General features: G+C 45.6%; 41 protein-coding genes. 9 read left to right on the top strand and 32 right to left on the bottom strand.

From position 1 onward, the window contains the following. The 12 genes from A3763_RS25435 to A3763_RS25490 all read right to left on the bottom strand — a co-directional run. Nucleotides 1-202: hypothetical protein (locus tag A3763_RS25435; protein WP_156495334.1), on the bottom strand; the 202-nt coding region annotated here is incomplete at its 3' end. Next, on the bottom strand, nt 199-2523 hold the full coding sequence (locus A3763_RS25440) for a type I secretion system permease/ATPase (protein WP_156495335.1): 2325 nt from the start codon (nt 2521-2523) through the stop codon (nt 199-201). The genes A3763_RS25435 and A3763_RS25440, both read right to left, overlap by 4 nt. 95 nt (nt 2524-2618) lie before the next feature. Next, nucleotides 2619-3020, bottom strand: coding sequence for a hypothetical protein (locus A3763_RS25445; protein ID WP_068507607.1), 402 nt, complete (start codon nt 3018-3020; stop codon nt 2619-2621). 72 nt (nt 3021-3092) lie between these two features. Then, nucleotides 3093-4451, bottom strand: a complete 1359-nt coding sequence (locus A3763_RS25450; protein ID WP_068508144.1) for an HD-GYP domain-containing protein — start codon at nt 4449-4451, stop codon at nt 3093-3095. 508 nt (nt 4452-4959) lie between these two features. Further along, entirely contained in the window at nt 4960-6432 is a 1473-nt protein-coding gene (gene gcvPB, locus A3763_RS25455) for an aminomethyl-transferring glycine dehydrogenase subunit GcvPB (RefSeq protein WP_068508146.1), read from the bottom strand. Beyond that, nucleotides 6432-7802: an aminomethyl-transferring glycine dehydrogenase subunit GcvPA gene (gcvPA, locus tag A3763_RS25460; protein ID WP_068508148.1), complete on the bottom strand. Its 1371-nt coding sequence runs from the start codon at nt 7800-7802 to the stop codon at nt 6432-6434. The genes gcvPB and gcvPA overlap by 1 nt, the downstream gene beginning before the upstream one ends. 169 nt (nt 7803-7971) lie before the next feature. Then, nucleotides 7972-8370, bottom strand: a complete 399-nt coding sequence (gcvH, locus tag A3763_RS25465) for a glycine cleavage system protein GcvH (protein ID WP_068508150.1) — start codon at nt 8368-8370, stop codon at nt 7972-7974. 105 nt (nt 8371-8475) lie between these two features. Next, a complete protein-coding gene (gene gcvT, locus A3763_RS25470) occupies nt 8476-9555 on the bottom strand; it encodes a glycine cleavage system aminomethyltransferase GcvT (RefSeq protein ID WP_068508169.1) in 1080 nt (359 codons plus the stop codon). 118 nt (nt 9556-9673) lie between these two features. Continuing rightward, the gene (locus tag A3763_RS25475) at nt 9674-10276 is read right to left on the bottom strand and encodes a YqiA/YcfP family alpha/beta fold hydrolase (protein ID WP_068508152.1); all 603 of its coding nucleotides are present in this window, start codon (nt 10274-10276) and stop codon (nt 9674-9676) included. Next, entirely contained in the window at nt 10273-11100 is an 828-nt protein-coding gene (cpdA, locus tag A3763_RS25480) for a 3',5'-cyclic-AMP phosphodiesterase (protein ID WP_068508155.1), read from the bottom strand. The genes A3763_RS25475 and cpdA overlap by 4 nt, the downstream gene beginning before the upstream one ends. A 283-nt stretch (nt 11101-11383) precedes the next feature. Then, the gene (locus A3763_RS25485) at nt 11384-11836 is read right to left on the bottom strand and encodes a DUF1249 domain-containing protein (RefSeq protein WP_068508158.1); all 453 of its coding nucleotides are present in this window, start codon (nt 11834-11836) and stop codon (nt 11384-11386) included. A 23-nt stretch (nt 11837-11859) separates the two neighbouring features. Continuing rightward, nucleotides 11860-12480, bottom strand: coding sequence for an NUDIX domain-containing protein (locus tag A3763_RS25490; protein WP_068508160.1), 621 nt, complete (start codon nt 12478-12480; stop codon nt 11860-11862). Between the two features lie 225 nt (nt 12481-12705). Here A3763_RS25490 and A3763_RS25495 point away from each other — a divergent pair, with 225 nt between their 5' ends. After that, nucleotides 12706-14034 carry a TolC family outer membrane protein gene (locus A3763_RS25495; RefSeq protein ID WP_068508171.1) on the top strand — a complete coding sequence of 443 codons (1329 nt, stop codon included), beginning with the start codon at nt 12706-12708 and terminating at the stop codon, nt 14032-14034. A 3-nt stretch (nt 14035-14037) separates the two neighbouring features. Here A3763_RS25495 and waaA read toward each other — a convergent pair whose 3' ends face one another. Continuing rightward, the gene (waaA, locus tag A3763_RS25500; RefSeq protein ID WP_068508161.1) at nt 14038-15309 is read right to left on the bottom strand and encodes a lipid IV(A) 3-deoxy-D-manno-octulosonic acid transferase; all 1272 of its coding nucleotides are present in this window, start codon (nt 15307-15309) and stop codon (nt 14038-14040) included. Between the two features lie 97 nt (nt 15310-15406). Between waaA and A3763_RS25505 the strand changes: the two genes are divergently transcribed. From A3763_RS25505 to A3763_RS25515, 3 genes are read left to right on the top strand one after another with little or no spacing between them, the layout of a single operon-like run. Beyond that, nucleotides 15407-16381: an ELM1/GtrOC1 family putative glycosyltransferase gene (locus tag A3763_RS25505; protein WP_068554042.1), complete on the top strand. Its 975-nt coding sequence runs from the start codon at nt 15407-15409 to the stop codon at nt 16379-16381. After that, nucleotides 16378-17505 (top strand): glycosyltransferase family 4 protein, encoded by a 1128-nt coding sequence (locus A3763_RS25510; RefSeq protein ID WP_068510249.1) that lies wholly within the window; start codon nt 16378-16380, stop codon nt 17503-17505. Before A3763_RS25505 ends, A3763_RS25510 begins: the two co-directional genes overlap by 4 nt. A 38-nt stretch (nt 17506-17543) precedes the next feature. Continuing rightward, nucleotides 17544-18254, top strand: coding sequence for a 3-deoxy-D-manno-octulosonic acid kinase (locus tag A3763_RS25515; protein WP_068510247.1), 711 nt, complete (start codon nt 17544-17546; stop codon nt 18252-18254). 15 nt (nt 18255-18269) lie between these two features. Here A3763_RS25515 and A3763_RS25520 read toward each other — a convergent pair whose 3' ends face one another. The 6 genes from A3763_RS25520 to typA all read right to left on the bottom strand — a co-directional run bounded on the left by A3763_RS25520 (nt 18270) and on the right by typA (nt 26880). Next, nucleotides 18270-19172 carry a lysophospholipid acyltransferase family protein gene (locus tag A3763_RS25520; protein ID WP_068510241.1) on the bottom strand — a complete coding sequence of 301 codons (903 nt, stop codon included), beginning with the start codon at nt 19170-19172 and terminating at the stop codon, nt 18270-18272. 73 nt (nt 19173-19245) lie between these two features. Beyond that, the gene (glnE, locus tag A3763_RS25525) at nt 19246-22203 is read right to left on the bottom strand and encodes a bifunctional [glutamate--ammonia ligase]-adenylyl-L-tyrosine phosphorylase/[glutamate--ammonia-ligase] adenylyltransferase (protein WP_082865324.1); all 2958 of its coding nucleotides are present in this window, start codon (nt 22201-22203) and stop codon (nt 19246-19248) included. 94 nt (nt 22204-22297) lie between these two features. Next, nucleotides 22298-22909: a CYTH domain-containing protein gene (locus A3763_RS25530; protein ID WP_068510239.1), complete on the bottom strand. Its 612-nt coding sequence runs from the start codon at nt 22907-22909 to the stop codon at nt 22298-22300. A 93-nt stretch (nt 22910-23002) separates the two neighbouring features. Next, on the bottom strand, nt 23003-23905 hold the full coding sequence (locus A3763_RS25535; RefSeq protein WP_068510236.1) for a porin: 903 nt from the start codon (nt 23903-23905) through the stop codon (nt 23003-23005). A gap of 598 nt (nt 23906-24503) precedes the next feature. Further along, nucleotides 24504-24941 (bottom strand): D-aminoacyl-tRNA deacylase, encoded by a 438-nt coding sequence (gene dtd / locus A3763_RS25540; protein WP_068510233.1) that lies wholly within the window; start codon nt 24939-24941, stop codon nt 24504-24506. A 130-nt stretch (nt 24942-25071) separates the two neighbouring features. Continuing rightward, nucleotides 25072-26880: a translational GTPase TypA gene (typA, locus tag A3763_RS25545; protein ID WP_068510231.1), complete on the bottom strand. Its 1809-nt coding sequence runs from the start codon at nt 26878-26880 to the stop codon at nt 25072-25074. Between the two features lie 582 nt (nt 26881-27462). Here typA and glnA point away from each other — a divergent pair. After that, the gene (gene glnA, locus A3763_RS25550) at nt 27463-28869 is read left to right on the top strand and encodes a glutamate--ammonia ligase (protein WP_068633847.1); all 1407 of its coding nucleotides are present in this window, start codon (nt 27463-27465) and stop codon (nt 28867-28869) included. 195 nt (nt 28870-29064) lie between these two features. Continuing rightward, nucleotides 29065-30759, top strand: coding sequence for a VCBS domain-containing protein (locus A3763_RS25555; protein WP_068633844.1), 1695 nt, complete (start codon nt 29065-29067; stop codon nt 30757-30759). A 17-nt stretch (nt 30760-30776) separates the two neighbouring features. On the opposite strand, the gene A3763_RS25560 is transcribed toward A3763_RS25555, so the two are convergent. The 4 genes from A3763_RS25560 to A3763_RS25575 all read right to left on the bottom strand — a co-directional run bounded on the left by A3763_RS25560 (nt 30777) and on the right by A3763_RS25575 (nt 36069). Continuing rightward, complete coding sequence (locus A3763_RS25560; RefSeq protein WP_156495336.1) at nt 30777-31007, bottom strand: hypothetical protein; 231 nt, start codon at nt 31005-31007, stop codon at nt 30777-30779. Next, nucleotides 31004-32362, bottom strand: a complete 1359-nt coding sequence (locus tag A3763_RS25565) for a TolC family outer membrane protein (RefSeq protein ID WP_197483128.1) — start codon at nt 32360-32362, stop codon at nt 31004-31006. The genes A3763_RS25560 and A3763_RS25565 overlap by 4 nt, the downstream gene beginning before the upstream one ends. Nucleotides 32363-32516: 154 nt before the next feature. After that, the gene (locus tag A3763_RS25570; RefSeq protein ID WP_197475976.1) at nt 32517-33824 is read right to left on the bottom strand and encodes an HlyD family type I secretion periplasmic adaptor subunit; all 1308 of its coding nucleotides are present in this window, start codon (nt 33822-33824) and stop codon (nt 32517-32519) included. After that, nucleotides 33817-36069, bottom strand: a complete 2253-nt coding sequence (locus tag A3763_RS25575) for a type I secretion system permease/ATPase (RefSeq protein WP_068634265.1) — start codon at nt 36067-36069, stop codon at nt 33817-33819. Before A3763_RS25575 ends, A3763_RS25570 begins: the two co-directional genes overlap by 8 nt. 143 nt (nt 36070-36212) lie before the next feature. On the opposite strand from A3763_RS25575, the gene A3763_RS25580 reads away from it, so the two are divergent. The 3 genes from A3763_RS25580 to glnG all read left to right on the top strand — a co-directional run bounded on the left by A3763_RS25580 (nt 36213) and on the right by glnG (nt 39633). After that, nucleotides 36213-36794, top strand: coding sequence for a hypothetical protein (locus tag A3763_RS25580; protein WP_068508262.1), 582 nt, complete (start codon nt 36213-36215; stop codon nt 36792-36794). A 255-nt stretch (nt 36795-37049) separates the two neighbouring features. Further along, nucleotides 37050-38177 (top strand): nitrogen regulation protein NR(II), encoded by a 1128-nt coding sequence (glnL, locus tag A3763_RS25585; protein ID WP_068508264.1) that lies wholly within the window; start codon nt 37050-37052, stop codon nt 38175-38177. Between the two features lie 4 nt (nt 38178-38181). Beyond that, nucleotides 38182-39633 carry a nitrogen regulation protein NR(I) gene (glnG, locus tag A3763_RS25590; protein WP_068508266.1) on the top strand — a complete coding sequence of 484 codons (1452 nt, stop codon included), beginning with the start codon at nt 38182-38184 and terminating at the stop codon, nt 39631-39633. 85 nt (nt 39634-39718) lie between these two features. Here glnG and A3763_RS25595 read toward each other — a convergent pair whose 3' ends face one another. From A3763_RS25595 to A3763_RS25635, 9 genes are all read right to left on the bottom strand, one after another. Continuing rightward, nucleotides 39719-44641: a DUF6701 domain-containing protein gene (locus A3763_RS25595; protein WP_068634264.1), complete on the bottom strand. Its 4923-nt coding sequence runs from the start codon at nt 44639-44641 to the stop codon at nt 39719-39721. After that, nucleotides 44634-45062: a hypothetical protein gene (locus A3763_RS25600; protein ID WP_068508270.1), complete on the bottom strand. Its 429-nt coding sequence runs from the start codon at nt 45060-45062 to the stop codon at nt 44634-44636. The genes A3763_RS25595 and A3763_RS25600 overlap by 8 nt, the downstream gene beginning before the upstream one ends. Beyond that, on the bottom strand, nt 45052-45846 hold the full coding sequence (locus A3763_RS25605) for a type II secretion system protein (protein WP_068508272.1): 795 nt from the start codon (nt 45844-45846) through the stop codon (nt 45052-45054). Before A3763_RS25605 ends, A3763_RS25600 begins: the two co-directional genes overlap by 11 nt. After that, on the bottom strand, nt 45846-46397 hold the full coding sequence (locus A3763_RS25610; protein ID WP_197475975.1) for a prepilin-type N-terminal cleavage/methylation domain-containing protein: 552 nt from the start codon (nt 46395-46397) through the stop codon (nt 45846-45848). Before A3763_RS25610 ends, A3763_RS25605 begins: the two co-directional genes overlap by 1 nt. Further along, entirely contained in the window at nt 46394-46939 is a 546-nt protein-coding gene (locus tag A3763_RS25615) for a type II secretion system protein (RefSeq protein ID WP_068740403.1), read from the bottom strand. Before A3763_RS25615 ends, A3763_RS25610 begins: the two co-directional genes overlap by 4 nt. A gap of 61 nt (nt 46940-47000) precedes the next feature. After that, a complete protein-coding gene (locus tag A3763_RS29985) occupies nt 47001-47477 on the bottom strand; it encodes a type II secretion system protein (RefSeq protein WP_068508280.1) in 477 nt (158 codons plus the stop codon). 220 nt (nt 47478-47697) lie between these two features. Next, nucleotides 47698-48201: a Tfp pilus assembly protein FimT/FimU gene (locus tag A3763_RS25625; protein WP_068554219.1), complete on the bottom strand. Its 504-nt coding sequence runs from the start codon at nt 48199-48201 to the stop codon at nt 47698-47700. Nucleotides 48202-48296: 95 nt separating this feature from the next. Next, nucleotides 48297-48872, bottom strand: a complete 576-nt coding sequence (locus A3763_RS25630; protein WP_068508285.1) for a hypothetical protein — start codon at nt 48870-48872, stop codon at nt 48297-48299. A gap of 5 nt (nt 48873-48877) precedes the next feature. Then, nucleotides 48878-49223, bottom strand: a 346-nt coding sequence (locus A3763_RS25635) for a type II secretion system F family protein (protein ID WP_197483129.1), incomplete at its 5' end; no start/stop codon positions are given.

A 49223-nucleotide genomic window follows, 5' to 3' on the forward strand; every position in this document is an offset into this window, starting at 1 on the left:
TGGTGAATAGTATTACGATTGCCCAGATAATGGCTCTGCCTGCTGATGAGGCTGGGGTTTGTTCTACTTCAATGGCAGCCGGTAAGAACTGGTACAGTTCTTTATGCGAGACTGACTGATCTTTATGAAGGAAAGCAAACAGCCCTTTCTTTGTTTTTTCTTCAGAGACATCACCCACAGGGAGTTGAATTGAGGAGCTCATTCCACACCTCCATCTGTTTCACTTTCCATCTGATTAGCTGTGGATGTTTTCGGCTTGGAGACTATCTTCGCCTTAGGTAAATTCATCGCTAGTTTATTCGTGGGCTTAGCTGTTTTACCTTCGTCTTTTTTGACCTCGCGAATGCTAGGAATATGACTTTGATGGCTATGTAGCTTGGCATAGTAGCCATTCAGCTCGAGCAATTCATCATGGCTTCCGCTTTCAACAATTCGCCCGGTTTCAATGACGATAATTCTGTCTGCTGCACGAACGGTTGATAGACGATGAGCGATAATAAATACCGTTCTGTCTTTGCATATCGAGCGCATATTGTCTTGAATGATACGCTCAGACTCATAATCCAAGGCACTGGTCGCTTCATCAAAGATCAGAATGCGGGGGTTGGTAATGAGCGCTCTGGCAATAGCGATACGTTGCTTTTGCCCTCCTGATAATGAAGCGCCTTGCTCGCCCACCACGGTGTCGTAACCTTCTGGAAGTTGTAGAATGAATTCATGTGCACCTGCTAAGGTTGCGGCTTCGATCACTCTATCCATGCTCATGCTTGGGTCTGCCAAGGCGATATTGTCTTTGACTGAACGGTTAAATAGAACGTTTTCTTGAAGCACCACGCCTATCTGTCTGCGTAGCCATGCCGGGTCAACCTGTGCGACATCGACACCATCAACCAGCACTCTGCCTGACTCGGGCACATATAGCCTTTGCACGAGTTTGGTTAAGGTACTTTTGCCTGAACCTGAGCGACCAACAATGCCTATCACTTCTCCGGGCGAAACTTCCAAGCTTAAATCTTTGAGTATTTCAGGTCGATCTGGCTGATAGCGGAAGGTAATATGTTCTAGTGACACCTTGCCTTTCAAGTCAGGCAGCGTTGTTCTGTTTGGGTTATGACCAGGTTCTGCCGGCGTATTAAGAATATCCCCCAAGCGCTCTAATGAAATGCCTGCTTGCTGGAAGTCTTGCCAGAGTTGAACGAGCCTCAGAATCGGTGCACTGACTCGGCCTGCGAGCATATTGAATGCGATCAACTGCCCGACACTCAAGGAGCCTGCAATCACCAGTGTTGCACCCACCCAAAGGATTAATACTGTAACTGCCTTGTTAATAAAGCCCGCCGTTTGGCTGGCGATATTGCCTAAGTTCATCGCCTTGAAAGAGGACGACACATAAGCAGCTAGTTGCTCTTCCCATCGACGTTGCATTTGTGGCTCAACTGCCATGGACTTGAGTGTTTCAACACCTGAAATGGACTCGACCAAGAAAGCCTGGTTCTCTGCTCCGTGTTTGAACTTTTCGTTTAGGCGGTTTCTAAGAACTGGCGTGATTGTCGCCGATAGAATCACATAGAGGGGAATCGAACCTAACACTATCCATGTGAGGGGCGGGCTGTAGTAGTACATCACCACAAAAAAGATCACGGTAAAAAGGATATCGATAATCAGCGTTAAAGCAGAGCCAGTAATAAACTCACGAATGGTATCCAACTCTCGAACTCTGGCTACAGTATTCCCCACTTGCCGTGCATTAAAGAATGATATGGATAGACGCAAGAGATGGTTATATAACTGCGACCCTAAGGTCACATCAACCCGATTGGTGGTATGCGAGAAGACGTAGGTTCGAAGGCCATTCAAAATCACATCGAATAAGGAAACGACGATTAAACCGAAGCACAATACATCGAGCGTAGTTAAGCCCTGATGGACGAGTACTTTGTCGATAATCACCTGAAAGAACAACGGCGTAATTAGTGCAAATAACTGAATAAAGAAGGAGGCAACCAAGACCTGCATCAAGATCTTTTTGTACTTGATAATAGCGGGGATAAACCAGGAAATATCAAATTTACCGTTCATACCTGGCAGGAGTGAACGTCGAGTAATTAGAATAATTCTGCCATTCCAATAATCTTCGAATTCACTAAGAGTGAAGACTTGTGGTTTTTCAGAACCAGGCACTTGAACAAGAACCTTTTCATCTGCGACTTTGGCAAGAATAAAGTACTCACCATTTTTACTCAGGCCTATCGCAGGTAAGGCCATCTTTTCTAACTTAGCGATGTCTGCTTTTGTTAGTGAGGCTTTAAGTTTTAGGTGTCTAGCAGCACGAACGATATCTTTATCATTCAGACAAGAGGCCGAGTTTTTAGCTTCGGATGAAGGTTCATTAGTACCAAAGTAATGACGAATCTGCTCTGGATCTGCAGCGACTTGGTGATAACGTGCTATTGATACCAGGCAAGCTAAGCCCGTATCAACGGATGAAGACTTTCCAGCCTCATTTGAAGCATGACTAGACACAACGATTTCCTTATCGGCGGCATTCAATCTCTTCACATATTAATAAAAAGACAAAACACCAAACAGTTGTACCTACAACCTTCCAACAAAAAATCTTAAAAGAAGTCTTTAACCATTCCCAGGCGTACAGCATTCGATGCTAGCCGAGGGTTACTCGCAGCCCATTCGTAGTTGATGATGTAGTCTTTATCTTTTAAGCCCGGGCACTGGGCGTTTAGGTCGACGTGGCTTTCTGGGAACATTTGAAAGATCCAGAGGCATTCGTTCTTTTGCTTATAACGAAACCAGAGTACGACATCGCCTTTACGAGAAGAGTCATTGTAAGTGCGAAACTTCAGGCGACTGGATGTCCGGAAGCTGACATCCTCAACTCTAAGGCCCTGATCATCGAAGTAAAAGCCACCGTTTTTGAGGTAAACCGGCGTTAAGGCAATAGTTATGATGACCATGGCGCCAAGCCAGGCGCTGCGGATTAGGTTCTTTTTAGTTATTTTCATTATCGATAAGACTAAACGTTGTTATTGTGCCTTTAAGCGTAGCAACGATTAGCCTATGTCGCAATATTCCGCCTACTCTTCAGCAAAACATGAGTAGGTTTCAAAGGCTTCGAAGTGATCTTTGGGGATCGAATACAATAAGCTGGCGAGGTCATCGCAGCGGTTGATCCAGTCGCTACCTACTTTTTTGGCCGCATCTCGCATAGACCATTGCAAAGCCTTCAACTTATCCAGCACAGTTTCTAGCAGTAGCGCGACAACCTCAAGCTCTTCACACTCTCTAGCATTATGCTCAACCTCCAAGCAATCGGCCGCCTCACTGAGCCAACGCCGAACCTCTGAATCCCATAAACCTGAATTACGGTAGAGTTCCTCCAGGCCTTTGATGATCAACATGGAACGCTCTGTCTGTGCAATACTTTGCACCTCTCGCATCCCTACAGCACATTGCTTTGCAAGTTCCAACCAATGCACCATAAAACGCTGCTGCACCACCAAGTAACGCGATAGTTTGGGCATAAACTCTATGGGGATAACTTGAGCAAGGCCCTGGGCATTCTTACGCAGCATCTCGACGACAGCATGACATATATCACGATCAACCGCCTCTGATTCAGCCTGAATTAAAGGAATTAACTGAGAAGGCCCATAACCTCTCGGACGCAATTTTTTTCGATAGGCTTCATCAAGCATAACAGCAAGACCAACAACCTGAGCATCGAGACTATGCTTATCTCCGATAATGCCTTGCGGCCAGCCTGAACCGTCTTTACGTTCTTTATGCTCTTTGACTGCACGCCCTACCCGCTCGGACAGATTAGGTATATTTTCAAGAAACTCGCCCCCCAAAGACAACTGCTGCACATACATTTGTCGCTTTTCGCTATCGGGAAGCTTGTCAAAAATGGCAGCAATATCAGGGTCAATATTCAAGAAGCCTGCATCATGCATTTGTGTTGCGGTGAAGACAACTTCCATATCTTCATCATTGAGTCCAAGCTCAAGCGCAATGAGTATTGCAAAACCGGTAGCACTTTGAGTTGAATTAAAACGGGGCGATAAGCGATCTGCAAAAACTGTCAGCTTTTGAGATAGCAGTGGATAAGCACTGATTAAACCACACTGTCGAACCAGTTCCTTGGTTAAATCCATGCGATCCAAGCCCTTCAAGACCTTATTCTGTGCCTTACGAATCGAGTCAAACAATTCACTAGGTGATACGGTACTCGCCAAGCTAACTTGCAGTTCTATGGGAAGTTCCAGCTGAAAGCGCGCAATCTTATTGGCAACGTCTTCAGTGAGGTAGGTTCCTTTGGGTACAACTGTTGCCCCACGGTTATTACATATGTCTTGCGTCGTTAAAACCGGGTTATATTTATTAATTTCTACCAAGTGATCAGCATAAGGGTTCCGCTCTGAATACTGGTCCATATTAATAACGCTCCATTCAAGTCGTGCCACCCGCTTGGCAGGTGTATCTACAGCCAAAAGATAAATATATATTTATCACATTTTTAAACTTTAAGCATTTGAAAAATATAATTTTTTCAAATTCTATTAGTATTATTTAGATCATTTTAGGTCAAAACAGGCCAAATTGATTAATACTCATACAACACAGCACTAAATACAGGTCTTCGTTTTGCGTAGCGAAGAGCATACAAACCTAATTTTAATTCTGGAAACGGATATATAGACTATAGAGAAATCGAAAGATTATGCCCTAAAAACAGCTAACAACTGTATATCAAGAACATAGAGCTAGAAATATTGTCTGTCAGGTAAGTCGTATTAGCTAATACCCTGCGACAACTCTCATCCATGTTGAAATAGTAAGATAGATGCTAAAACGGATATTGCCAAGGCGTACGTTTGAAATAGTTTAGAAATTTTTAGGGCAGGATAAGGGTGCACCATAGCGCACCCTTTTGGAACATTTTTACTCTGCTGGCGCTGAGTAGGCTACATCAAGTTCTCGTGCAGCTTTAACATCATCCAGACGACGAACAGGTTGCGTATAAGGCGCACCTTTTACTGTTTCTGGTGTGTCTTCCGCTTCCTTCTGAATCGCTGCCATCGCCTTAACAAAGCCTTCTAGCTCGTCAATAGACTCTGTCTCGGTTGGTTCAATCAGCAAACACTCTGGTACCAACAAGGGGAAGTAAGTGGTCGGAGCATGGTAGCCGTAATCGAGTAAACGCTTGGCAAAGTCCATCGCCGTGACACCCAGACCTTTCGCTTGTTTGTTCATCGTCACAATAAACTCATGCGTGGCTCGACGCTCAGGATAGGCCAATTCAAAACCGGCATCAGCCATCAACTTAGCCATGTAGTTTGCACTCAAGGTTGAAAACTCACCAACTCGATGCAAGCCTTCTCGGCCAAGTAGTACTGCGTAAATGTAGGCTCGAAGAATAATCCCGGCATTACCCATGAAGGTACTTAGGCGACCGATGGAATCTACATTATCTGCTTGGGTCACCCAATGATAATTCTTAACGCCGTCTGCTTGCGCCTGACAACCCGCCATTGGCGTAGGCAGGTATGGTAGTAAACGCTCACCTACAGCAACTGGGCCAGACCCTGGTCCACCGCCACCGTGAGGTGTTGCAAAGGTCTTGTGCAAGTTCATATGCAGCACGTCAAAACCCATATCGCCCGGGCGTACTTTACCCAAGATCGCGTTCAGGTTCGCACCATCGTAATAAAGCAAACCGCCCGCGTCATGAACCGTCTTGGCAATCTCTTCGATCTGTCTTTCGAACACGCCGCAGGTCGAAGGGTTAGTCATCATGATCCCGGCTGTTTGTGGGCCAACTGCTTCTTTAAGCGCTTCCAGGTCAACATCACCGCCTGACTTTACAGGGATCTCTTTTACCTTATAACCACACATTACCGCTGTAGCAGGGTTTGTCCCATGAGCTGCTTCTGGAACGATAATTTCAGTTCTTCCAAAATCTTCACGTGCTTCGTGATAGGCTTTGATCATCGCAACACCGGCGAATTCACCTTGTGCACCGGCCATAGGGCTTAGTGATACACCCGCCATACCCGTCACTTCTTTAAGTACTTCCTGAAGCTCATAGACACATGACAAGTAACCTTGGCTATGCGACTCAGGCGCTAAAGGGTGACGAGATATAAAACCCGGCAAACTCGCTGCACGCTGCGCACCTTTTGGGTTGTACTTCATCGTACAAGAGCCCAAGGGATAGAACTGAGTATCTATCGAGAAATTCTTGCGAGACAAGTTAGTAAAGTGTCTCACAGTTTGTAATTCAGATACCTCTGGCATAAGCGCCGGCTTTTGACGTAGCAATTCCTGAGGAATCGTGGTCGCCTGGCTATCGGCTTTAGGAGGTAATTGCGCCGAAGCTGTTCTGCCCTGACTACCGTTTTCAAAAATCAACATTAGGCTTCTCCTCCTGCTAGCGCCCGGCTTAACGCGTTAGCGAATAAGTCCAGGTCGGCATCATTTTTCACTTCAGTCACACACACTAGAATACAGTTCTTCAAAGCATCAAAGTGTTGCTCAAGACCATAGCCCGCTAACACGCCCTGCTCAGCCATGCTTTCAAGTACTGCATCAGCATCGTTATCGACCTGTACAACCAGTTCATGGAAGAAGGCTTCGCCATTCAGCACTGACACTCCGTCAATTGCTTCAAGCTTAGCGCGCAATTTTTGAGTATTTTGATGACAAGCCATCGCTACCTGAGAAAGGCCCTTGTAGCCCATCAAAGACATATAAATCGTTGCTGCTGTAACCGCCAAGCCTTGGTTGGTACATATATTGGAAGTCGCTTTAGAACGGCGAATATGCTGCTCGCGTGCCTGTAAGGTCAGGGTAAAACCTTCTTTACCTTCCAGATCGACAGTACGACCAATAATACGTCCTGGCATTTGGCGAACCAGCTTTTCTTTACAACAGATAAAGCCAAAATACGGGCCACCCGATGCCATAGGAATACCCAATGGCTGACCTTCACCCACGGCGATATCGGCACCCTTATCTCCCCATTCACCAGGAGGCGTTAATAGCGCTAAAGCTGTCGGATTAACGACGCCAATAACCAACATGCCATTTGCCTGGCCCCAGTTGGTTAAAGCATTCACATCTTCCAACGAGCCAAAGAAGTTTGGCTGAGGAATTATCAAAGCGGCATAGTCTTGGCCAGCAAAGCTTTCTAACGCTGCACTATCAACGGCAAGCGCTTTATCGTCCATTGGCAATACATCAATGGAAATTCCCTGGTTGCTAACAATGTCATCAACCACTTGCTGGTATAGAGGATGTACGGTACCTGCGATCAGAGCCTTTTTGCTCTTGGACTTTCTGTTGGCACGAATCGCCATCAACACGGCTTCAGCTAGGCCCGATGCTCCGTCATACAAGGAAGCATTAGACATATCCATCGCCGTAAGCTGGCACATCATGCTTTGGTATTCATAGATTAGCTGCAAAGTCCCTTGGCTTGCCTCTGCCTGGTAAGGTGTATAGGCAGTCAGGAACTCACCACGCATCGTCACATCCCACACAGCAGCAGGAATATGATGTTCGTAGGCACCGGCACCAATAAAACATAGCGCACCTTCGTCTAATTGAGCACGCTCGCTCATTAGCCGCATCATTTCCATTTCGCCTAAACCTTCAGGCACACCATTCAGTGGTTTGGCTCGTAAGTGAGCTGGAATTTCATCAAACAGGTCATCGACTTTGTCGACACCAATAACATCCAACATCTTCTGGATATCGTGTTCCGTATGAGGAATAAAAGGCATTACACACCCTCTTTGCAGCGAGTTCCCAAAGCATTCACTCAGGAACTTAAAAAATAAAAACCTTTGCCGACTTGCTTCACCGAAATTGCACGATCTAAACAAGTATCACAAAGGTCTGAAATAATTAGCTGGCAAATGCTATCAGTTACCAGCTGAAACACTAAGTTTCTTAGTGCTCTTCTGCTTCACAAATTTCTTTGTATTCGTCAGCAGACAATAAGCCTTCAAGCTCTTGAGGATCAGAGATCTTCAATTTGAAGAACCAGCCATCATCATAAGGATCGCTGTTAACCGTTTCAGGCGAATCTTCCAAGCCTTCATTGGTTTCTAGAACCGTTCCACCAACAGGAGAAAAGATATCAGATGCTGCTTTAACTGACTCGACAACACCGGCTTCTTCACCTGCTTCAATGACTGCATCAACTTCAGGTAATTCAACAAATACCACGTCGCCCAGTAGGTCCTGTGCATGATCAGTAATACCTATAGTAACGGTTTCGCCATCTTCTTCCAGACGAACCCACTCATGGCTAGATAGATACTTCAATTCTCCAGGGATAAGACTCATGTTTTGCAATCCTCAAACTAAATAACAATTAAATCAAATACTAAAATAGTGAATAAATTTATTCTGGCAAGTTCCTGCTACATTTAAGCAACAAGCACGAGCTTTTTACTCGAATACTTTTTTACCATTACGAACAAAAGGCGGGCGCACCACTCTAACGGGCACCTGCTTTCCACGCATATCGACAGCACAACTATCTCCCGTCGCAGCAGGTACTCGCGCCAAGGCAACCGAGTAGCCAAGTGTAGGTGAAAAGCTACCGCTAGTAATTTCACCTTCGCCAACACCTTCAACAATTACTTTCTGATGGCCACGTAATACACCGCGTTGCTCAAGCACCAAGCCTACCAATTTGCTCGATACGCCCTGCTCTTTCTGCGCAAGTAGCGCTGCTTTCCCAATGAAGTCCCTGTCTTCTGAGAAAGATACTGTCCAGCCCATAGCAGACTGAAGCGGCGTTACAGACTCATCCATATCGGAGCCATATAGGTTCATACCTGCCTCAAGACGCAGTGTGTCTCGGGCACCCAGGCCACATGGTTTAACACCCGCTTCAACCAAAGCTTTCCAAAAGTCAGCAACAGCATCGCTTGGCACCATGACTTCCAAACCGTCTTCACCGGTATAGCCGGTGCGACAGAACATCCAATCGCCAGCTTCCAAGCCTTGGAACACTTTTAAACTATCGATAAGCTCGGCATTATCAGGAGAAGCCTGCTTAATGTTCTGTATAGCTTCGGGGCCTTGAATGGCCACCATGGCTAACTCGGGGCGCTCAATCAATTCCACATCAAATTTTTCAGCCTGCTTGTTCATCCAAGCCAGGTCTTTTTCTCGCGTACCGCAATTAACCACTAGGCGATAGTCTTTAGGCATACGATAAGCAATCAGGTCGTCGATCACACCACCCTTCTCATCCAACATGCCACTATAGAGTGCTTTGCCTGTTTCTTGCAGCTTGTCGACATCGTTCGCTAACAAATAACGAAGATAGTCACGAGAGTCTTTACCCTGTACATCAACAATTGTCATGTGCGACACATCGAACATACCCGCGCTTTGGCGCACAATTTTATGCTCTTCAATTTGAGAGCCATAATGCAAAGGCATGTCCCAGCCACCAAAATCTACTATCTTGGCACCGGAATCCTGATGCACCTCATATAATGCGGTTTTTGAGCCCAAGAGCATTCTCCGAGAAGTTAGGAATAAATAGAGTAAAATTAGAGCGGCATTTTACCTGATTGACTGGGGAAAAAACCACCAATTATTTTATAAGGCATAAATAGCGACGATTCGCTGACTATAAAAGAAAGTATTGCAGGGAAGGCAAAACCTTTTCAAAATCACAAAATGCATGATCACCACCGGCCTGAACCCAGAGTTTAGCCTTAGGCAGACATGCTAAAGCCTGTGCGAAATCCAAGACCTCATCTCCGGTTTGCGTCATGATATAAACATTATCCGAACTGACCAACGAAGCATTCTGCTTAGGGCTTAGTTCCAAAGACTTTAACTCATCCATATGTGAAGGTAATACAGTGTAGGTTTCGCCAGAGTAGTAGTTAGTATTCTCACCTAGATAATCAACGAGCAGTTCGTAAGGCTTTAAAGCAGGGTTGATCAAAACTGCCTTCAGAGAGGAGCCCGGCAAAGAGTACCTCTCAAGCAAGTGCATACTGTAATAAGCACCAAGCGAGCTACCAATGAATCCGAGCAGATTCTGTACACCAATGCTTTCAATCAGCTTGTCTACCAGAGCAATCGCTTCGCGTGGCGATGGGGGGAGTTTTGGAATTTCTAAACGAAGCCCAGGGCATTGTCGCTCAAAATAAGCCTTGCATAACTGGGCTTTGTGAGACTGTGGTGAACTATTGAAACCATGTAAATAAATAACAGACTTCAATAGCCATTACTCTCGAGATCTAAATTAAACTGAAAATCTTCAGCTCTTGAAACTTTTGACTCTAAACGACCGTCGTCAAATAACTTTAGCCATCGGTAACCAGGCGCTATCGCTTCTACACCAAAATCATGGGACTTCGGAGTAAATTGAATACAGGTTGAAGGCGTCGCCAGCAGCTGAACACCTTTACGCGTTTCAGAAAACTCTTGATGAATATGCCCCCAGAGTACCGCTCTGACATTGTCATAGCGGTCAACGATATCGAAAAACTGATCTCGATTATGCAAACCAATCTTATCCAGCCAGGTACTGCCGATATCAACCGGATGGTGATGAAAGCTAATTAAGGTATGAAGATCGGGGCGTTCAGACAAGCACCGCTCTAGAAAGGCTAAATCATCATCTCGTAACATGCCATGTACGGCACCTGTTACAGACGAATCTAATAAAATAATTTGCCAATTGCCAACACGTAGCAAGCGCTCCGTCTCGACCCCGTGACCCAAGGCCTCAGCCATAATGCCACGGTCATCATGATTCCCAGAGAACCAACGGCTGGGAGCGTTAAAGCCTTCAATTTGAGTTTGGAAGTAGTGATAGGCTTCAAGACTTGCATCCTGTGCAATATCGCCCGTCGCCAAAACGTAATCCGGGCTTGGACAAAAGCTCGCAGCTATATCAGCTTCAACTTTATCAAGCACCGCAACAAGGCTTTCGCGTGTCACCACACCAAGCAAGTCACTTTCAGCATCCTTTGTGAGGTGGCAATCACTTATTTGAAGGAGGTTAATCACAGCGCCCCCTGCACTGACATGACTCGACATTTTCGTTCGGCTCTTTCTGTTATCTAAATCGCTGATCTGACAATCTCAATTCCAATTTGACCCGGCACACTGAGACTCACTCCTTCAGAGAACCGATCTGCAATACGCTTTATCCATAGATTCACTAAACTTTTCGCAGATTAACTAGATAAGTTAGCTCAATATTGCAGTTTGGAAATGATGATGACGCTTTGTTTTAGTGTTTTCATACTAAGGTATGAATTTTTTGTTACGCGCGTCTCAGATATTAGCGTTAATAAAGACAAACAGTCTGATAAGACTTTCACACTTTCTGATGGGTAAACGGACTCTCGTCGCAACATCCATAAGAAATACAGAAATTCAGCCATTCCGTCAGAAAAGTATTCATCTGACTTTTTTCATCGGGCAAGTGCATTTTTTGATTTGGGTAGATATTTACACCCTGAGCTAACTGGCGGCCATCGCGAGCTATCACTTCAGCGACACCCGCATCATGATATAAACGCACCGTAAGCTTGGGGTTGTTCACCCACTTCCCTGCCGCTGCGGTTTGTTCAAGCAAAAAAGTATCGGTATATTTACAAGACTCAACAAGCGTCATATGTACTTGCCCAACGTAAGACATGCCGTTATGTAAGCTGAAGCGAATCCGTTCAACATCGCCCATCATTCGAATCAAACGAATTAGGCGGTTATAGTTGCTTTCAAAGGTCGCGCCAAGCTGAACCAAGTCGGGGACATACTTTTTACGCATTAAAATAATACTCTCCCCTTAGTCTAGCGCCACTGCTCTCGCAAGCGTTCCCGGTTTAAGGCCAGCCATTGAAGCCCCATAATAGCGGCAGCATTGTTAATGGTGCCATTTTCGACCAATTTATAAGCTGCTTCAAAGTCTAGGCAGTGTACCTTGATATCTTCATCTTCTTCAGCAAGACCAAACACGCCACCAACACCTTGAACACTGACTTTAGCACAGTAGAGATAGACCTTCTCTGTAGTGCCGCCCGGCGAGACCAAGTATTCACAAATTTTTTCAAGTTCGCCTAATTCCAGGCGCGCCTCCTCTTGCGCTTCTCTGCGTGCAACATTCTCCGGGTGCTCGCCCTCATCATTCATCCCTGCAACCAACTCCAGCAACCAGGGTGATTGATCCTCGAGTATTGCGCCCGGCCTGAATTGTTCCAGCAGCACAACTTTGTCTTCCATTGGGTCGTAGGGAATAACGCAAGTGGCATCACCCCGAATAAACAATTCACGACTGACTTCCCGGCTCCAGCCACCATCAAACAAGCGATGTTTCAGGGTAACCTTTTCCATGCGAAAGAAGCCTTCAAAGCAGGACTCACGGCCAATTAGCTGATAATCTTCTTTGCCATATTGAAGCTTGATCGTCGACATTATTTCTCCTTTCAGCTCGAACTGAGGCTAGCGTTTTTCGAACTAAATATACTGTTTTTGCGATTTATTGAGGGACATACAAACATCTACATGCTGCACAAGACAGGTATTTGCGCCAAGGAAGTCTAGAGTTCTTCATATAGATTGTCCATAATGAAACCATCGAGCCAAAGCTTATTTTCAGCCTTAGGTTCCTATACCGTACGCCCGATCAAAGAGGACACTATGAAGCACACATCAAAGCTGCTTATTTCAACCTTTCTTTCTTGCATGACGCTGCCATTTATTGCGTCGGCACAAAGTACCGACCTTTTAAGCCTATATAAGAAAGCCGAGAACTATGACGCAGAGATCTTTGCTGCTCAGTCAGCTTATTTGGCCGAACAAGAAGGCCAAAAAATTGAATTTGCAGGTCTACTACCCACTGTCAATGCAAGAGCAAGCTTAAGCCATACAAACTCAAATGGCTTAAGCTCAAGCGACAATAGCTACAAGCAAAAAAACTATTACTTAAGTTTATCTCAGCCACTATTGAACTTACCTACCTGGCACTCAGTAAGCGCTAGTGAACAAAGAACCCTGCTAGCTCAAGTCGATTACCTTACTGCTCAGCAAAATTTAATCCTTAATGTCGCAACAGCCTATTTCAAAGTACTAAGAGAGCAAGAAAACCTGCGCTCTGACCACTCTCAGGAAGCAGCTGTAAAGCGCCAATATGAACAAGCCAAAGAGCAGTTTGATGTTGGCTTAATCGCGATTACCGATGTTCACGAAGCTAAAGCATCCTATGATGCATCGCAAACTGCACGAATTAGATCTGAGGGCAACCTGACCATCGCCCTGGAAAACCTTTCGCGAATTACGGGTGAGTATACAAACGAGCTACATGGCCTTAATCCTGACTTCCCTATTGCCATGGATACAAGCATTTCTGCAGAAAAATGGCTTGAGTCCGCACAAAACCACAATCTAGGTATCAAGATTGCTCACTACGCTTATAAGGCAAGCGAAGCACTTCTAAAGTCAAAGAAAGCAGCTCATTTACCTACCGTCAGTCTGGATGCCAATTATAGCAATTCTGCCTTCACCAATTACTATGCAGCTGGCAACGATGATAGTGAGAGTAGCGAACTAGCCATTACACTTAACATGCCACTGTATTCTGGTGGCGCAACACAGGCGGGTGTTCGCCAAGCTCGCCATCAGGTCGCCGAGGCAAAACACAATCTGACCTTAGCGCAACGTCAGGCGAAAATAGAAACACGTACCGAGTTTATTAGTCTGAAAACCAACATTCAGACAGTTGAGTCACTTCAACAAAATATCGTTTCTCGTGAAAGTGCTTTAGAAGCAACGCGTGAAGGTTACAAGGTAGGTACTCGAAATATTGTTGAAGTACTTGATGCCGAGCGTAACTATTTCACTGCACTTCGTGACTACGCGAATGCTCGCTTCGATTTTGTAGAAAGTAGCCTACGCATAAAACGCGCAGCGGGAACCTTAAGTGTTAAAGACATTGAAGCTCTGAACGCCTGGCTATCGCCCGGCCAGTAAGCTCTAGCTTTCTTCAAGCAAGGGCTGCAGGTGGTCAACAACACGTTTCACCGCTCCCTTGCTAGCCTCAACTTTCTGCAATGCATTTTGCCCCATTTCCTGAGCCCGTTCCGGGTTTGAAAATAGCATTCCGAGCGACTCGAGCAACGCGAGTTCATCTGCCACAATTTCCATACCCTTGGCTTCGACCAGTTGATGACAAATAGCTTCAAAATTAAAGTAATGGGGGCCAATTAAAATCGGCAACCCCAAAGCGCCTGGCTCAATCGGGTTATGGCCACCAATTTCGGTAAATGAACCGCCTATTACCGCAACCTGAGCTGTCGCATAAAAATCCATCAACTCCCCCATGGTATCCACCACAAATACTTCTGCATCGCTGGGAATTTTTTCAAATTCGCTTCTTCGTGCGGTGTTAAAGCCTTGCTTATTTGATTGCTGAAAAGCACTTTCGAAGCGCTCAGGGTGCCTAGGCACTAATACCAGCAAGGCATCGGGAAAGCGCTGCCTCAAACGTTCATGCACTTTTAAAACCAGCTCGTCTTCGCCTTCATGCGTACTCGCCGCGACCCAAATCTTAGGCTTAGCGGGTAAATTTGCGCTCAGGTGAGCGGCTTTTTTAACATGACTATCTTCCACGTTCGTATCAAACTTTACGCTACCCGTTACAAAAATCTTTTCCTTTGCGATATCTAGTGATTCAAATCGTGAAGCATCATTTTCGTACTGGCATAGCACGAGTGACAGATCATTCAACATCCAACCAATAGCGGGTTTCAAGCGTCGGTAGCCTTTTGCTGAGCGCTCTGACAAACGCGCATTAGCGATGACAACCGGGCAGTTTCTTCGCATCACCTGGTGAATCATATTTGGCCAGAGTTCGGTTTCCATAATGATCAGACATTCAGGTTTTACCCGGCGCAAAAACGCCTTCACCATAAAGGGAATATCGTAAGGTGCATAGACATGAAACACATCACTGCCAAAGCGCTTTCTAATTTGCTCGGAGCTGGTTGGCGTCATACTAGTGATAACGATATCTCGGTTTGGAAAACGCCTTTGAATCTCTCGAATAATTGGCTCCGCTGCTAGCACTTCGCCTACGGACACAGCATGCACCCAAATACTTCTATTCAGCTTTGGCGCATTAAAAAAACCAAAACGCTCCATTTTTCTGGCCTTATATTCTGGCGCCTTAAATCCTCGCCATAAAAGCTTCAGATAAACAAATGGCATACAGAGTGCGAAAAGAATTGTGTAAACTAAGCGGAACATAAGCGCCTTTCGAAAAATTCAAAAGACGCAGTATAGACGATTAGCAGCGCTTCTCACATCACTTGATGAGAGAGCGCTTCCGAGGAAAACGATATCTATGTCAAGCCAATCTAACACGAGAGCTACCCGACCTTTGATGGTTTGGGTCTGTCATGATGGGCGGGCCGGACACATCAGTCAGCTAAAAGGTCTAACTAAAGCGCTTGCCCGCCAGACTAATATCGAAGAGCTCTGGCTAGACAGCCAAACACTGCAAGTCGGCTTTCGAGGATTGTTACTTCCCACAAAACAGGATAACAGCCCGGACATCATCATTGGCGCAGGGCACGGCACTCACAAAAGCCTGCTCATGCTCGCCCGGACCCACCGCGCCAAAAGCTTTGTCATTATGAAACCCAGCCTACCGCTGCCGCTATTTGATGGCGTCATTTGCCCCGAACATGACGGGCTAGCCAATAGTGAACGGGTCATGACAACGCAAGGGCCTATCACAAAGATTTCACCCCCACCAAACACGAAACGAACACAACACCTTATGATGATCGGCGGCCCTTCTAAGCACTTCGTATGGGACGAGTCGAATTTGATTAAGCAAATCCAAGAAATTTGCGACACCCGCCGGGAAGTTTTATGGCACTTGAGCGACTCGCCACGAACACCGCTAAGCTTTATCGACAAGATTTCAAGTTTCGAAATAGCAAACCTAAGCTGTCACCGGTATCAAGATGGCAGTTTTGGCCCAGTAGATGAAGCACTTCAGTCCAGCGCTTTTACTTGGGTAACACCTGACAGCATGTCAATGCTCTACGAGTCCTTAACGTCAGGCTCGCCCACCGCACTATTAGAGCTGCCAATGGTATCGAAATCAGAAAAGAAGCGAATTTGCATGCATATCAACAGACTCACCTCTAGCGGCAAACTTATCGACTTCGGTCAATGGCAAAGCAATAAGAAAGCACAGTTTTATCCTGACTTACCAGCAAGCCTTGACGAGGCTTCGGCAGCTGCCACCTGGCTTTTGAAACGATACCAACAACTTTCTCTTACTGCGCAAACCACAGGGCAAGCATGAGACAAAAAACGATATTACAAGTTTTGCCAAGCCTGGTTTCTGGCGGTGTCGAAACAGGCACTTTAGACCTCGCTCAAGAACTGGTTGAGCAAGGCTACCGTTCATTGGTTGTTTCTTCTGGCGGCCCTATGGTTAAGGCGCTTGAACAACAAGGGTCGAAGCATATCGAGCTCCCCGTTCACAGCAAGAACCCCATACTTATGTGGTGGAACAGTAGAAAGCTAGCAAAGCTGATAGAAACGCAGAAGATTGACCTAATCCATGCTCGCTCTCGCGCTCCAGCCTGGAGCGCCTTATGGGCATCAAAACAAAGCAACATTCCCTTTGTCACCACCTTTCATGGTGTCTACGGTCACCAGAATGCTCTCAAGCGCTGGTATAACAGCGCCATGCTTAGAAGCCAGCATGTGATCGCTGTTTCTAAGTTTGTACAACAGCATATAGAAGAGGTCTACCCCACCTTCAACACTAAGACCAAGCTGATTTTTCGCGGCATCGACCTGGATAGGTTTGAGCTGGAAGAAGCTCAGCTCGCTGCGAAACAGCTCAAGACAGCATGGTCAGTCCCTGAGGGGAAAAACATTATCATGCTGCCTGGAAGGCTAACTCGAATTAAAGGCCATCAAGTACTAATAGAAGCACTGGCTAAATTGCCCCATCGTAACTTTTACTGCTTGTTCGTTGGCGACGAGCCTGGAAAAGATGCATATAAACAAGAACTGGAAGCCTTGATCGCTGAAAAAGGTTTGCAAGCTCACGTCAAGTTAACCGGAAACTTCGACAACATGCCAGCAGCCTATGCGCTGGCTGATCTGGTAATTTCAGCCTCCGTCAAGCCGGAATCCTTCGGTCGTACTGCCTGCGAAGCTCAAGTGATGCAACGCATGGTAGTTGCTACAAACCACGGAGGTAGTCAGGAGACAATCTCCCCTCCCTATAAAAGCCTGATGTGTAAACCTCGCGACTCCAGTTCTATGGCGGCGGCTATTGAACGAGCCCTGGCATACAGTAAAGACGAACGCACAAGGCAAGGCATTGAAGCGGCAGCCTTCGTCAAAGAAAACTTCTCTCTTTCACAAATGTGCCGAGACACCATCGCCCTGTATGAATTAGAATTGTCTTAGCTAGAACGCCACCCAAACGATTCAAGGAACTTGAAATCATGCCGAATATAGAGTCCTCTCAAAACGGCCAGCATTATTGGCTCTATGATAGTGAATGTTTTTCGGACATATCCAGCGAGCTCTTTGAATCAGGCTATTGGAAAAAGCTCAATGCCGTTAATGGACAAGAGTCTGGACGTGGAACAACCTGGTTTATCCAACACAAGTCTCATTCACTGGTGTTAAGACATTATCTGCGCGGCGGCATGATGAGTAAAATCAGCAACGACCACTACCTTTTTAAAGGCTGGCAAAAGAGTCGTTCTGTCAGTGAGTTCAATATCTTGAGTTTACTCAATCAACAAAACTTGCCGGTTCCCAAGCCTGCTGCCGCACAGGTAGTCAAAAGAGGCCTATATTATCAGGCAGACTTACTGACACACCGCATTCCTAATGCACAAGACTTACTGCAAGTACTCAAACAAGTACAAAGCAAAGACTTCTATTTCACATTAGGCGCTTTAATCGCAAGATTCCACAAAGCGGGTGTTTATCATGCTGACCTGAACATTCAAAACATTTTGCAAGATGAAGAGGGCTTATTTTGGCTCATCGACTTTGATCGCGCCAAAATGTTAAAGCCAAAGCATGCCTGGAAAAGCAGTAATCTGAAGCGCTTAAAACGCAGCTTTGAAAAGGAAGTAACAAGGCATGGGATAAAGTGGACTCACAATGACTGGAATTATTTGATTGAAGGCTATTCTCAATAGCAGCGTTAAACCAATCTATGGGTTAAGCTTACTATAAGCCTTACGCCCGTCTATCGTCATCCCTTTAAAGCGTTTGTACTCCCATTGGTATTGTTCGGGATGACTTTCGATACATGCTTCAACTGAGCGATTCAATGCCGCGACGGATGTAGCGATATCGTCACTATATATCTCAGGATCAGCTGGTTTGAACACCATATCAAAACCATCCCCTTTGGGACGGCGAATCGCACACAAGCTCACGACTTCACAGCCAGTGCGGCCAATCAAGCGAGATACAAGCTTTACCGTATTAGCCTCTATTCCCATAAAAGGAGCATTAACACCGCCCGTTCCGCCTGGCACCTGGTCTGGCAGAATACCAACCATCCCCTGATCCGAGAGGATAGAAAACAAACGAATAACGCCCCGCCTATTGGTTGGCACTAACTCAGAACCATGACGACCTCGCACCGAAGACATATATTCTTCCAAGGCTTTTATTTTAGGCGGTTTGTATAGAGCAGCCATCGGTCGAAGCGTTGATAAATACAAACCAACTAGCTCCCAATTTCCATGATGAGGCGCCAATACAATCGCTCCTTTACCCTTTTCAAATATCGCGTCAAGGTGCTCTTTACCTTCAACCGAGCGAATTAAATTCAAAGTCTTTTCAGTGGGCCATTCCCACATCACTCCAAATTCGGCAAATAACATACCGGTTTCAAGTAGACTGCGCCGTGTTAGCTCTCTCTGGTCGCTTTCTGATAGCTCGGGATAACAATGCGAGATATTTTCTTTGGTGACACGTGTGGTCTCGGAGTCGCCCATCCATAGAATCCGACCAATAAAACGACCGAGAGCCTGGGCTTTGCTTAAACCAAGGCTCGCTAAGAATTTAAGGATATAGACTACTAATTTGGCTCTAAAAGCTTCCATTATTCACTACTTGATAATTAATCACGGTGCTAATTTTAGAGCATTAAGCCAGGAAAATCTTGCTTAAATATCACTAGGCCACGAAGACTTTTTGCCAAATCTCCGTTACCTTGCTGCATGTTTCAGCATAATCAGCGATCGTTGTTTTATCCGCCTCATCAGCCAAGCTATTTCGATGCAAACCAGAACGCAGCTCCCGATAGGATGCACTCAGTACGGATAAATCAATGCCTTCAAAACAATCCAGCTTCTCTAAAACCTCTAATATGCGAATATTATCGGTCCAGTCCATCAAGCTAGAATCTTGGTGCGCGAAGTTCAACACGCCAAACTGGGTGATAAATTCGATATCCACCAGACCACCATCACCTTGCTTGATACTTCCCGCTTTGGCGGCAGCCTTCATTTTTTCGCGCATAGCTTTAACTTCTGCCCTAAGCTCAGCTTCATCTCTGGGTGCTGCCAGTATGTCTCGTCGAACCAGATTAAAATTTTCGATAAGCTTTGGGTCACCCGCAATACCACGCGCCCTAACTAAAGCTTGATGTTCCCATGTCCAAGCATCATTTTGCTGATACTTTTTGAACGCAGCTAGCGACGACACCAACATTCCAGAATTGCCCGAGGGACGCAAACGCATGTCTGACTCATACAGCATTCCTTGCGTTGTCTGAGCTGACAGAATATGAATTATTCTCTGCCCTAGACGCATATAAAATACCTGATTATCAATCGACTTTGGCCCCGATGTCACGCCATAGTCATCAGCGTCATAGAGAAAGACCATATCCAGGTCAGAGCTATAACCTAACTCCAAGCCACCTAGCTTCCCGTAACCAATTGCGGCAAAACCTTCGCCAGCAATCCCTTTCTCGTCACTGCTTAAACCACTTGGCACACCGTGTTTAACGACTAGATTATGCCATGCGATGGCTAAAGACTCTTCCAGAAGGACTTCGGCCAACCATGTTAAGTAATCACTTACTTTCATTAAAGGCAAGTGTCCACCTAACTCCGATGCAGCCACACGCAACATATGAGATTGTTTGAAAGTTCGTAGGCAGTTCATTTGAGTTTCCAGATCATCCTCTGGAATTCTCAACATTTGCTGCCTTAGCTCATCTTGTAATTGCTCTCGATTCGGTGGATGGAATAGACTTCGGGCATCCAGCAACTCATCAAGAATAACCGGACTTTTAGCAATATGTTCAGACACCCACGGGCTTTCTGAACATAAGCGGCACAACTGCTTAAGCGCTCCTGTATTCTCATACAATAGAACAAAGTAAACTGAGCGACCCAGTATCGAACTAACAAGCCCCAGCATGCGCGCCAATGTAAGCGACGGCTTATTGGTTTCAGCAGCTTCATCCAGCAATAGGGGCAGAAAAGTCTCAAAACGCTGCCGTGCTTCTGGTGACATCAAGGTAAACAAGCGATGCTCTCGTAACTGTTCCAAATCACTAACACTCTGTGCAGGCGACTCATAACCTGCCTCTTGGAACATTGGCTGCAAAAGCTGTGAACGCTCTTCAGCCAGCCAAGCTGCCAACCAAGCCCTTCCTGCTTCCTCCTGATCACCATCTTCTTCAGGGTCATGCAGAAAATCGGCAAAGCATTGACTCACCGCTGAACGATGCTCATTCAGCTCTGCCTCTAAACTTGGCCAGTCTGAATAGCTCATCGACCAAGCAATACGCTGACGGCTCTCTTCTGATTCTGGAATTAACTGGGTTTGTTGGTCTGCCAAGCCTTGTATCGCATGCTCCAAATTACGCAATAGTCGATAGGCAAGTAATAAAGTATCGACCCATTCCGAGGGTAAATATTCATTTTCTTGCAATGTACGATAAACGCTTACCAAGCCCTGCTGCTGGAGGCGTTCGTCTCGGCCACCATGAATCAATTGGCAGGCCTGGGCAATAAATTCGATCTCTCGAATGCCGCCATCACCCAGCTTAATATTTTGCTCTCCACCTTTGCGGTGCATTTCAGCCATAATCATACGCTTCATATCGCGCAAGGCTTGCACAGAGGTAAAATCAGCATACTTGCGGTAAACAAAAGGGCTAATAATATCCATTAAGGCCGCGCTGGCTTCAGGGTTTGCGTCGGCATTAACGATACGCGCCTTGATCATGGCATAACGTTCCCACTCCCGTCCCTGGTTGTGATAGTAGTCTTCAAAGGAAGCGAAGTTCATCGCCAATGCGCCACTATCACCATAAGGCCGCAAGCGCATATCGACACGGAATACGAAACCCTCAGAGGTCATGGCATCCAAAGCATTGATGAGCCTTTGCCCCAGGCGCGTGAAGAAGAGCTGGTTTTCAATTGGCTTTTTGGCGTGATCGGTCTCACCAGATTCAGGATAGGCAAAAATCAGGTCGATATCGGAAGATACATTTAATTCATAAGCGCCATGTTTGCCCATCGCCAACACCAGCATGTGCTGAGGGATAGGTGCACCGCCCTCTTTTGCTCTAGAAAAAGGGGTGCCATAACGCTCGCAAAGCTGTTTGTATAAGACATCCAAAGCAACTTCAACCGCTGCATCGGCCAAAGCACTTACGTCCGAAAGTGTTTCTTCCAGCTCTACCAAGCTTAAGAGATCGCGCCACATAAGCCGCGTCATTTCATAGCGACGAAATACTCGCAGAACTGACATCAATTCAGCTTCATCATTGACTGCTTTACAGCGTGAACTTAAATCGCGCTTATATTGCCCTTCCAACTTTGAAGTAAACAGTGCTGAATCGCTGCCCGACCACTCATGCAACCATTCAGGGTACTTTAAACTGGACTCTCTAACATAGTCGCTGCGCGACCATACATCCAAAATGCTCTGAATAAAGTCTTTTGACCAAGGGCATTCGAGCGTTTCCCAGCGAATATCTTCCAAACATGCTTCGCCAACATAATAAGCACTCAACTCTTGCCAGGCGTTACGTAGACTTGCTTGAATAAACCCCGGAAACTGATTAATTACATTCTCAACTTGGGTACCGATTGCGATGTTAGCACTGCTCATATAGATAGCTCTCAATTTTCGATATTGTTATCTGAGAAAAGTAACGCAGCGAGCATGTCAGCTCAATGCGCTTGATCAAGTATGTCTGAAATACTTAGCTCGCTGCCAATAAAGAATAGCCTCTCTCGGCTTTACTCGTGTCAGACGCTTTCAAGTGAATAGCTTGCCCCAATACGGCTGCCAAACTTTTTAGCGCTTCAACCTCACCCGACATTAGCTCTAGCTCAATTTCTTTGATTGGCAGACACTTACCTTTTGACAACACCTCGCCCTGGTCAAAAGCTAATTCAATTTCGCTACCCTGCCATTCAATTAATACCTGATGCCTAACAAAGTTCGTCTCAAACACCGCATTTAAACTTTCCAAATTCATTCCTTCCGGCCAAACATCCAAGCCCTCTAGAAGTGAAATATCTAGCTTGTTATCCGCCAATTCCCATTCCCATTCACCACGTTCACTTAGACCGCTTACCGACTTCCCCTTGGTCTTCAAGGTTTGAATAAAAGCATCGCCTTTTTTCCGAACCCGCAAAGCCATTCGATGCTGGTTCAATATCTTATCAGGCGTATCATAGTAAATATTCTGCAAAGGCTTTCGCTGCAACTCAAGCACAAACCCCTGATTGCTCAAACACGCTTCCAAGCTCTCAAGCACAGCAAGACTTTCACCCACAACACTAAGTTTTAGTTCAATTTCTTTCGGCACAAAACACCTTATCGTTTGATTTACATAAATTTCAGGCAAAAAAAAGCCGGTGAAAGTCACCGGCTTTTTAGAGCTTAGTTCTAAACTTACAACTTAGAAGCTGTAGTTAGCGCCGATAGCTAGTACGTCAACATCCGCACCATCAACACCACCAAGGTCAGTAGACGTTGTGTATTCTAGAGCTACAAACAAATGATCTGTTACATTATGAAGAGCTTGAAGCGCAATTGTCGCTTCGTCTTCTGCACCATCATAAGACTTCATACCATAACCTAGAGCAAACTGGTTCTGACCCATTGTGTACATGCCCTGCAAACCAATGTAATCAACTGTATCTGACATGCTTTCGTAACCAAGCATTACAGTAATATCATCCATTGAGTAAGTAGCACCTAAACCAATAGTATCTTCTGCTTCAACACCAGCTTCTTCGCGACCCATAGAGTATGCAAAAGCAAGTTCAAGGTTATCCATAGCGTATTTAGCAGCTAAAGCACCAGCGAATACAGAGCTGCTTTCAACTGGCAAAGTTACACCAACAGTTAAACCGTCAGCAATCTCAGGAGAAACATATTGTAGGTTCTCAACTTCGCTATCTGCAGCCAATTCGCCTTCTAAGCCAACAAACTCAGAAGTGTCTGTTACGTCTACCCACTCATATACTGTGTCATCAACACCGTATTGAACAGAACCGAAGTCACCTTTAACACCAACATAGATTTCATCAGACTGGTTGATACCAGCTGTAGTTTCGTCTGCGTCGAATTCAAATTCTACTTTAGCAAAAGCAGTTACGCCTTCAGAAACCATGTGAGAGTGAGTCAAACCAAAAGTAGAGTCACTATCCATTACAGCGTTGGCAGTATTTCCGTCAGCATCTGCATGTACATATGCAACATCGATATCACCGTAGAATTCAATACCTTTATCTGCTGCCATTACACCAGTAGATAGAGTAGCTGCTGCTACAGCTGAAGCGATCAGGGTCTTTTTCATTTCGTCTTCCTTTTTTCTGTTAAAATTTTAATGAGAGTCAGGCTCATCCTGGAATCTCGTTAAATATACTTAGCGATTAAATTATTATTAGTTATGCCGTTAATACAGCACCGTTAATACAGCACAGTCTTCCGGCCGCCTATATTATTTATAAAATATGTCAGAAATGTGTCAAAAATCAATTCTTCAGACATGTTCCCAACATAAGTTTCATCTTATATCTGCCAATTACTTAACAAATTAAAATGTGTTTTATCTTTCCTATCAACATATTAAGACAAGTTTGAGCACTAAGGCACGTTACAGCTTGTTAAGGTTTAGACCTGAATGATCTAGATCAAAAACACCCAAGCCTTATTTAATGCCAAGCAAAACTTACTTCACTTTTATATGCGTCATTGCACTTGCAATAAAGATATACCAGTCATTCTCTAGTGGTTAACCAGTACAAACAATATCTTACAAGTCCTTTTTAAAATTAAGCTTAACTATTATTTAGCAGCAAATAAACAAAAGTACAAAAAATAATTACATTTTTCTCGCAAATTAGCCGTTTTGCACCAAAAAAGCTCAAAATCCACTAACAAGCACACAATAACTACACCTCAAGCAAAAAGGTAACCGGCCCGTCATTCACCAGAGAAACTTGCATATCCGCACCAAATACCCCTCTCTGCACACGAACACCTTGCGCCTCGGCCATTTCTCCAAATATCTTATAAAGCTCTTGCGCTCGCCCAGGCTCACTGGCCTCTGAAAAGCTTGGCCGCCGCCCCTTTTTTGTATTCGCTGCCAACGTAAACTGGGAAACCAGCAATAACTCACCTCCTATATCCCTTAGGCTTTTGTTCATTCGACCAGCTTCATCCTCAAAAATACGATAGCCCACTACCTTTTCAAGCAAAGCCTGTGCCGAAGCTTCAGTATCTTGCTTCTCAACGCCCAGCAATAACAAAACCCCTTTAGATATCTCCCCAACCACTTCACCAGAGACCTCGACCGAAGCAGAGCTTACCCGCTGAATCAGACCTTTCACTTTTCTCTCCCAAGCTTAATTAAGCATAATCCTTTAATATGTCATATCGATGACCCACAAAAAAGCCCGCCTCCAAATATGGAGGCGGGCTTAATTATTAAGCTACTTTCTATACAGACTATACAGAAGCTTACTTCTTATTACGCTTTCGCTCAGTCTCGGTAAGAAGCTTCTTACGAATACGAATGCTTTCTGGCGTTACTTCAACCAACTCATCATCTTCGATAAACTCAAGCGCCTGCTCTAGCGTATGCGTAATCGGCGGAACCAAGGTCAAGGCCTCATCGGTACCCGATGCACGAACGTTCGTTAGCTGCTTACCTTTGACCGTATTAACAACCAAGTCATTAGAGCGTGAGTGAATGCCGACAATCTGACCTTCATAAATATCAACACCAGGGCCTAAGAATAAACGGCCACGCTGCTGAACAGTAAACAACGAATAAGCAGTGGTCTTACCTTTGACCATACTCACCAACACACCGTTCTGACGCTCAAAAGAGCCACCAGACTTCACTTCGCCATAGTGATCAAAGACACTCGTCATGATGCCTGAACCAGAAGTCAGCGTCAGGAATAATCCACGGAAACCGATCAAACCACGAGAAGGGATAACAAACTCAAGACGCACACGCCCTTTACCATCCAACTCCATATTGGTTAATTCTGCCTTTCGCAAACCCATTGCTTCCATCACAGGCCCTTGATGCTGCTCTTCAACATCAATTACAACCATCTCATACGGCTCGTGAATCTGGCCATCAACTTCTTTCTGGACAACTTCAGGGCGCGATACCGCCATCTCAAAACCTTCACGACGCATTGTTTCAATCAATACAGAAAGGTGTAATTCACCACGACCCGAGACAACAAACTTGTCCGGCGTATCACCTGGCGCCACTCGTAATGCCACATTGTGAATAAGCTCTTGATCAAGACGGTCCTTAATATTACGCGTCGTAACAAACTTACCTTCCAGGCCTGCAAAAGGAGAATCATTCACCACGAAGGTCATACTTACGGTTGGCTCATCTACGTTTAGTGCTGGCAAAGCCTCTACACACTCCGGGTCACACAAAGTATCTGAAATACCTAAGCCATCAATACCATTGATACAAACAATATCTCCAGCATTCGCCAGTGGCGTCTCAACCTGCTCAAGCCCCATATGAGTTTTGACGTTAAGCACCTTGCCTTTACGCTCATTACCCTTGGCATCTTTAATAATTACTTGCTGATTTGGCTTCAATGTTCCGCGAGTAATACGACCTACACCAATAACACCTACGTAGCTGTCGTAAGCCAATGCAGACACCTGCATCTGGAACATTCCTTCAGGATCTACATCAGGCGCTGGCACTTGTTCTGTGATCATCTCATACAGCGGCGTCATATCGTCAGCCATATCCTCAGGGTCTGAACCAGCAATACCATTCAGCGCCGACGCATAAATAACAGGGAAGTCTAACTGTTCATCCGTCGCACCCAAGCTATCAAACAAATCGAAAACCTGATCCATCACCCAGTCTGGACGAGCACCCGGGCGATCTATTTTATTGATTACAACAATAGGACGTAAACCCTGCTCAAACGCTTTTGAAGTCACAAAACGAGTTTGAGGCATCGGCCCATCAACGGCATCAACCAACAGCAATACCGAGTCAACCATCGATAATACACGCTCTACTTCGCCACCGAAGTCAGCGTGCCCAGGTGTGTCAACGATATTGATATGATAGTCATTCCATTGAATGGCTGTATTTTTTGCCAGAATGGTAATACCGCGCTCTTTTTCCTGGTCATTGGAGTCCATGATACGCTCAGAACCTTCGTCCCGACGTTCGAGTGTACCCGATTGGCTTAACAACTTATCTACAAGCGTCGTTTTACCATGATCAACGTGAGCAATGATGGCAATATTTCTTAATTTCTCTATCACAATACGGGTACCTGTTATCCTGAAAAGACTAAATCCAAGACTTAAATTAAAAGTAACTGAATATAAATTGGACGCGAATTATACAGAAAGAACGTCATATTAAAATGCAGTAAACAAATATTTTACATTTTAGTTTTTTACTGTCGCACCATTTTATTGCACTAAACAGCATGAAGCACCGCTATGGTGCGCATTACATCGTAAAAATCCACTGATACTCCCTTCCAGCCACCTATTTTCAAGCACTTACAAATAATCAAAATTGGCAAACATATTGCACACTGACATAGAAAAACTAATGTCAACAAATAATTGGGGAATAATGAAGATAGTTCTGCTATCCTTCATTTTTTCCTCTTCCAGGCTGCCCAGCAAAGGCGTCTGACAACTTGGACGGTACTTGAAATATAAATAGTATTTGAAAAGTTTGTTTAGACTGGTTAGGCCGGACACCTGCTGCGAAAATCGCTAGGCACTGCGCATGTCGCAACTTGAGTGTGACAATTTAGTGCAGTGCTCGGCACTTGAAATAACATGAAACAAACCTTTGTTTCGAATACGTCCAAAAATGGAGAAATTAGAATGTCAGAGAAAACTCTCGGCCTAATCAAAGAAAACGAAGTCACATGGGTCGACCTTCGCTTCACAGATACTCGCGGTAAAGAACAACACGTAAGCATTCCATCTTCTGAAGTTGACGAAGACTTCTTCGAAGAAGGCAAAATGTTTGACGGTTCATCAATTGCTGGCTGGAAAGGCATCAACGAATCAGACATGATCCTTATGCCTGAAGACGCTACAGCAGTACTTGACCCGTTCACAGAAGAAAGCACTTTGATCGTTCGTTGTAACATCGTTGAGCCTTCAACTATGCAAGGCTACGAGCGCGACCCACGCTCTGTTGCGATCCGTGCTGAAGAATACTTGAAGTCTACAGGTATCGCTGACTCTGCATTGTTTGGTCCAGAGCCAGAATTCTTCGTATTTGATGACGTTAAGTGGAAAGCCGACATGAACGGCGCTATGTACGAAATCAACTCTGAAGAAGCTGCTTGGGGTAGCCACGCAGAATTCGAAGGCGGTAACATTGGTCACCGTCCAGGCGTTAAAGGCGGTTACTTCCCAGTACCACCAGTTGACTCTCTACACGACCTTCGTGCAGCAATGTGTGCAGCGATGGAAGCAATGGGTCTAGTAATCGAAGTACACCACCACGAAGTTGGTACTGCTGGTCAGTGTGAAATCGGTGTTGGCGCTAATACACTAGTAAACAAGGCTGATGAAGTTCAGATCCTTAAGTATTGTGTACACAACGTTGCTCACGCTTACGGCAAGACTGCGACATTTATGCCTAAGCCAGTAGTTGGCGATAACGGTTCTGGCATGCACGTTCACATGTCTCTTGCAAAAGATGGCGTTAACGTTATGGCTGGTGACGGCTATGCTGGTCTATCTGATGAGTGCCTATACTACATCGGCGGTATCATTAAGCACGCTAAGACTTTGAACGCTTTCACTAACGCTTCTACTAACTCATACAAGCGTTTGGTTCCAGGCTTCGAAGCACCAGTTATGTTGGCTTACTCTGCACGTAACCGTTCTGCTTCTATCCGTATTCCATACGTAAATAGCCCGAAAGCACGTCGTCTGGAAGCTCGCTTCCCAGATCCAACGGCTAACCCATACCTAGCGTTCTCTGCGCTACTAATGGCTGGCCTTGACGGCATCCAGAACAAGATCCACCCTGGCGACCCAGCTGATAAAGATCTATATGACCTACCAGCAGAAGAAGCAGCAGAGATCCCAACTGTAGCAGCGACTTTCGAAGAAGCATTGAATGCTCTTGAAGCTGACCACGAATTCCTAACTAAGGGCGACGTGTTCACTGAAGACATGATCCAGGGTTTCCTAGATCTTAAGCGTGAAGAAGTAGAGAAATTGAACATGACAACTCACCCAGTTGAGTTTGAGTTGTACTACTCTCTATAAGCACGACGCTCTATAAGCTATCCTCACAGATAGCCTGACCTGCGCAAGCAGGCTCAGAATAGAAACCCGTTAATGACAACATTAGCGGGTTTTTTACATTTGATCACAAAATCCGCCCGCCATAATCTAGACAAACACTCATAATACTCTTAGTGTATTAACTCACTGTATTAATTGTACAACCGGAGTGCATTCATGTCGGCTCAGCCTAGCCTGTTAGTATCAACCCGCCTTTTTTCTAGCCAAGTGCTTGAACAGGCTCATGGGCAAACTACAAACACCGACATTAACAAGACAAGTCCGGACGTACATCCATCCATACTACTTAATGACATCTTCCCTCCACAGGAAGCTTCGCTGAACCTTGAACAGCTCGACACAGCATCGAACCAAGCACTGCAAGCCAAGGCGACACTCAAGAAGCTGGAACATGAGCTATCGAACGCAAACGAGCAACAGTTAAACGATATTGCCACCCTACAAGACAGTATCATTAACGACGAAGATTTTGATTTCTCTCTACTCCCCTCCACTGCAGCCGGGTACGAAGAAAGCCCCACCCAGCTTAACGGAGAATTTTCCAGCCCACCTGGCGAGAGTTTTTCCAGCAATGCGTATGTAGAAACAAGTACCGCCAACTCAGCGAAGCAAAGCAAATACGAAGTAGCCAGTTTAGACGAACAAAATAGTGAACAAGTCAGCACTTCAACTGCCATACCGCCTCACACAGAAGCAGAGATAGATCATTCCAGCAAATCCCTTGGAACTCTGCACCGAAGCACTACTGAAGACATTCACTTTGAAGTAAGCGGCCAAGTTGATACAAACTATGAATTTGACGAAACCAGTCATGAAACAGCTTATGGCCAAATCAATTACAACAGCGACGGCAGCTGGCAATACACGCTAGACAACAACACTTCGAAAATTCAAGAACTGGGGGCAAACGACTCCCTTATCGACAGCATCGACCTAATCAGCAAAAGTGGCGACAAATTTACCCTCAATATCACCATACATGGGATTAACGACAGCGCAACAATCTCTGGCGACAAGAGCGCTGAAGTTTCAGCACTAAGTAACTATAGCCCTGGTGAAAGACCCGAAACGATCAGCGGCACGCTTACTGTTAAAGACCTCGACCAAGATGAAGCCCAAATGCTGGCTGAAGACATGGTTGAAGGCACATACGGCTTTGTAAGTATTTCCGCTAGTGGCGAATGGACTTATTCGCTCAATAGTGAGTCAGACGCAGTAAAAAGCCTTCATCAAAACGACACTTTGCATGACCTAATCCCGCTAAAAAGCGTGGACGGTACTAATCAACTTCTCAAGATCACTATTTTTGGCGCCGATGACAAGCCTTTTTTAAGCGGTGACAACTCTGAAACGATCGACTTAGCCAATGCCACTTACGCCGAACAGAAGCTAAACATCGACGACCCTGACTTTGGTCAATCTCACTTTATAGCAGCCGAAGACATTGCCACCCGCTCTAACTATGGCACTGGCAGTATTGATGAACATGGCAACTGGCGATACGAACTAAATACTGACAACCCGAGTGTCATCTCTTTGGGAGAGAAAGAACGCTTGTTCGACACATTTGTTGTCGAAAGTGTTGATGGCACGACACAAACAGTCATTATCAAGATTGAAGGAAGTGATCAGCCACTCTTTGCCAACAACAGCTCCAGCGAGCCAGAGACCCTAGAGTTAAATCAAGTTCTACATGATGACACAGAGAACGACCTAGAAAGCGTATTCGGAAAGGCTAACTCTAGCCATCAGTCCACGGGCGAGACCCTAGACAATGCCAATACAAGTGCAAGCGAGATTTTACAGCAAATTACTCAGCAAAACTTTCAAGACAACCATCTCATTACTTAAGAGAGTTGAATACTTAGCTAGAGCGTATCGCCCTCCGATAATATAGACACATTCACCTGGCCCAATTTTTCTCTCAGCTTTTCTCTATCAACAAGCTTAGCCTGTACTGCGCTAGGCAGTTCGGTAAACAAAATAATACCTTTCTGCACCAGCAAGGAGATGAGGTCTTCCGTCACTCGCGCCAGATCAACATCGCTATCCTGTAACGCTAAAAATAAAGCCTCCTTTTCTTGCTGATCCATCATCATGCCCTTTCGTCCAGGAACTTAGTTACTTTAGGGGATATCGTAATATTTTGAGACAAGTGATCCAGCAAACTACCCTGCAGGTACAACAGCTCATACTTAATCAAATACAAGTCATATCGCGCCTCACTACTTAAACGCTTAGCATTTAATAGTTCATTCTCGGCATCCAGCAGATCAATCAAGCTTCGCTGGCCAATATCAAACTGCTTAATGTAGGCTCGCTTGGTGTTTTCTGCCGATTCTGCATAATCCTGAAGTAAGGCGTAACGAGTCGATAAACTCTGGTAACGATGCCAAGCCTGCTCAGCCGCTAAGCTTAACTCACGCTGCGCATCTTCCATGCGATACCCTGCCCGCTTAACACGCAGAGCAGCCTTATTCTTAGCCGCTGAGTCTCGCCCACCGTTGAATAAGTCATATTGCATACGCAGCATCACAAAAGCATCATTATTTCGCCCTTTAACACCATCAAGGTTATCATTCCAACTCGCACCAGATTCCAGATAAATCGAAGGTAAATTAGTAGACTTCGCTGCCGAACGCTCAGCCTTGCTCGCTCGAAGCGCTCGCGCTTCAGATAATAACTGAGGATTCTGTGAGGACACCTCTTCCAATAGCTGTTCCAGCGAATTTGGCATCGATAACAAGCCTGGACTAAAAGCCAAAGATAAAGCAGGCCTTGAGCCTACAACTCGAAAATAAGCCGCCTCAGCCGCTCTAAGCTTAGCCTTTGCTGCCTCGACATTTGCCAAAGATAAAGATAAACGCGCACTGACCTGACTTACCTTGGCTCGGTCATCTTTTCCCAAACGAGCTCTCGTACCCACGTCTTTCGCAATCCGTTCATGAGTTTGCAGGTTCGCAATATGATCCTCAAGAGCAAAGTTCGCACGCATAACATCCAAATGCGCCTGCACAGCATCATAGGCTAGCGTTTCTGCCTGAGAGCGCATCGCTAGACGTCGTGCCTGCCCCATCTCTACGCCGCTTTCACGCTGCCAATGAGTATGAAAGCCATCAAATAACATTTGCCTTAAGGCAAGTGAAGCTTCTCGGCGCTCCATTTGTTCAGAGCCACTTCCCGTCAATGACCTTGTCGAAGTGTTATTACTATGCTCACGCCCGACACCTAGAGATAAAACAAGCTTAGGTAGAAACGCAGACTCCCGCTCCTCGATGTCCGCCATCTGAGCATACAACTCGCTGACCATTGCTTTAAGTTGCGGATGACTGGCTAAGGTTAAGCTCACGCTCTCCTGAATGCCACGAACTGCCGAAGCTTTCTTAGACAGCCCTGGCTCATCTATAATGTTCGAGAAACTTGAATCTAGCTCTTGGGAAAAAACCGGGGCCACGCTAAAACAGCCTGTGACAGCTAAGCACAAGAACAAGCGCGAAAGAAACTGCATTTTATTATTGCCTCTACGTTAACAACCAAACTGGTTGCTACTTATTATTATCTATCCGTAGATAAAACCCTGAAAAGTTGCATAGTGAGCAAGTCAAAACTTACTGTTCGGTCAGCGCAACCTGCCGGGCTTTTAATATTGGTTTCAAGAGATACGTCAGCAAGGTTTTCTTCCCTGTCAGAATATCTACTTGGGCAATCATACCAGGAATAACCGGAAGGAGCTTGTCTCCGAACTTCAAGTTATTATCTCGCGTCTTGACGCGTACCAGGTAGAAGCTATCACCTTGTTCATTTGTACTGGAATCAGCACTAATATGAACCAGCTCAGCTTCGAGCCCTCCATAAACCGTGAAATCATATGCGGTGAATTTTACCATTGCTTTCTGTCCAGGGTACAGTCGTGCAATATCGGCAGGGCGGACTTTTGTCTCAATTAGCAAAGCATCCTCCATCGGGACAACACTCACCAAATCCATTCCCGGCTGAATAACCCCACCCAAGGTGGTCACCATAAGCTCTTTAACGATACCATTAACAGGCGATCGAACCTGGGTTCGGTCAACCCTATCCTCCAATACATCGTGACCTTGAGACATCTGAGCCAGCTCTGCTAACACATCATTTAATTCAAGACGAGACTCAGACCTAAAGTCCAACTCTAACTGAGCTCTACGATTTGTCAGCTCTTTTATAGAAGATTCAATCTGCGGCAACTTCAGTTCAATATCTGAAGCTTTCCCCTTGGCCTCCAAGACACTCTTTTCAGATCTTATCAGCTCCACCTCAGAGACAACCCCTTGCTCAAACAAAGGCTCCAATATTGCCAACTCCTTTTTCACCAGCAACTCCTGCTCTCTGGACTGACGGAGCTGCCCTTGAAGCTGATCCAATAATTGGTGTTTCTGCTGAATTTGCTGGCTAATTATTGCTTTGGAGGCTCTTAACTGTTCAAGCCTTTGAGTAAAAAGCGCTTGCTGCTCTCTCACTAAAGCCTGGTCATCACGAACCAGAGATTCAGAAAAAGAAAGCTCTCCGCCTTGCGCTTCGGCTCGCAGCCTTTCTGAGCGAGCCTGAAGCACTCGCACTACCTGTTCACGCTCCCGAAAACGGGAAGCAAGCTGCTTATCATCCAGTTTTAATAAAACCTGACCGGCTTCGACTTCCTGACCTTCCTCCACCAATAATTCCGAGAGAATGCCACCCTCAAGATTCTGGACCAACTGCAGTTGCTTCGAAGGGATAACCTTACCTACACCGCGAACCAACTCATCCACCTCTGCATAAGCAGTCCAGCAGATAAATGAAAAAGAGATCAAAATTATAAGCCACAGCAAGCGTCGTGACTTTATGACATTACCATGATCATTTAAGGCTTGAGTGATAGGGGTTGAACGGAACTCAGTCATTGGAAACACCTCCCTTTCCATGACCTTGTTTATCATTGTGAGCACTTTGGCTCCCTGCCTGAATCAAGCCTCGCTTGAGCGCATCCAAAACACTTTCCTTTGGCCCATCAGCAACAATTTTTCCTTGATCCATCACGATAATTCGGTCCACCAGGGCCAGCAAAGAAGCCCGGTGCGTGCTAAGTAGCAGCACCTTATCCTTAGAGATATTCCGAATATTATTGATGATCATCTGTTCTGTCTGATTATCCATTGAAGAACTTAACTCATCAAATAACAATAAGTCAGGGTCATTGATAAGTGCTCTAGCGATTGCCACACACTGCCTCTGCCCACCAGATAAGCCTTTTCCTTGCTCTCCTATCGTCATATCCAAACCCATCTCATGAGTTTGAACCAATTCGGACAAACCTGACAATTCCACCGCTTTAAGCAACGCTTCCTGCGACACTTCTGGTGCCTTCATTAGGATGTTTTCACGCAGGCTACCGCTAAATAAGGTAATTTCTTGGGGAACATAAGCAATAGATGACCTGAGCTCACTTGCGTTCAAATGCTGAACCTCGAAGCCATTCACTAATAATTGTCCGGCATCAGCTCTACCAAAGCCCAGCAACAACCTAAGCAGTGAACTTTTTCCAGAGCCAATCTTTCCAATAATCCCTACTTTTTCACCTGCATTCAAAGACAGATTAATATCCTTCAAAACTTTAGGCCCACCCGAGTACGAAAAGGATAAATCTCGCATCTCGATGCTTGTTATTTTGCCCCCCAAACTCAGCGATTTAGAAATATCTTCTAATTCATCATCACGCCGAGATAAATCGTCCAAGCCCTTAAGCGCTGACCTTGCTTGTTGGTATTGAGATATCAGGTTAGCAATCTGGGACATCGGCGCTAAGGCGCGAGAACTTAACAGCACACAAGCAATCAAAGCGCCTAAACTCAAAGCTTGCTGCTCAATCTGATAAACACCGACAATTACAATCGCCATGGTTGAAAGCTGCATAACGGACGCAGATACGATCGATACAGAGTCGGTCAGATGCTTGGCTCTTACTCCTAGTAGCGACATACGCACCAGCGCTCTCTCCCACAAGCCCTGCTGACGCCCTTGCGCATTAAGGGACTTGATCGTTTCAATGCCGCTTAAGCTCTCAACCAAAACACTATTTTTTTCAGCGGCTGCCTGCTGCATCAAATCAACCACTTTTTTTATCGGGAAATGCACAACGTAACCATAGAGCAAGAGGAAAGCAGCCGCTATTAAAGGCACCAAGGCCAGCTGCCCACCCACAGAAGCGATAACCAATAGAAAGATAATGGCAAAAGGAACATCTGCGAGCGCCGTCATTGTCGCCGCAGTAAAGAACTGCTTGATCGAGTCAAACTCTTTCACCTGGCTGGCAAGTGAGCCCACTGACGAAGGAAATTCTTCGAGCCTGATATTCAAAACCTTGGAAAATAGCTTACTCGACAAAACCAAGTCTAAACGCTTACCGGCCTGTTCCAAAAACACATGTCGAAGCAATTTTACCAGCAGCTCAAAAACGATCACTAAGACCAGACCTGACGCCAAAACCCAAAGCGTCTCGATTGCCTGATTGGGAACTACCCGATCATAAACATTCATGACAAACAATGGCGCAGCCAAAGCAAAGACGTTAATCAATAAAGTAGCTGCGATGATATCCCGATAAACACTGCTTAAAGCTCTTAGCTCCTGCCACATCCACGAAGCAAAACCACTTCTTCTTGGCTGGTCTAAGGAACTGCTCGTATGCGCCTTTGGAAATACCGAAACCAGCTCTGCAGAGATTTTCTCCTTAAGCTCAAACTCGCTCCAATAAGCCTGCCCCTCTCCCTCAGAGCTAAAAATTTTAACGCTATAAGCACACCGGGAAGTATCGTAGCGCTCAATCACGAGCCAAGCCTCATCACTCCCTTTAAGCTGAGCAAGGCAAGGCAAGGCAGCCTTATCCAGATCCGCCAAATCCATTTGGCGGCACTGTAATTTGCCTTGGCTATGAACCGCTCTCATCATACCGCTACTTGAAGCTCTTTCGTCTACGGGTAAGCCGTGCAAAAACACCTCACGTGAACAAGCAAACCCAGCTAGCGCCATGACATGCAGATAAGCATTTTGAAGATAACGCGATACAGCTACTTGAGCAGGCTCTACTGCTTCAGCACTCGATACATTCGCCGCATTGTCATAAGAGCTACTGGCGGAATTATGGGACAAAGAAAAAACCTCAAATATCAAAAATAGCTCATCAAATTGTGAGCTAAACTATAGATGAGCTTTAGAAGCGAAAAGACTCTCTGTTACACTGCTTCTTCAAAGCTTTTTCTAACTATAGCAGTTATTTAACGAGGGTATAGACTGTGCTTACACAAGATCAATTCAAGACTAGCAATTTGTTGATCGCCATAAAGGTTACTTTATTGGCTTTATTGTTTTTCGTCAGCACGAGTAAGCTGTATGCCGAAGAAAGCACCAGCACAACAACCGTCTATAAAGTCACAAAACCAGATGGCAGCATATCGTACTCAGACCAACCACAAAGCAACGCCGTCACCTTGGAAGTCGAACCCGTTCCAACCATACCTGCACTAAAACCAAGCCCCATAAGTTTTAGCTCTGCACCTACAGACGACAGCTTTCTTTACCAGTCACTTGTTATTAGCGCACCAATAGACCGGAGCGCACTCCACTCAGGCACGGGTGACATCACTGTAAGCACCATATTAGAGCCTTCATTAAGAGCAGAGGACAAACTGCGCTTTCTGCTGGATGGTGCCGAAGTTGCATTACAAAAAGGGGCGAGCTTGCTGCTAACAAGCCTAAATAGAGGAACACACACGATCACGGTCCAAGTTATCGACCCACAAAACAAGGCTCTTATCTCAGCCAGTAGTCAATTTACAGTTCATCGACCTATCGCCAGAGCGTTCAAAATTAACTAACACATAGAGAGCACCAATAGGGAACACCCCAAAAAAGCAATGCACAAAATTGGTGCGCACATCCTATCTTCATCTATACTAAACCAAGAGCCCTGACACGCAAGCAGTCGGGAGCTCGCTAAATAGCTACTCTCTGAACATATTCGACGCCACATAAAACATTGGTTTGCTTCTTGCTTTGGCTATTATAGTTCGCCCCAGGCAAGAGCAAGCCTGTTTGCATGTAATTTCGTCTTTAAATGGATACAAGCTTTAATGACAACCAACCTGTTCTCAGATGCCTACCAACAACGCATACTCGAAGGCTTGTCGACTGCTGTTATCCTTATTGATGCAAATTACCAGATTAAATTTATCAATCCTGCTGCCGAAATGCTCCTGCAAGCCGGTTACAAACGAATACTATCCAGCAAGCTAGATCACCTCTTTATTAAACATGAAGAGCTTTTGTTTGACGAGTTCCAGGCCATTATTGATGGCGGGCACTCATACACTCAACGTGACTGCGAGTTTATTCTACACAACGGCCAAGAGCTTCTTGCAGACTGCTCGGCATCAAAGTTCTCTCAAGATTCTCAGGATTTACTGCTGATCGAAATGCAAGCAAAGGATCGTTTGAAGCGGATCAGCCGTGAAGAACAGCTGCATGAGAACCAGGAAACAGCTCAAATCCTTGTTCGTGGCTTCGCTCATGAGGTTAAGAACCCTCTCGGTGGAATTCGGGGTGCCGCTCAGCTACTTGATGCAGAGCTGACCAACCCAGAGCATCATGAATACACACAAATTATAATGAGTGAGTCGGACCGGCTGAGAAGTCTGGTAGATCGAATGCTCGGCTCTAATAAAGCCCTCAAGCGTTGTGAAACAAACATCCACGAGATTCTTGAAAGAGTTCACACCCTGATTCATGCCGAATCTGCAGGCAAAATTAATATTATCAGGGACTACGACCCAAGTATTCCCGAATTCCTGGGCGATAAAAGTCAGTTAATTCAAGCGTTTCTGAACATTGCGAAAAATGCACTTCAAGCACTGTCTGAGCAAAAAGACGAAAATCCTTCACCTCAGATTGTCTTGAGAACGCGAACTCTAAGGCAGTTCACTATTGGTCATACTCGACATCGACTGGTACTAAAGGTTGATATTATCGACAACGGTCCAGGTATACCAAAGGATTCCATTCAGAATATTTTTTACCCCATGATCAGTGGGCGCGCAGAAGGTACAGGTCTGGGCTTATCCATTACGCAAAGCATATTTACCAAGCACGATGGCTTGGTCGAGTGCGAAAGCAAACCAGGTAAAACCGACTTCATTATTTATATCCCTATCGATAGCACGCGCTCACCTAAACCAACAAACGTTTCAAGTATCTCGGAGTAACACTATGACAACAAAGCCACTTGTATGGATCATTGATGATGACCGCTCTATACGCTGGGTACTTGAAAAAGCACTAGCAAAAGAAGACTACGAGCTTCGCTCTTTTGAAAGCGGTGAAGGTGTAGTAGAACGACTTTCTAGCGAGAGCCCTGATGCGATTATCAGTGATATTCGTATGCCTGGCATTGATGGGCTTGCACTACTTGAAAAGATTCAAGCTAATAATTTGCATCGTGGCGTACCGGCAGTTCCGGTCATTATTATGACCGCTCATTCCGACTTGGACAGCGCTGTTTCCTCCTATCAGAGTGGCGCTTTCGACTACCTACCCAAACCCTTCGATCTAGATGATGCCGTCGCACTAATCAAACGCGCCATTGCTCACTCCCAAGAGCAAAAAGCACAGAATATGCCTGATGCACCGGAGCTCAATGAAGAAAATACTGAAATCATTGGTAAAGCTCCAGCGATGCAGGAAGTGTTTCGCGCTATCGGCCGCTTATCACAGTCAAATATAACGGTTCTGATCAATGGCGAATCAGGAACAGGTAAAGAACTGGTCGCTCGTGCTTTGCATCAGCATAGCCCCCGTGCACAGTTACCATTTATTGCCTTAAACATGGCTGCAATTCCCAACGACCTGATTGAGTCTGAGTTATTTGGTCATGAGAAAGGTGCCTTTACAGGTGCTGGAGGACAGCGCACCGGACGCTTTGAACAGGCTGATGGCGGTACACTTTTCCTCGATGAAATCGGAGATATGCCTGCCGATACGCAAACCCGCCTATTACGTGTACTTGCAGATGGTGAGTTTTATCGAGTCGGTGGCACCACACCCGTTAAGGTTAACGTTAGGATTATCGCTGCAACCCACCAAAACCTTGAAGGTCTGGTTCAAGAAGGTAGCTTCCGGGAAGATTTATTTCACCGTTTGAACGTTATTCGCGTTCACCTACCTAAACTATGCGACCGAAGTGAAGACGTCCCCACCCTGGCGAACTACTTCTTAAGCAAAGCAGCTGAAGAGCTCTCGGTCGACATCAAGCAATTACGCCCTGAGACCGAAGAGTACTTAAGTGCCATGCCCTGGCCAGGTAATGTTCGACAGCTAGAAAACACCTGTCGCTGGTTAACCGTCATGGCTAGTGGTAGAGAGGTTCATGTATCAGACCTGCCGCCAGAATTATTAGATGAAGATAACACTGCTCCAACAGCAAGTACTTGGCAGGAAGCCTTGCGAAAGTGGGCTGACCAGGAACTTAAAAAAGGTAATAGTGCCATTCTGGATCAAGCTGTTCCCCAGTTTGAGCGTATTATGATCGATACGGCATTGAACCATACTGGCGGACGACGTAGAGATGCTTCCCAGTTATTAGGCTGGGGCCGGAATACGCTTACCCGTAAAATCAAAGAGCTTGATATGAGCTTTGAAGAGAGTACTGAGGAAGAGGATTAAGCCCCTCCCTCCGCATTACTCTCATATTTTGTAGGCAGCGGGTTCCATCCCGCGCTATGCCCAAACCTTGGAGCACGACCTAGAATCAGTTACTCACTTCTCGCCAGTAAATAATTCTGTCGTGGCCTCGATATTGACCAAACTGCGCCTCAACAAAGGGGTGCTCATCATCCAGAGCGCCATCTCCGTCCCAGTCAAAACGCAACCATGGCAATGCAGATAAGTCCTGATTAACTTGAACTTTTCCAGCCCCGCCGACTCCTGGAGCGCTGAAGCTAAAGTTTTCATTTTGCGCATCATCGAGAGGAGCATTCACACTTAAGGTAGTTAACTCTGAACCCACAAGAATATCTTCTAAGCTCGTAGCACCACTACCTAAAGGTGTAACAGTTGGAACAACTGCGGTACATTGATCATCAGTATGGGCAACAAAGGTTCCGGCGCTAGAATAATATTGGGGGTAAGCCTTCATTTTTAACGCTTGAGTATCAGGCCCATAGGCATTCTCCATTTTCCACCGTCCTTGCCGTAATTCTGAGCTAAATTGGAAACCAAGCGCTGCTAAATTACTAGTGCCTGTCACATCATCATCGTCTTCCAAAGTAACGACCAAATCAATATCTGCGTCAAAAGGAACGATATTGGTCCCTGCAGGTCGATCATAACTGAAGTTAGGGTTACTAGAGTGGATAAGTAAGCTAAGCGTTCCATCAATATCTGTTGTCGCACCATAACTTATATCTCCAACTGGCGAGGATAATGTCGCCGCCGTCGCTGCATTATCGGTATAGCAAAAACCCTTAACGCCTACACTACCACCACAAGACTCATCTAGCTCCAGGTTTGCACCCAAGCGCCAAAAATCACCTTCATAGTTTTGTGTAATCGTGCCATCAGCACGTACAGCACTTATCGTCAATTCAGGGACAGTATTCCATTGAAAGGCCTGATTCATATAAGTGAAGGGCGATAGTCCAACGACATTACACGCTGGGGCAAAATTTCCTCCTGTGACGGAAAAGCTCACATCAAAACGATCAGGGATAAACCGACCAACATTACCACTTGTACCACCGCTGACGACTTCACCCGCATAATCGGGCACGGCATAGGCTTCCATAGTGAAAACCCCCACCTCATCTATTTGTTGCGTCACCGACACAACACCATCATCTGCCAATGTAAAGGCCACATTGCTCTCGGCAACATTGGCATTAACACCACTTAGCGGTGCAATAAGATTACTACGCAACGATATTGGCGAAGGACTGATATAGCTCTCAGCCGTTGTTGCGCTTGCATCCGCGCAGACAGCTCTAAGCTGCTGAGTAAAATTATCACCGACCGTTGCAAACTCACTGCAAGATCCAAAAGGAGAAGAACAACTTGGCGCGCTCGGTACAGTCGACTCAATCAAGGAAGGAGAGACAACAAAGGCATTAGACATAAGACCTTGCATAAGTGGCGTTTCACTGAGCCCATCCTCATGTTCAAAGTTAATAGACAATATTTGTCCAGCATCTAAATGCCTAACGTCAAGATCTGCTACACCTTGATCAAAATCTAAAGTCAGATTATCACTAGCAGGTAAACTGTTAGCGATAAGCGTGTTATTAAGGCTTAGGGAAGTCCTGGCCGTATCTGCAATAGCGGGTGACTCATCAGATTGATAATTCACCTCAAACCATGCTTTTAAATCTTTACTCCCGTCAAAATCAGTCAACACTGAACAAGCACTACCACTTGGTTGAGTTTGACCGACAGCGGTTAATGTCATCGATTTAGAATTACCACAAACAAAAGAGGCCGGGTTGGTGGCAACAAATCCGTAAGCACTAAAGTTTGTACCCGGCGTTGCGGTAGAGCTTACACTCTCTGCAGTATCTTCGGCGGTCACGACCACACCATCAACCGCCCTCTCATGGAATAAAAAGACCGTTGCTGCACCGCTTTCAGAGCCATCCAGAGTGAGACCCGATATGGAGGAACCACCGCTAGCAGCATCATAAAACTCGCTATTTGAATCATCATTGGTACTTAAACCAATCGTACCAACATAGTCAGTTTTATCAGTAACACCATCCGCACATACAGCTTGAATACTCACTTCAGCTCTGGAACTCGGGCAGGCTAACCCATAGTCAGGCTGAGTAATCGAAAAACTACCTAAAGAACACGAGCTACAAGCATGAGAGTCCCCCATAGCCGTTCCAATTTCTGCTTCAGTCAGCACGCTATCGTAAACTTTAATCTCATCCAAACGGCCATAAGCTGAAGCGCCTGGTGTTAGATAAGTAGATGAATTGTCCCCGAAGAAGATATTTCCTACATCACCCATAGTGCCGTTAGATGAAATTGACGATGAGGCAGCAGAGCTTCCATCAACATATATATGCAATTCATCGGCAGATAAGTCCCAGGTTACGCCAAGATGAACCCACGTTCCCGCAACAACTGAGTTAGCACTTGTGTATAAGTTGAAATCAAGATCCGCGCTATCTTCCAAGGCAAATCGTAAGCGACCATCATTTAATTTTGCCAAGAAGAAATACTTATCGTTAGAATTTCCTATGACATCGGTAGTTGCATCAATTAAGGTCTTATCTCCACTCCCCACCCAGTTCTCTTCAGCTCGATACCAAAGCACAATAGTCCCTTGACTCCCTACGTCTGTGTCCAAGTCCAGCTGTGAGTCAATGGCATCAATCGTTGCTGAATTTGAGTTGTCGGGAATAAAACTACCTTTACAAACCTGGCCGCTGGCATGGGACTCTGCACTACCGACACTTAATCCCGCATTACCGTTACCCGAATAATCCTCGATCGACACGCCTGCGCCCGACCAATTATTTTGCTCAAAGGCAAAGTGAGCAAGAGGCTGATAGGCGCCACATGAACGTGTCTCGGTATATAAGGCATTCACTTGCGAATCACTTAGAACGCTGTTGTATATTTTGACTTCATCTAGCTGACCTTGAAAGTACTCTGGCGAACCACCTGTATCTTCTATCCGGCCGATACTCGTGAAAGAGTTGCCAATCACACCTGCTGCTGCGGTGCCACTTTGATCCAACACGCCATCAATATATATTTTATACGCACCACTACCGGCATCACGTGTTAGTACCACATGATGAAAGCTATTATCATTGATCACTCCTGAGGATTTTGTTGAGTAATCGTTACCGACCGATAAGCCAATATGGCCCGAGGCATCGATCCAGCCCCAAAAGATATCGTCGGAGCCTCCCGCCTCTTCTATACCTGCAATACCGGGCGCCTGCCATCCGGTATTATTTCCTACTTGTGTGGTCTTGATCCAAAAACTCAGTGAAGAGGTTCCCGTAAGCGTTGTGCCTACGGCTGAGCTTTCAATGTAGTCATCAACACCATCGAAATCGCCTGCTCGGCAAAGGTGTGCTGTATTCGTTGTGTCTAAGCCATTTTGAGAACTGGCATTGCTAGAACTAGCTGAGCTATCCACCACATCACCTGATGAGCCAGACCAAGCCGTCTCGTCCATTCGAAATTCTGCGACAGGTTCAGGTAGCTCACCTGTGACCGCACATGAACTCAAAGCTGCACTTGGAATAGCTTCCCAACTGCCACCGTCACGGCGCCATTGCAAACGAGCATAAGCTTGACCAGTATGCTCAAAGTGCTCCATCTGAACGATATAGCCCTGCCCAGAATTTAATAATTGCGCCGCAGAAGTGCTCGAATAACGCGGTCCATGAAGGCTCCAGTCATTAATAATCTCACTACCTTCAAGGTCTAAGCGTACACCATCATCTGAATACAGCCGGAACTCATAACTACCTGTTTGTGTCGGTACCACATAGCCATTCCAACGAATACTGAAACGCTCATTATTTCCAGAGGTACTAGGGAAAATAGTCGGCGTTCCTGAGCCCCAACCAAAATCCACTTGGCTATCTTTACGCAGATATGCCGTACCGGTAAATAAACCTGAAGGCTGAGAAACCTTGGTTCCACTTCCGTTACGTTGATCAAAGTAATGACCAGTTAAACCAGAGAAATCAACGCTGTGATCAGTACCATCCACCGTCAAGGTATATGCCTGGCCCGCTACAATTCCTGTTACCTGCAATACAACCGTTGTGTCACTTTGCTGACTAACACTACTAATCGTCGCTGCATTTAAGGAGTAGTAGCTAGTATCTAAGGCATCACTATCAATGGTATTGTCGAATTCGACTACCAAGAGATTATCAACACCACAGGCACCATGGACACTATCAACATTCAATACACCACTCGCCCCTTCTCTCAAAGCAATTAAGTGACCAATGGCATCATCAAAAATTGTTGACGCCGTCGCGACTCGATCACCCGATGCACCTGCCGTAGGTCGAAGCTCATATGCGGCCATTGTTGTTATTCCGTCATTACCCTTATGTTCCTCAATATCGTACATTTCAGTCATACCGACAGGTGCGGAAAACGCTGCGTCTCCGGCTTCAAGCGTATAAAATGCCACCAGCATTCCCCCCGAGCCTGAAGTATTGACCGACGGTGCTGTCACACTGGACCAACTCATACCTACGCTAGAATCTTCATCATCTATTGGTGTGGAGGTATCGACACCTCGAAAGACAGACATACCACCTATATACCGCCGATTCCGATTGCCATCAAAATCAAAGTTATACCCGGTCCCAGCGTCGCCAGACGTAGCCAGGCGATAGTACAATGATTGGAGTACATCATCGTCTCTGTCTTGAGAGCTAATCTGAGTCCAACCAGCTGGCGCTGTCACCCCATCACTACCACTTCTGTTTCGGATAGTAATCTGCACCAATAACAAATCATTTTCTTCAGCACTCGCTGGTACAGTAAGAGTGACATCATCGTTATTGCCATCTTCAGTCGTACTAGCTACAAAAGTAATTGCAGAATGAGCACTACTAGCGAAAGTAAACAGACAGACAATCACACATATACTTGTAATAAGTCGGAACAATAACAAAACACCCTTATTAATCATGAGCCCTCACCTGCACCGAACGAGTCGCCTGGTCCAAACCACTTCCACAGGTCGCTGTGCTTGTAAATGTCATATAATTTGTACCTGCCACCGTATCAATTCGGCAAATCAGTTGTGCAATGCAGTTATCCAAGCCAGGGTTACTCCCTCCTGCATCAAAGTCCAGATACCCCATTGCATCATTACAAGTTGTCCCACCAACGAACACTCTGTTTAGCGCTATCTGAGCACCGCTTTCCGCCGCGTAAAAGGCTCGTGTAGATTCAAAGTCTTGAGCAAAGCCCATACTGGAATCTTCAGCCAGATCACTCATTGCCAAAACGATCAAAGCAAGAATAACGATCAAAAATATTGTCGCAGGAAGTCCAATACCTCGCTGCTTAAGGTGTAGTTGTCTAAAGTGGAGTTGCCTAGGGTACATTGCGAATTTGCACCTCTTGATTTACGGCCTGGAGTTCACCATTACTACCTGTAACACTGTAAGCAATATTTACCACAGCATTACGAGTCAGGCTGGCGTCTGTATAAGCAAAGCTACCTAAATTCGCACCATTTGCCATGACAGTTTGCTTGTTGGTATCAGGGGTCGAATCAAAGCCATAATCAAAATAACGATAGAGAAAGCCACCGCTAAAACAAAACATCACGGGGTCCTGACTAATAAACAAACGCTTAGTTGGGGAGTCACTGACAAATTGATGGCTTGATTGTAAGTTAATCGTCAAAGCACCGGCTGTTGCGCCGGCAGTAATACTAGAAAGCAAGCTACTAATTACGCGCTGGCTTCCAGATAGGTCATAAACATCACTGACGGCATTACTATAAACGGCCACTCTGTCCTGGCTAGTATCGACACTTGCATCCACGTAGCTAGCAAAAGGTACCACCTCGAAACTACTGGCCCCACTTAAAATCGGCACACTTAAATAGTCCGTTGCAGCGACAGTGGGAATAAACTCAATACATGAGCCGCCACTAAGCGTTTGAATACTATTCGGTAAAGCTAATCGTAGTTCTCTACTTAGCTTCTCTGATACCACCCAAGCAATGGCAGATATTTTACCGCGCTCAGAGGCATCGATCATGCCCTCCGTAGTTCGACCGATAAATCCGGCAATTCCTACACCTAGAATACCTATCACGACAATCGTGACAATCATCTCGATTAAGGTAAATCCTTTAGAGTCATTTAAGGGGCGCGACATTAGAAGTTCCCCTTATAAGCGGCAAAGGTCATCGTACTTTGGCCCGGTGGCGTTATCGAAATAGTTATTTTCTTGGCGTGATTCGTTGCACTCGCTGACACTAAGTTAGCGGTATCGCACGCCACACTAATAGAAACACTATAACTGTCATAAGAACTATCTAAACCTGCAGTTAAGCTGACCGGTGGAGCATCTGTCAAACCATCATAGTCATCCACATCGTTATAGACAGAGCGAGTTTCCAGGACGTCTCCGGGTGAATCGGGACCCAGATCTGCTGCTGTACAACCTGGGCTCGCGACCATCGGCACACCACCCACGGGCGTAGCGTGGTCATAATTCTTTGATAATATTTCGTCAAAATATAACTGTGTCAGCTTTAAGGTCTTATTCCTCCAAAGGGGGTCAGCACTATGTTTCATGGTAAAACTGAAAGAGTTCAGCACTGCAACCATAGCAATCGATAGAATCACAATAGAAATGACGAGTTCAACCAAGGTGACGCCTTGCTGTCGGCTTAAACTTCTTGAACGAGTAACATTAGCTCTCACGGGCATGCCCCCGACGATTCGTAAACAAAACCCGAGGAGGAGAAGCAAATACGATGGGTTTTCGTACCAACGATCGTAACATTGTGATTTGCGGCATCGTCCATACTTGCTGTTTGATCCCACGCCAAACTAACAGTAGCCCCCAACGCCAGCGCAAGGCCATCTATTGAAATTGTGGGCAAAGGTGTTTCCAGTTGATAAGTCTGAACGCTTTGCTGATGCTTCAGTAGGGTAAAATGCAGGTCGCCGCCAGCGGTACGAATAAACTGTATTTCCGCTGGATCTCCCGACGGTATAGGTGCCGCACCCGCTATTTGCACCTCTTGAGCACTGACACCCAAGGCTAACTGTTGCGCGAGTAAACCAAGAGAAAGAAGCCTTTCCTTGGCTAAGTAGTCTGCATAGGAGTCTTTTGAAGAGAACAGGCTATTGGCACCGACACTTAGAACACCGATGAGCACGATGACCATCACCAGCTCAATCAAGGTAAAACCATGCTGGTTAGTCTGTTTTGAATAGTTTGCTATGATCTTGTTCGACAAAAATCTTGCCTTTAAAAAACGAAAAAAAGCGCCCACCGGCGCTTTTTCACACAACTACTAATCAATCACAATTCGTAACATCAATTGAAATAGTTGGGCTATTATTTGCTGCAGCAGCTGTATAGGTAATACGGCAAGTTGCTGCATTAGCTGGTGTTACACCTGAAGCTGTCACTGTAACCGTCGAAGTTGCTAAACCGCCTGGAGTACCACCCAAATCGAAATCAGCAGCAGTAATCTGAGCAGCATCAAGAATACCTTCAGATCCAGCAGTTTGTGCTTCAGGATAGCCGTTCAACATCTGAATAACCTGACCTTCCATTGTAATTTCAGTCAAGGAGTTATCGCCCTGAGCCAAATAGTCTGCGTGAGCTATGGATGACGCAGACCTCATCGCGCCATAAGCACCTTGAAGTGCTGCAGCACGCGCTTCACCACCTAAGTCTGCAAAACGAGGCAATGCAAAGGCTGCCAAAATACCTAAGATCACGATAACCATGACCAATTCGATGAGTGTAAAACCCGCTTGACGCTTCATGAGTAGAGCTCCTAAATCTTAATAATTATTTACTGCTTTCGTTCGTTAAAATTAAAAGTTAATGCTTCTTGGACTTAACGCCAAGTTTAAGTAGCACTAAAACTTCGTTCACTAATCTATTGATTTAACTATAGACATGCTTTTAAAACTTCGCACATCATTAATGTATGTTTTTGTTTAAAAATCGTAACAACAAAGCTTACTTTCTTAATAAAACTGCTTAAGGCTGAATATCTGTATAGACAGTGCCGGTGTTCGGGTCATACTCAACGTTATGTCCATCAACTGTTGCCTGATAGGTATATCGACAATCACCAGAATTCACCGTTGTCAGGTAGTCTTCACCCACGGCTGTCGACGTCGTTAGGCCATTAGTATTCATTAATGCCCCCCACAGTGCATTACACTCAGCAGCGGTCATTCCACTGGGGTTGGTGTTACCATTTACGCCTGTTGGCCAGCCATCGACACTAACATCGATAACATTATCTGGTTCACCATATCCAGGTAAGTCTGTAATGGCGGTACGGGTACCGTTTGCCAGCCACTGGGCTCTAACCAGTGAAACCGACGAGGTAAAACTACCACCAGCGCCTTCAACAGCCGATCGATGCGCCTCATCAGAAATCTCAGCAAACTTCGGGAAGGCCACCGCAGAAAGAATAGCTAGCACGGCAATCACGACCACTAACTCAATTAATGTAAAGCCGGACATTTTTTTCATAACTTCAAACTCTCTTCATCAATGTAAATTGAAACCTGTTTTTGAAAACCCGTTTTTGAAAACCAAGTACCTGCTTCAGAAACTGCGCTCATGGTTTACGGCATGAGCTGCAGAACTAATCCTTCATATTCTGAATGTTTATTCGCTTGAACTTTATCCTTTGACAATAGACCAACTACTCTAAATTGCAACCATTGCGAATATCTTTGGCGCTGCCATTCAGGTTCATCGCTAACAATCCTTGAGAACTCCCCCTGCAATTGCGCTCGCAAACTCTCTACTGACACATCGCGCGGCTGATAAGCAATATCTCTTAGTTTTGGGTCAAATACCCAAACACCCGCTAGGTGCTGACTTTCCTCTAAAGCTTGCTCTCCAACATAGTGCGTCACGTCATCCTGAACCCAGTTCATCGGATTTGCGCCCACAAACTCTGCCATTGCTTGCGGCCTATCCTGGGCCACCAGAGATGCCTGCATCAAGGTAACAGCAGCATTGAGTTCTTTAAGCCTATGAATAAACTGTACACGCTCGGCATTCACTAGCTCTTGATTCAAACGTTCAGCCAACCAATTCAAGGCGAACACAATAATCAGAAGGCTCACTGCGACCACAAAATAGCGATTGCCGAAACTGCGCTCATAAACAGTTTTTTCTTCCGCTTTATACACGCTGTCTACCGTCCCATTGCTGCCTGGCCCAAGTCCCAGATTGGCAAGAAGACGCCTAATGCCAAGACCAAGACAATGCCGCCCATTGCAACGATTAATATTGGTTCGATTGCTTCAGACAAGCGCTTTAACGAGTAGTCTGCTTCTTCATCATAAAAGTCTGCCACTTCATCCAATAGGCTATCGATCGAGCCGGTCTCTTCACCAACCGCCATCATCTGCAATACCAAGGGGGTAAATATTTCGGTAGCACGCGCCGTTCTTAATAGGCTATCGCCACGCTCTATTCCCACTTTCATATCAATAATTCGTTTACCGATAAACTTATTCCCCGAGGCCTCCGCTGCAATC

The sequence above is a fragment of the Oleiphilus sp. HI0128 genome (assembly GCF_001635365.1).

What these genes read in the sequence shown, in the direction of transcription:
- A3763_RS25445 (WP_068507607.1), bottom strand. Translation starts at nt 3,020, where the DNA reads ATGAAAATAACTAAAAAGAACCTAATCCGCAGCGCCTGGCTTGGCGCC.
- A3763_RS25450 (WP_068508144.1), bottom strand. Translation starts at nt 4,451, where the DNA reads ATGGACCAGTATTCAGAGCGGAACCCTTATGCTGATCACTTGGTAGAA.
- gcvPB (WP_068508146.1), bottom strand. Translation starts at nt 6,432, where the DNA reads ATGTTGATTTTTGAAAACGGTAGTCAGGGCAGAACAGCTTCGGCGCAA.
- gcvPA (WP_068508148.1), bottom strand. Translation starts at nt 7,802, where the DNA reads ATGCCTTTTATTCCTCATACGGAACACGATATCCAGAAGATGTTGGAT.
- gcvH (WP_068508150.1), bottom strand. Translation starts at nt 8,370, where the DNA reads ATGAGTCTTATCCCTGGAGAATTGAAGTATCTATCTAGCCATGAGTGG.
- cpdA (WP_068508155.1), bottom strand. Translation starts at nt 11,100, where the DNA reads ATGTCGAGTCATGTCAGTGCAGGGGGCGCTGTGATTAACCTCCTTCAA.
- A3763_RS25485 (WP_068508158.1), bottom strand. Translation starts at nt 11,836, where the DNA reads ATGCGTAAAAAGTATGTCCCCGACTTGGTTCAGCTTGGCGCGACCTTT.
- A3763_RS25490 (WP_068508160.1), bottom strand. Translation starts at nt 12,480, where the DNA reads ATGTCGACGATCAAGCTTCAATATGGCAAAGAAGATTATCAGCTAATT.
- A3763_RS25495 (WP_068508171.1), top strand. Translation starts at nt 12,706, where the DNA reads ATGAAGCACACATCAAAGCTGCTTATTTCAACCTTTCTTTCTTGCATG.
- waaA (WP_068508161.1), bottom strand. Translation starts at nt 15,309, where the DNA reads ATGTTCCGCTTAGTTTACACAATTCTTTTCGCACTCTGTATGCCATTT.
- A3763_RS25505 (WP_068554042.1), top strand. Translation starts at nt 15,407, where the DNA reads ATGTCAAGCCAATCTAACACGAGAGCTACCCGACCTTTGATGGTTTGG.
- A3763_RS25510 (WP_068510249.1), top strand. Translation starts at nt 16,378, where the DNA reads ATGAGACAAAAAACGATATTACAAGTTTTGCCAAGCCTGGTTTCTGGC.
- A3763_RS25515 (WP_068510247.1), top strand. Translation starts at nt 17,544, where the DNA reads ATGCCGAATATAGAGTCCTCTCAAAACGGCCAGCATTATTGGCTCTAT.
- A3763_RS25520 (WP_068510241.1), bottom strand. Translation starts at nt 19,172, where the DNA reads ATGGAAGCTTTTAGAGCCAAATTAGTAGTCTATATCCTTAAATTCTTA.
- glnE (WP_082865324.1), bottom strand. Translation starts at nt 22,203, where the DNA reads ATGAGCAGTGCTAACATCGCAATCGGTACCCAAGTTGAGAATGTAATT.
- A3763_RS25535 (WP_068510236.1), bottom strand. Translation starts at nt 23,905, where the DNA reads ATGAAAAAGACCCTGATCGCTTCAGCTGTAGCAGCAGCTACTCTATCT.
- glnA (WP_068633847.1), top strand. Translation starts at nt 27,463, where the DNA reads ATGTCAGAGAAAACTCTCGGCCTAATCAAAGAAAACGAAGTCACATGG.
- A3763_RS25555 (WP_068633844.1), top strand. Translation starts at nt 29,065, where the DNA reads ATGTCGGCTCAGCCTAGCCTGTTAGTATCAACCCGCCTTTTTTCTAGC.
- A3763_RS25560 (WP_156495336.1), bottom strand. Translation starts at nt 31,007, where the DNA reads ATGATGATGGATCAGCAAGAAAAGGAGGCTTTATTTTTAGCGTTACAG.
- A3763_RS25570 (WP_197475976.1), bottom strand. Translation starts at nt 33,824, where the DNA reads ATGACTGAGTTCCGTTCAACCCCTATCACTCAAGCCTTAAATGATCAT.
- glnL (WP_068508264.1), top strand. Translation starts at nt 37,050, where the DNA reads ATGACAACCAACCTGTTCTCAGATGCCTACCAACAACGCATACTCGAA.
- glnG (WP_068508266.1), top strand. Translation starts at nt 38,182, where the DNA reads ATGACAACAAAGCCACTTGTATGGATCATTGATGATGACCGCTCTATA.
- A3763_RS25595 (WP_068634264.1), bottom strand. Translation starts at nt 44,641, where the DNA reads ATGATTAATAAGGGTGTTTTGTTATTGTTCCGACTTATTACAAGTATA.
- A3763_RS25600 (WP_068508270.1), bottom strand. Translation starts at nt 45,062, where the DNA reads ATGTACCCTAGGCAACTCCACTTTAGACAACTACACCTTAAGCAGCGA.
- A3763_RS25605 (WP_068508272.1), bottom strand. Translation starts at nt 45,846, where the DNA reads ATGTCGCGCCCCTTAAATGACTCTAAAGGATTTACCTTAATCGAGATG.
- A3763_RS29985 (WP_068508280.1), bottom strand. Translation starts at nt 47,477, where the DNA reads ATGAAGCGTCAAGCGGGTTTTACACTCATCGAATTGGTCATGGTTATC.
- A3763_RS25625 (WP_068554219.1), bottom strand. Translation starts at nt 48,201, where the DNA reads ATGAAAAAAATGTCCGGCTTTACATTAATTGAGTTAGTGGTCGTGATT.